Source organism: Sphingobacterium sp. UBA5639, assembly GCF_002421245.1.
Lineage (GTDB): Bacteria > Bacteroidota > Bacteroidia > Sphingobacteriales > Sphingobacteriaceae > Sphingobacterium > Sphingobacterium multivorum.
Map to the genome: position 1 here is coordinate 1 of NZ_DIJR01000033.1, position 45175 is coordinate 45175.

Annotated in this window: 48 protein-coding genes and 3 pseudogenes; 23 read left to right on the plus strand and 28 right to left on the minus strand. The window is 38.6% G+C overall.

All coding sequences use genetic code 11. The features are described from left to right. Positions 1 to 81 precede the first annotated feature (81 nt). On the plus strand, positions 82 to 1035 hold the full coding sequence (locus B4Z90_RS21125; protein WP_070570608.1) for a transporter: 954 nt from the start codon (positions 82 to 84) through the stop codon (positions 1033 to 1035). A 401-nt stretch (positions 1036 to 1436) separates the two neighbouring features. Here B4Z90_RS21125 and B4Z90_RS21130 read toward each other — a convergent pair whose 3' ends face one another. Beyond that, positions 1437 to 4400 (minus strand): response regulator, encoded by a 2964-nt coding sequence (locus B4Z90_RS21130; protein ID WP_286766866.1) that lies wholly within the window; start codon positions 4398 to 4400, stop codon positions 1437 to 1439. A 283-nt stretch (positions 4401 to 4683) separates the two neighbouring features. Then, positions 4684 to 5475 (minus strand): SDR family oxidoreductase, encoded by a 792-nt coding sequence (locus tag B4Z90_RS21135; RefSeq protein WP_204991090.1) that lies wholly within the window; start codon positions 5473 to 5475, stop codon positions 4684 to 4686. Between the two features lie 129 nt (positions 5476 to 5604). Between B4Z90_RS21135 and B4Z90_RS21140 the strand changes: the two genes are divergently transcribed. Then, on the plus strand, positions 5605 to 5964 hold the full coding sequence (locus B4Z90_RS21140) for a winged helix-turn-helix transcriptional regulator (RefSeq protein WP_112376258.1): 360 nt from the start codon (positions 5605 to 5607) through the stop codon (positions 5962 to 5964). 244 nt (positions 5965 to 6208) lie between these two features. On the opposite strand, the gene B4Z90_RS21145 is transcribed toward B4Z90_RS21140, so the two are convergent. The 5 genes and pseudogenes from B4Z90_RS21145 to B4Z90_RS21165 form a co-directional block, all read right to left on the minus strand. Further along, a complete protein-coding gene (locus B4Z90_RS21145) occupies positions 6209 to 6598 on the minus strand; it encodes a DUF5856 family protein (protein ID WP_046672983.1) in 390 nt (129 codons plus the stop codon). 192 nt (positions 6599 to 6790) lie between these two features. Further along, positions 6791 to 7096: a response regulator gene (locus B4Z90_RS21150; protein ID WP_112376259.1), complete on the minus strand. Its 306-nt coding sequence runs from the start codon at positions 7094 to 7096 to the stop codon at positions 6791 to 6793. A gap of 48 nt (positions 7097 to 7144) precedes the next feature. Continuing rightward, positions 7145 to 7819 (minus strand): sensor histidine kinase, encoded by a 675-nt coding sequence (locus B4Z90_RS21155; RefSeq protein ID WP_112376260.1) that lies wholly within the window; start codon positions 7817 to 7819, stop codon positions 7145 to 7147. A gap of 9 nt (positions 7820 to 7828) precedes the next feature. Continuing rightward, on the minus strand, positions 7829 to 8215 hold the full coding sequence (locus B4Z90_RS21160) for a PAS domain S-box protein (protein WP_256604708.1): 387 nt from the start codon (positions 8213 to 8215) through the stop codon (positions 7829 to 7831). A gap of 63 nt (positions 8216 to 8278) precedes the next feature. Further along, positions 8279 to 8674, minus strand: a pseudogene (locus B4Z90_RS21165) (PAS domain-containing protein); the annotation flags it as partial. A 500-nt stretch (positions 8675 to 9174) separates the two neighbouring features. On the opposite strand from B4Z90_RS21165, the gene B4Z90_RS21170 reads away from it, so the two are divergent. The 9 genes from B4Z90_RS21170 to B4Z90_RS21210 all read left to right on the plus strand — a co-directional run bounded on the left by B4Z90_RS21170 (position 9175) and on the right by B4Z90_RS21210 (position 15318). After that, positions 9175 to 9519, plus strand: coding sequence for an alpha/beta hydrolase (locus B4Z90_RS21170; RefSeq protein WP_201303546.1), 345 nt, complete (start codon positions 9175 to 9177; stop codon positions 9517 to 9519). A 131-nt stretch (positions 9520 to 9650) separates the two neighbouring features. After that, the gene (locus tag B4Z90_RS21175; RefSeq protein ID WP_239468892.1) at positions 9651 to 9950 is read left to right on the plus strand and encodes an alpha/beta hydrolase; all 300 of its coding nucleotides are present in this window, start codon (positions 9651 to 9653) and stop codon (positions 9948 to 9950) included. A gap of 248 nt (positions 9951 to 10198) precedes the next feature. Next, positions 10199 to 10642 (plus strand): hypothetical protein, encoded by a 444-nt coding sequence (locus B4Z90_RS21180; protein ID WP_070570577.1) that lies wholly within the window; start codon positions 10199 to 10201, stop codon positions 10640 to 10642. A 728-nt stretch (positions 10643 to 11370) separates the two neighbouring features. Continuing rightward, positions 11371 to 12234 carry an SDR family oxidoreductase gene (locus B4Z90_RS21185; RefSeq protein WP_112376594.1) on the plus strand — a complete coding sequence of 288 codons (864 nt, stop codon included), beginning with the start codon at positions 11371 to 11373 and terminating at the stop codon, positions 12232 to 12234. A 249-nt stretch (positions 12235 to 12483) separates the two neighbouring features. After that, positions 12484 to 12684, plus strand: a complete 201-nt coding sequence (locus tag B4Z90_RS21190) for a hypothetical protein (protein WP_070570580.1) — start codon at positions 12484 to 12486, stop codon at positions 12682 to 12684. Positions 12685 to 12690: 6 nt separating this feature from the next. Next, positions 12691 to 13371 (plus strand): DUF421 domain-containing protein, encoded by a 681-nt coding sequence (locus B4Z90_RS21195; RefSeq protein ID WP_070570582.1) that lies wholly within the window; start codon positions 12691 to 12693, stop codon positions 13369 to 13371. 452 nt (positions 13372 to 13823) lie between these two features. Then, complete coding sequence (locus B4Z90_RS21200) at positions 13824 to 13946, plus strand: hypothetical protein (protein ID WP_256604652.1); 123 nt, start codon at positions 13824 to 13826, stop codon at positions 13944 to 13946. 391 nt (positions 13947 to 14337) lie between these two features. Then, the gene (locus B4Z90_RS21205; RefSeq protein WP_070570584.1) at positions 14338 to 14709 is read left to right on the plus strand and encodes a response regulator; all 372 of its coding nucleotides are present in this window, start codon (positions 14338 to 14340) and stop codon (positions 14707 to 14709) included. A 195-nt stretch (positions 14710 to 14904) separates the two neighbouring features. Next, positions 14905 to 15318 carry a hypothetical protein gene (locus tag B4Z90_RS21210; protein WP_112376263.1) on the plus strand — a complete coding sequence of 138 codons (414 nt, stop codon included), beginning with the start codon at positions 14905 to 14907 and terminating at the stop codon, positions 15316 to 15318. 138 nt (positions 15319 to 15456) lie between these two features. On the opposite strand, the gene B4Z90_RS21215 is transcribed toward B4Z90_RS21210, so the two are convergent. The 6 genes and pseudogenes from B4Z90_RS21215 to B4Z90_RS21235 form a co-directional block, all read right to left on the minus strand. After that, complete coding sequence (locus B4Z90_RS21215; protein WP_201303623.1) at positions 15457 to 15951, minus strand: alpha/beta hydrolase; 495 nt, start codon at positions 15949 to 15951, stop codon at positions 15457 to 15459. A 24-nt stretch (positions 15952 to 15975) separates the two neighbouring features. Then, on the minus strand, positions 15976 to 16275 hold the full coding sequence (locus B4Z90_RS21220) for a hypothetical protein (protein WP_070570588.1): 300 nt from the start codon (positions 16273 to 16275) through the stop codon (positions 15976 to 15978). Positions 16276 to 16357: 82 nt separating this feature from the next. Continuing rightward, positions 16358 to 16549 (minus strand): SHOCT domain-containing protein, encoded by a 192-nt coding sequence (locus B4Z90_RS21225; RefSeq protein ID WP_201639097.1) that lies wholly within the window; start codon positions 16547 to 16549, stop codon positions 16358 to 16360. A gap of 24 nt (positions 16550 to 16573) precedes the next feature. Further along, a pseudogene (locus B4Z90_RS25235) lies at positions 16574 to 16681 on the minus strand (TM2 domain-containing protein); the annotation flags it as partial. A gap of 365 nt (positions 16682 to 17046) precedes the next feature. After that, positions 17047 to 18735, minus strand: a complete 1689-nt coding sequence (gene ilvD / locus B4Z90_RS21230; protein WP_070570590.1) for a dihydroxy-acid dehydratase — start codon at positions 18733 to 18735, stop codon at positions 17047 to 17049. A gap of 10 nt (positions 18736 to 18745) precedes the next feature. After that, on the minus strand, positions 18746 to 19315 hold the full coding sequence (locus B4Z90_RS21235; RefSeq protein WP_070570592.1) for a Crp/Fnr family transcriptional regulator: 570 nt from the start codon (positions 19313 to 19315) through the stop codon (positions 18746 to 18748). Positions 19316 to 19563: 248 nt separating this feature from the next. On the opposite strand from B4Z90_RS21235, the gene B4Z90_RS21240 reads away from it, so the two are divergent. Beyond that, positions 19564 to 19815, plus strand: a complete 252-nt coding sequence (locus B4Z90_RS21240; protein WP_112376264.1) for a hypothetical protein — start codon at positions 19564 to 19566, stop codon at positions 19813 to 19815. 86 nt (positions 19816 to 19901) lie between these two features. Here B4Z90_RS21240 and B4Z90_RS21245 read toward each other — a convergent pair whose 3' ends face one another. Beyond that, positions 19902 to 20411: a dihydrofolate reductase family protein gene (locus B4Z90_RS21245; protein ID WP_112376265.1), complete on the minus strand. Its 510-nt coding sequence runs from the start codon at positions 20409 to 20411 to the stop codon at positions 19902 to 19904. 89 nt (positions 20412 to 20500) lie between these two features. Between B4Z90_RS21245 and B4Z90_RS21250 the strand changes: the two genes are divergently transcribed. From B4Z90_RS21250 to B4Z90_RS21270, 5 genes are all read left to right on the plus strand, one after another. Beyond that, positions 20501 to 20842, plus strand: a complete 342-nt coding sequence (locus tag B4Z90_RS21250) for a winged helix-turn-helix transcriptional regulator (protein ID WP_070570596.1) — start codon at positions 20501 to 20503, stop codon at positions 20840 to 20842. 173 nt (positions 20843 to 21015) lie between these two features. Further along, a complete protein-coding gene (locus B4Z90_RS21255) occupies positions 21016 to 21750 on the plus strand; it encodes a hypothetical protein (RefSeq protein WP_112376266.1) in 735 nt (244 codons plus the stop codon). A 1-nt stretch (position 21751) separates the two neighbouring features. Then, a complete protein-coding gene (locus B4Z90_RS21260) occupies positions 21752 to 22903 on the plus strand; it encodes a cysteine desulfurase family protein (protein ID WP_112376596.1) in 1152 nt (383 codons plus the stop codon). Positions 22904 to 23051: 148 nt separating this feature from the next. After that, positions 23052 to 23519, plus strand: a complete 468-nt coding sequence (locus tag B4Z90_RS21265; protein WP_112376267.1) for a hypothetical protein — start codon at positions 23052 to 23054, stop codon at positions 23517 to 23519. Positions 23520 to 23895: 376 nt separating this feature from the next. After that, on the plus strand, positions 23896 to 24255 hold the full coding sequence (locus B4Z90_RS21270; RefSeq protein ID WP_112376268.1) for a barstar family protein: 360 nt from the start codon (positions 23896 to 23898) through the stop codon (positions 24253 to 24255). On the opposite strand, the gene B4Z90_RS21275 is transcribed toward B4Z90_RS21270, so the two are convergent. Further along, positions 24252 to 25559 carry a mechanosensitive ion channel family protein gene (locus B4Z90_RS21275; RefSeq protein ID WP_286803236.1) on the minus strand — a complete coding sequence of 436 codons (1308 nt, stop codon included), beginning with the start codon at positions 25557 to 25559 and terminating at the stop codon, positions 24252 to 24254. The two genes, B4Z90_RS21270 and B4Z90_RS21275, sit on opposite strands and share 4 nt — an antisense overlap. Before the next feature lie 179 nt (positions 25560 to 25738). On the opposite strand from B4Z90_RS21275, the gene B4Z90_RS21280 reads away from it, so the two are divergent. The 3 genes from B4Z90_RS21280 (at position 25739) to B4Z90_RS21290 (ending at position 30053) form a co-directional block, all read left to right on the plus strand. After that, a complete protein-coding gene (locus tag B4Z90_RS21280) occupies positions 25739 to 26728 on the plus strand; it encodes an NAD(P)H-dependent glycerol-3-phosphate dehydrogenase (protein ID WP_112376270.1) in 990 nt (329 codons plus the stop codon). A 46-nt stretch (positions 26729 to 26774) separates the two neighbouring features. Then, positions 26775 to 28994 (plus strand): glucosylglycerol-phosphate synthase, encoded by a 2220-nt coding sequence (gene ggpS, locus B4Z90_RS21285; protein ID WP_239468894.1) that lies wholly within the window; start codon positions 26775 to 26777, stop codon positions 28992 to 28994. 201 nt (positions 28995 to 29195) lie between these two features. Further along, the gene (locus B4Z90_RS21290) at positions 29196 to 30053 is read left to right on the plus strand and encodes a helix-turn-helix domain-containing protein (protein WP_070565720.1); all 858 of its coding nucleotides are present in this window, start codon (positions 29196 to 29198) and stop codon (positions 30051 to 30053) included. Between the two features lie 45 nt (positions 30054 to 30098). Here the strand turns inward: B4Z90_RS21290 and B4Z90_RS21295 are convergent, their stop codons facing one another. The 6 genes from B4Z90_RS21295 to B4Z90_RS21320 form a co-directional block, all read right to left on the minus strand. Continuing rightward, the gene (locus B4Z90_RS21295; RefSeq protein ID WP_204991091.1) at positions 30099 to 31004 is read right to left on the minus strand and encodes a hypothetical protein; all 906 of its coding nucleotides are present in this window, start codon (positions 31002 to 31004) and stop codon (positions 30099 to 30101) included. A gap of 20 nt (positions 31005 to 31024) precedes the next feature. After that, a complete protein-coding gene (locus B4Z90_RS21300) occupies positions 31025 to 31720 on the minus strand; it encodes a hypothetical protein (protein WP_070565717.1) in 696 nt (231 codons plus the stop codon). Between the two features lie 91 nt (positions 31721 to 31811). Then, complete coding sequence (locus B4Z90_RS21305) at positions 31812 to 33059, minus strand: helix-turn-helix domain-containing protein (RefSeq protein ID WP_070565716.1); 1248 nt, start codon at positions 33057 to 33059, stop codon at positions 31812 to 31814. Between the two features lie 189 nt (positions 33060 to 33248). Then, a complete protein-coding gene (locus B4Z90_RS21310; RefSeq protein ID WP_070565714.1) occupies positions 33249 to 33845 on the minus strand; it encodes a hypothetical protein in 597 nt (198 codons plus the stop codon). A gap of 173 nt (positions 33846 to 34018) precedes the next feature. Beyond that, the gene (locus B4Z90_RS21315; protein WP_070565712.1) at positions 34019 to 34615 is read right to left on the minus strand and encodes a Crp/Fnr family transcriptional regulator; all 597 of its coding nucleotides are present in this window, start codon (positions 34613 to 34615) and stop codon (positions 34019 to 34021) included. A gap of 749 nt (positions 34616 to 35364) precedes the next feature. Further along, positions 35365 to 35658 carry a putative quinol monooxygenase gene (locus tag B4Z90_RS21320; RefSeq protein WP_070566204.1) on the minus strand — a complete coding sequence of 98 codons (294 nt, stop codon included), beginning with the start codon at positions 35656 to 35658 and terminating at the stop codon, positions 35365 to 35367. Between the two features lie 526 nt (positions 35659 to 36184). On the opposite strand from B4Z90_RS21320, the pseudogene B4Z90_RS21325 reads away from it, so the two are divergent. Further along, positions 36185 to 36397: pseudogene (locus B4Z90_RS21325) on the plus strand (transposase); the annotation flags it as partial. A 779-nt stretch (positions 36398 to 37176) separates the two neighbouring features. Here the strand turns inward: B4Z90_RS21325 and B4Z90_RS21330 are convergent. The 3 genes from B4Z90_RS21330 to B4Z90_RS21340 all read right to left on the minus strand — a co-directional run bounded on the left by B4Z90_RS21330 (position 37177) and on the right by B4Z90_RS21340 (position 38212). After that, positions 37177 to 37359, minus strand: a complete 183-nt coding sequence (locus tag B4Z90_RS21330) for a hypothetical protein (protein ID WP_028069684.1) — start codon at positions 37357 to 37359, stop codon at positions 37177 to 37179. Next, complete coding sequence (locus B4Z90_RS21335; RefSeq protein ID WP_070568843.1) at positions 37349 to 37666, minus strand: hypothetical protein; 318 nt, start codon at positions 37664 to 37666, stop codon at positions 37349 to 37351. Before B4Z90_RS21335 ends, B4Z90_RS21330 begins: the two co-directional genes overlap by 11 nt. 75 nt (positions 37667 to 37741) lie before the next feature. Further along, a complete protein-coding gene (locus B4Z90_RS21340) occupies positions 37742 to 38212 on the minus strand; it encodes a DUF1963 domain-containing protein (protein ID WP_070568840.1) in 471 nt (156 codons plus the stop codon). Between the two features lie 341 nt (positions 38213 to 38553). On the opposite strand from B4Z90_RS21340, the gene B4Z90_RS21345 reads away from it, so the two are divergent. After that, entirely contained in the window at positions 38554 to 38946 is a 393-nt protein-coding gene (locus B4Z90_RS21345; RefSeq protein ID WP_286803239.1) for a hypothetical protein, read from the plus strand. 84 nt (positions 38947 to 39030) lie between these two features. Here B4Z90_RS21345 and B4Z90_RS21350 read toward each other — a convergent pair whose 3' ends face one another. The 3 genes from B4Z90_RS21350 to B4Z90_RS21360 form a co-directional block, all read right to left on the minus strand. Next, on the minus strand, positions 39031 to 39558 hold the full coding sequence (locus tag B4Z90_RS21350) for a hypothetical protein (RefSeq protein ID WP_112376275.1): 528 nt from the start codon (positions 39556 to 39558) through the stop codon (positions 39031 to 39033). A 294-nt stretch (positions 39559 to 39852) separates the two neighbouring features. Further along, positions 39853 to 41532, minus strand: a complete 1680-nt coding sequence (locus tag B4Z90_RS21355; RefSeq protein ID WP_286766863.1) for an alpha/beta hydrolase-fold protein — start codon at positions 41530 to 41532, stop codon at positions 39853 to 39855. A gap of 97 nt (positions 41533 to 41629) precedes the next feature. Then, the gene (locus tag B4Z90_RS21360; protein ID WP_070565939.1) at positions 41630 to 42442 is read right to left on the minus strand and encodes a helix-turn-helix domain-containing protein; all 813 of its coding nucleotides are present in this window, start codon (positions 42440 to 42442) and stop codon (positions 41630 to 41632) included. A 415-nt stretch (positions 42443 to 42857) separates the two neighbouring features. On the opposite strand from B4Z90_RS21360, the gene B4Z90_RS21365 reads away from it, so the two are divergent. Beyond that, positions 42858 to 43841, plus strand: a complete 984-nt coding sequence (locus tag B4Z90_RS21365; RefSeq protein WP_070565937.1) for an Rpn family recombination-promoting nuclease/putative transposase — start codon at positions 42858 to 42860, stop codon at positions 43839 to 43841. A 108-nt stretch (positions 43842 to 43949) separates the two neighbouring features. On the opposite strand, the gene B4Z90_RS21370 is transcribed toward B4Z90_RS21365, so the two are convergent. Then, positions 43950 to 44744, minus strand: coding sequence for a hypothetical protein (locus B4Z90_RS21370; protein ID WP_070565936.1), 795 nt, complete (start codon positions 44742 to 44744; stop codon positions 43950 to 43952). Positions 44745 to 45175: the final 431 nt, after the last annotated feature.

Genomic DNA, 45175 nt, shown 5'->3' on the forward strand with positions numbered 1-45175 from the left:
GCATCTCCGAAATAGACAACAAAACACGTGTAGAGTTGTTTGCATTTTGAATGATATTATAAGGGATTAATGATTCGTCATATGAAAAAGATATTTTATGTGTTTCTATTTATCCTTTCCATGATGAAAGTTTATGGTCAGGGGCATTACAACGGTTCATCGTTTAATCCCAACGATTATTTTGCTCCGCATGAAGGGTTGATTATACCAGTATGGTATGGTTATGCCAATATGAATTATTTCAATGGGCAGGGTAAAAAGACAGATCAATTGATTAATCCGGTTCCTGGAAATCCTACTGCTTTACAAATTGAACAAAAGGTGATCACGCATTCTTTTATCCTGATGGCAATTTACGGAGGAAAGGGAAAGATTTTGGGCGCCAATTGGGGACTGATGGTTATCCCGACAGTAAACAGTCCTACCGCCAATATTGCGTTGGACTACTATTCGCAGCAGACAGGTCCTGGAAGATATGTTTTTACCAATAAAAGTTTAGGATTTGGCGACATGTATGTACAGCCAATCTGGTTATCATGGAAGCAGGGAAAGTTTCAATATGCATTAAATTATGGCCTATGGGCGCCGACTGGGAAATACGAGCATGGTAGTTTAGATAATGGGGGGCATGGATATTGGTCACATAATATACGTGGTGCTCTTAAATATAAACCAACTTCCAAGATCAATTTAAGTATTGCTCCTACATTAGAAATCAATCAGTGGCAAAAAAACACTGACTTTAAAGAAGGGAGTCATCTTACGTTTGATTTAGGTGGTTCGTATTTATTGAATTCCCGGGGAGATGAAGTGGGGTTATTTGGCAACTATTCCAAACAAGTATCCGACGACAAGGGAACAGAGGGAAGTTTTCTTTCTGACCAGAACGCGGGAATAGGTGCATTCGGATCGTATTGGGTGGTACCTCATAAAATCGGTATAATGGCCCGGGTAACGCAGAATTTTGCGACCGAAAATAGATTTGGTGGGATTGCTTTTCAAACGGGTGTAAATTTCCTAATACCGGCAAAATAACTCAGAGGATGCTATAAAACGCGACTTTTGTGTTTGCTTGGAGCTCCTGTAGGCGAAATTGGTTAACTATTGGTTCTCCAAAAAGAGTCGTAAAAGATTCCCCTTGTTTATTTGAAATGCAATCAAAAATTTCAGTCCACCATAGTGGAATATCATTGATCAATGTACCGAGTACTTTTTCTGCAGGTGAATGCAGAGTTATTGTAATACTGTAATTTTCCAAATTGGCGGTTTTATAATTTTTGTTGTGATAACCAAAATTAAGCTTTAGTATCCAACTCAAGCTTGACATAGGATAAGTATACCAAATGTATTCTAAGCACTTTGGTGGACGATAAATTATAGATGACGCGATAATATGAACTCATTTATATGCTAAGCACGCCCATTTTCTATAATTATTAAACACTAATATATTTTTTGAGTACTTCGAGAAGGTCTGCCCGCCGTATTGGTTTGGGAAGAAAGTCGTTCATTCCGGATTCAAGACATTTTTCTTTTTCTCCCAGCACATTTCCGGCGGTAACACCTATGATCGGGATGTGTTGATATCCTGACAGCATTCTAATATGTTGTGTCGCCTCAATACCACTCATTATCGGCATCTGTACATCCATAATAATAAGGGAAAACTGCTTTTTCCTGCATTCTTCCAAAGCTTGTAAACCGTTTGCAGCTTCCGTTAAATGTATGTTGGGAGCTAGAGACTTCATTATCCTATTGTTCAGGACCATATTTACTGGGTTATCATCAACCAAAAGCACATCTAATTCCCGTGCAAATGCATGCGAATCTTTTTCTGGCTGATCCTGAATAATTTCTAATACAGTACTTCTGTCTACCTTTTTTAGGGTTTTGTATAGATCATGTGATTTTATAGGCTTCAACAGCAAATGTGTATTTTCTATTTTTCTAACTGAAGTAAGTATATCCAGTTCTTCTGAAGAAGAAGAAAGTACTATAAATGGAGCGATCTCCTTTCGCTGATTTAACAAGCCTTTTATTTTCTCAATTGTTTCCAATCCAGACATGATAGGCATATGATAATCCATCAAAATCACATCAAACCGCTCACCCTTCAACATGATATCCAGTGCTTCCATGCCGTTAGAAGCCAATGTGGATTTGATATTTTTATAGGTAAGCATGTGTTCAAGGATAATCCTGTTGCTTTCATTATCATCTACCACTAATGCCGTTTTAATAGCCGTTTCATCTTCTTCCTTCCATTCAGACTTTTCGTATGGAACCGTGAGATCGAAGAAAAATACAGATCCGCTGTCTATCTCGCTGTTTAGAGATAAATGACTCCCCATATAGCCCAAGATATTGTTTGAGATCGTTAGCCCTAGTCCCGTACCGCCAAATCGCTTGCTGATTGAACTGTTTTCCTGGGTAAAGGCATCAAAAATATATTTCTGTTTCTCAACAGGAATGCCGATTCCTGTATCTCTTACCGAGAAACGCAAAGCAATCGTATGATCATCCATGCGCAATTTCTCTACTTTTAGTTCGATCTCACCCTTTTCTGTGAATTTCACAGCATTCCCTAGCAGATTGATCAAGATCTGTTTTAACCTGGCTTCATCAATAAAAAGTGTTTTCGGGAGGCCCGGCTCAACGTTGAGAAGAAGTTCGATGTTTTTTTTCTGGGATTGATAAAGAATCACGTTGATGACTTGACTTAACATATCATACACGTCACTTTTTTCGATCAAAAGTTCCATTTTTCCGGATTCTATTTTAGAAAAATCCAGTATATCATTGATAATGCTGAGCAGGTTTTCTCCTGATTCGTTGATGTAATTCAGATATTGTGTTTGTGTTTCATTCAGCGGTGTACGGAGGAGGAGGTCTGAAAATCCAATAACTCCGTTCAAAGGCGTACGGATCTCATGACTCATATTGGCCAGAAATTCGGATTTTGCCCTGCTGGCTATATCCGCAGTTTCCTTAGCGCTTTTCAGTTCTTCGTTTATTTTTACGGCATTTGTAATATTCTGTATGGAAATAATTATACCTCCAACCTCATCTTTTGTAAGATACCATGGCCCGACTTTAAGGTCGTAATGCTGAATTTCTTCTTTACCTTCCACCTTTACCGCAAAATCCCCATCGATGTACGTTTCTCCCAAAAGCGCACTCCTGTAAATTTTTTTTCTTTCTTCTGGAATATTAGGCGATATTGTAAATAGATTATTGCCGATAAGATCGACATTATTCATATTAAATTCATCTCGCCATCTACTACTTACAGCAACGTAGTTAAGGGCTTTGTCCAACATTGCCAATGGAATAGGAACATCGGTGGCAAAAGACTGCATCATAGCCTCCTTCTCGGCAACCTCTAGAAACATTTTTTTGAAGGCATCAATGTCCTGAATAATTCCAAAAACCCTGTGGCATATTTCATTTTCAAATTCGGGAATACCCTTTATCCTTACCCAAATCGTAACGCCGTCATTACGCATGAGTTGCAGCTCCTCATCAAAAGAAATTCCTTGTTGTACTGCTCTGTCAAATAGATATTCTATTCGCTCTCTATTTTTTCCTTCGTAAAATCCAAGGGCATTTTCAAAAGTTGGTTGGAAATTAATGTTAGTTTTATGAATTTCTCGCACACTTTGAGACCAAGTGAGTTTTCCGCTTTTCATATTGACTTCCCAGCCTCCCACTTGGGCAACCGCACTTGTTTCCTCGAGCATTTCCTTCGTATAAAACAGATCTTTTTCCAACCTGTCCCGGCGCATTATGTCAGATTTTAGTTGAATATAGACGAAAATGGTGACACCGATTGCCGCAACTGCAGAAAATATAATGAACAAAACGGTCCGTTTGGTGGAGTTATTCAGGTCTTCATTTTTTATAGCAAGCTGACTTTCTCCATGTTTTACAAATTCCTGAACAAGCATTCGACATTTATCCATGATCTGCTTGTTTTGTTCAAGCTCTTCTGGGGTCATTAATATACCCTTTTTACGATTATTAATCAGCGAGGCATATTCTTTCATCAGCAGGTCTGAGGTGTGCCGCAGTTCATGAAAGATATTAATTTGGAGTTTATCTTTAAGATTAAACCTTTCTTTGTCAGCAATAAGCAGGGGATATTCTTTCCCGCTTTTATCCAACGGTTCAAGAAATTCTTCCTTGCCGGTAAGCTGGTAACCCCGATTGCCAGTTTCAGCATTTAACAGCGTGTTTAAAATATCCTTTATTAAACTGATAGATTCCTTCGTTTTTAAGAGGCTTTGCCTACTTTCCATCTGCTTATGTATGCTAATATAAGAGGCTATAGAACCCGTAATCAGCAGTATTAAAGAGAGCATTACACCGATCTGAAGATTTCTAATAATTTTTTTTGGCATAGGATGGTTGTTTACTGTTAAGATACTAAAAAAGTAAATAATTACCCCAGATTTCCTATTGAATACTTTGAATAATAATCCAAAGGTGGACAATGCTACTATCGGCGCCAATAATATATTGCACTGTTAAGTTGTTATTTTCAGATATTTAATTCGATCATTAAACAACTGGAAATGATATCTCAAAACTTCGCATAAGCACCACTGTCAAATTTGTTTTGTGCTTTCAGGAGTTCGGAGATAATGTTTGGTAAATTCATATTTTCAAATCTTAGGAAGATTATTAAATGGTTGGTAATGTTCCGCCGTCAATTACGTATTCTGTCCCCGTTAGATAGCTGGCTCTTGGTGAAACTAGAAAGCCAACAAGTTCAGCTACCTCTGCAGGCTCTGCAGGTCTCCCGAAAGGGATCCCGCCCAGTGCATCCATTACGCCCTGTTGCGCCTCTTCTATAGTACTGTTCGAATTTCTTGCAATTTCGCCTAGCCAGGCTTCAGATGCGGTGGTATTGATCCAGCCAGGCGAAACCGTCAGTATGCGGACACCTTTAGGAGTAACCTCGTTCGATAAGCTTTTGCTGTAGTTCCTCAATCCAGCCTTTGCCGCTGCGTAAGGTAATGTTGAATCATATAAGGGTAATTTGCCCTGAATAGAAGCAATGTGGATGATCACACCGTTTTTGCGTTCTATCATCTGCGGTAAAAAGCTCCTATCTAGACGGATCGGAGCCAAAAGGTTAGCTTGCAGTGTCGATTCCCAATCCTCATCACTTAACACAGCAAATCCTCCTGCGGGGGTAGAAGATCCGCCAAGGTTGTTTACCAAGATGTCTAGTCTACCATAGCTCGAAAGCACTCCGCTCACCACTTTTTGAGCCCCTTCTGCTGTACTCAGATCGGAAGCAATGAAATGCAGCTTGCTGTTTTCCAGGTCGGGGACGTTTCTTGCGGTAATCACAACTGTTGCTCCAGCTTGTAATAGTCTTTCCGCGATTGCTCTTCCAGTGCCTTTTGTACCCCCTGTTACCAAGGCAATCTTGTCTGATAATTCGTTGTTGAAATTAAATTGTTCCATTTTTACAAATTGTTTATAGGACAAAATTGAGGTATAAAACCAGCCTGTGCAAGTACGGCATTACGATTCATATAGGGATAAATTTTTCCCCTATTGTACAAATCGGAACATACCTTTAATTTTGAAAATATGTATGAGAGAAAAATAATTCCGAACCTAAATTGCGGTCTCGACTTGATAGGTGAAGTGCTTTACGGAAAATGGAAAATACGCTTGCTCTGGTTTATTGACCAGGGACATAAAAGACCGAGTGAATTGCAGCGTAAGATACCAGACGCCTCCAGACGGGTGCTGAATATACAGCTGAAAGAACTGGAAGATCATGAGGTAGTCATGAAGAAAATATATCCTGTCGTTCCTCCAAAAGTTGAATATTCGCTTACAGATTTAGGGATGAGTTTAATACCCATAATTTCCGCATTAGGACAGTGGGGTGATCAAAACGAAGATAGACTGCGGACAATAATTTTAAAAAGAATTTTAGGATAATACCCCTAATTGCTCTAGTCGGTAAAGTATTTTAGTTTATACAAAATTTCTCTTTTATTTTCTTGCAAAGAGCAAGAAAATAAAATCATTAAAAAATGCAGTAATCAAGACGTTGGCTAGTAAAAATAGCGTGCTATTATTTTTGTTACTGGAGGGGAGAGCAATTGGTTACTCAATTTAATCTATAAAAAACGGCCGAATATAGGTTCGACCGTTACTCAGGAAAAGCTCCCGAACATGGGCATTACTCCAATCTTTTTAATCTGAACAATAACTGTTGGACAGCTTCTTGCGCATCATCAATAATGGATTGTGAGAAGTTTTCCTTAAAAAGTCCTTCTCGTTTGTTTTCAACTTGCTTGTAAAAATCCTCAATGTATTTGATGTAATTAGCCGGTTTTGACGTTTGGGGAATCACGATATCAAGTGTACCTTCCAATGAAAAAGTGGTTTCCACCAGTCTGTCTGTAATATCAATAAGAGACTCAATCGCTTGGTCTAAAGAAATATGAGCCTCATAGCTCCCTTTTCCTGTTATCGACCAATGGGTCAGCTTCAATGCGTTTCTGAATGAAATCATTTCACCTAAAAAGTTCGCAATTTCCTGTTTTGAGTTCTGTTGTTTTTTTGCCATGATATTTTACTTTATTTAAGTCACATTTTTGATTATTATAACAACAACCTAGTGGTCAAAGTTTCTAATTTATTAGAAAAACCGCTAGTGATCAAGAAATCAAGGATATCCGGATTTTCGACTGTATAGTTTTGTGTGCCAGTAGGGCCTACCCAACGAAGTCGGACGAAATTACGAGATTGTACTATACTTTTAACTAGCCAATACGTCGTGAATACTGGATGTAATTTCATTTAAATCAAAAGGTTTCGCAATAAATCCGTTTGCGCCAAGTCCTTCGGCAACATCGCGACCATCTACACTGGCGGATAGAACAAGGATAGGTATATTTTTGATTTCGGGTGTATTGCGTATGATTTTAATCAGCTGGTCGCCCGAAAGCACGGGCATCCAGAGATCCAATAACAAAAGATCTGGCTGATATGCTATGAGCTGTTTGGTCAGATTTGTACTGTTTTTTCGCTTAAGACCTGGTAACCCTCCAGATCCAAGAATAATTCCAGCATCTCAACAATGCCTTGGTCATCGTCACAGATCATTATTTTCTTACTTTTCATCGTTTTCTGTCCTCATTATTGGTAATGTGAAATTAAAAGTAGAACCTTCTCCGGGTTCGCTTTCTACCCAAAGGGTTCCGTTGTGATGCGTTATGATCTCGTGCGAAACATACAGTCCAATACCTAATCCCGGAAATTTCTTTTGGGTATGGCCGGCGCGAAAGAAGCGCTCAAATATTTTTTGCTTGTCGACATTTGCTATTCCCATGCCATAGTCTCGTACAGAGATCTTGACAAAATTGGCAACCCTGTGAATGGCAACGTCGATTCTATTTGAACCCGGTGAATATTTGATCGCATTGGACAACAGATTATTGATTACCTGAATAATTTGTAATTCATCGCCGCTAACTGTAGCATCTGTGGAGCCTAATAGGTTTATTTTGTAACCAGGTACACCTACCATTATATTGTCAATGGCTTCCCGAATTGTATGATCTATGGCAAATGGCTCCATGTGGAGCTCAATATGGCCAGACTGTATTTTTGAGGTGTCTAGTAATTTAGTAATCAATATATTCAGTCGATCTATATAGGCCGAAATTTTATCCAGTGTACTGACAAATTTATTGTCGGAATGGTCTATACTAAGTCGTTGCAGAATCTGTACAAGCCCCTTAATGGTCGTTAGGGGCGTCTTTAGTTCATGACTAGCGACGGACAAAAAATCGTATTAACGTAGATCCTGTTCTTTTTTCTCGGTGATGTCTTCAATGGCGATCAGGATACGGTCTTTATATTGCCCTTCAAACTCTATGCGATAGGCATTTAATAGCATCACTTTGCGGCCGATATGCGGAAATACATGTTCTACTTCGTAATCAATTACGGGATTGCTGGTTGGTAAAATATGCGTAAGAAGTTCCTTCAAGGAGGGGATATCCCATTGCTTATTGCCCAGATCAAACAATAATTTTCCTACAGTCTCTTCTGAGGAGACGTGAAATGATGTTAAAAAATGTTTATTTGCACTCAGCACAATATAATTGCCATCGAGTACTAGAAGACTTTCGCGAACCGTTTCAATCATGCTCGAGAGGAAGCTTTCCTTCTCCTGCAATTCTTTGGTTCGTTGCTGTATTTTGATCTCAACATTGTTTTTTTCCTCCCGGAGTTCGTGTTCGGCCTTTTTACGCGAGGTAATATCATTTTGAACACCAATAAAGTGCGTCACCTGGCCGGCCTCATTCTTCACAGGTGAAATGAAAAGCTCATTCCAAAAAAGTGTTCCGTCTTTGCGTTAATTGCGAATTTCGATCTTACATTCTTCACCATTTTTGATACAATCTTTGAGGATGTAGCGTTCAGGTTGAGAACGATCCTGCGCTTGCAAAAAGCGACAATTGTGACCGATAATTTCATCGTGTGAATAACCACTGATGTTTTCAAAGGCCTTATTGCAATAGATAATCGGATTATCATGCTGCAAATTATCGGTGATAATAATGCCTGAATAAGCAGAATTTAAAGCCTTAAGATATATATTTAATTCATTAATGCCTGACGCACGTTTTCCCATATAGTGTTGTATTCCAAATATCGTTGTCCAATTTAATCTATAAAACTAAAACCAATGAAAAACAGCCTGTTTTTTTTGAAAAACACGTATAAATCCGCGTCAGGAGTTTAGCTAGCACGTGGTACTGTACACCAAACAACATAAACTGAGTGTTGGTAACATATGCTAATATTGCCTAAAATATTACATACAAATTTGTTAGTAACGTACATTCAGCGGTATATTGTAGTAAATGTATGACTTCTAGTTAATTTTACTTGAAATTTTGATAGCCTACCAAAAAGATTCTCGGAATACGCGTGATACCGGCAATGATTTTCTATAAAAACATAAATCATAGTAAAGAAATGAATACAACTAAATTGACTCCTGAAATAATTAAAATAATTGAAAACCTGAACAAGCTTCATGTGTTTGACGGCATAAATTCATTAGAAATAAAGCTGCAAAGGATATGAGGCAATGGCATTCGGCTCAGCGGCAAAAAAGAAGCAGTGAAAATGTTAGAAGAATTTAATATTCGTAGCAAGAATCACGAAATTCCTGTGAGAATACACCGACCCAATGAAATTATAAATGAAAAATCACCGGCCATCATTTATCTTCATGGCGGTTGGTTTATTTCTGGAAGTTTTGAGACGCACGATGCTATTGTCTGTCAATTGGCCAACGCTACGGGTTGTGCCATTGTTTTTGTGGACTTTCGACTGGCGCCAGAGTATCCTTTTCCGGCTGGTTTCGATGATGCTCAATCAGCGACTGAGTGGATCGTTAATAATTCGGACTCTTTAAACATCGATAAAACTATGATTGGAATTATTGGCGACAGTGCGGGGCAGCTTTAACCGTAGGAGTTTCGACAAGGCCTGGTGAGCATTTGAGGTTTCATGTGTGATTTATCCGGCAGCTGATAATCAATTAAGTACAGTCAAAGAAAGACTATCAAAATGGTCCGATTATTAATAAGGAGGAAGGAATAAAAGCCTGGAATTGGTATCTAACCGACCAAATGGATCAACAGAACCCCATAGCAATTCCTCTTTTGATTGAATATTTTAAGAATACGCCTCCAACGTTGATTTTATTGACTGAGCACGATCGGTTGCGGGATGAAGGAAAACAATTGGCAGAGAATATGAAAACCTCCGAAATTCCAGTCAAAATTACTCATTACAAAGAGATTGCCAATGGTTTTTTGCATATGGGAGCTGTTTTAAGAGAAACCAGAGAAGCTTTTCGGGACATCGCAGCATTCACAAAAGAAAACTTAAAATAATCTTCCGAAAAAGTTACTTCAATATCGTGTAAGGTATTTCTGAAACCGTCCTCAACAAGGGCTAGCATATGACCATACGATCGATTTGCCAGTTCTGAACAAACTTCTCCGGACTGTCCTGAAAGCTTAATACATTGTAGCAAAAATTTCTTCTGTGGATTTGATTAAACGATTTTAGGTTGTCCATTGTTCTCAGAATAACTGTACAAAAACAGTACAAAAAAGGTTGAAAACGTAAAAAGCAAAATATGAATGGATTTAATAAAAATATGTTGGGCGGATTGATCGGTGCGCTCGTACTCAATGTGGTCCATAGTGCTGCCAAGAGATTCGATCCCAAAGCTCCAGAAGTGGATAAAGTGGGCGAAGAAGCGATGCAGAAAACGGTGCGCTTTGCTGGATTTAAACCGCCAAAGGGCAATGCATTGGTGGCGGCAACTTTTGGGGCAGATGTAGCTTCCAATGCCATGTTATATACCCTCATCGGATATGGAGGTCAGAAAAATATGCTGCTCAAAGGAGCGTTGCTCGGAACGGTAGTTGGTCTGGCAACACTGACTATTCCAGAACAGGCCGGACTGGATGCCAAGCCAATAAAAAAGACTGATCGTACCAAGTTTATGACCTTGGCCTGGTATGTGATCGGAGGAGTGGCCGCTGGTCTAGCCATGAAAGCGATGAGCAAGAGTTAGGAAAGACTAGAGTTGGTAAATTTATCAGATTACATTGTTCAATGCATGCCCCTTTAAGCGCCAATCTAAAATGAAAAAACATCTTTTTTGATCTAGATCATCGTTTTAAGCCGTCGGGAAAATTGAAATTTGAATAGCTTTCAATAAGGGAAGTCTATCAGATTAAAAGTAATTAACGAAATAGGAATAGATAGTTTTATCGCTACCGGAGCATATGATGGTGGGTTGAGTTCAGCGGAAAATATAACAGCAATGAAAGCCCTATTGTCAAAGATAGCGTTTGCAGATCAGGCAGGATTGCATGTCTTCGGGCTCGGGGAGCATCATAGAAAAGAATTTTTAGATGAATCAAAGCCAGTAGGAGTAGCTCGTCATCTTTAGTATTTCCTGCAAATTCAGCTATTTGGATTGCATTGCTATAGTTCACGTAAAAGGACTTACAGGTGACCAGGGATTATTGACCACCGGGTTTTGTATTTAAGTATGAGAAGGCTTTAATTGAAAATAAGGCAAAAGCAATAGCGCAAATGTAGATAGCTCAAACCTTTTAGACTTTGGCTTTGTTCACTTTATGGATGAATCGGTTAAACTCTTTCGCAAAATGCCGATTACATCAATTTATCAATAAAGGTTATAAAAGATTACCGAAACTTTAGGACTTTGCCATTTGCACTGACCCTTACACGTTTTGGAAATCAGCTATGTCTGTCATTATTTTAAAAAATGGTATGAAAAAAGCAGCAAGTAAAAAGATTCGACCGTTGCAAAAGCAAAAGCGACCCGGATTAGAAATAAATATGACACCAGTTCCTGACACTTCGCCGTTAAAGTATCCTGCAGAAGGAAAATTGAAAAATAAGGTAGCATTAATTACTGGAGGAGATAGCGGCATTGGGAAAGCTGTAGCTTTGTTATTTGCCAAGGAGGGAGCTGATATTGTTATTGCCTATCTTAGTGAAACAAAAGATGCAAAACAAACCCAGAAAGAGGTTGAATCCTTCTCAAGAAAATGTACGCTGATTAAAGGTGATTTGGGAAAAGAAAATCACTGTAAAAAAGTAATTGAATTTACGATAAAAACGCATAAGAAAATTGATATTATCGTTAATAACGCGGGGCTACATTGGCAAACAGAATCAATTGAAGAAATTACCACTGAACAGTTACACAAGACTTTTCAGAATAATTTCTATTCCTATTTCTGGATTACGAAGTATGCCATGCCTTATCTTAAGAAGGGGGCAAGTATCATTAATACATCCTCAGTGACTGCATATCGAGGCAGTCCAAAGTTGATCGATTATTCTGCAACAAAAGGTGCAATAATTTCTTTTACACGAAGCTTGTCAGCAAATCTTATGGATAAAGGAATTAGGGTCAATGCTGTTGCGCCCGGTCCGGTATGGACTCCATTGATAGCATCTTCATTTGATCCTAAAAAAAACTCCGAATTTGGAAGCGACTCCCCAATGGGAAGGGCAGGAATGCCAAATGAAATTGCACCAAGCTTTCTATTTCTAGCTAGCAAAGATTCACATTTTATGAGCGGTCAAGTTTTACATCCCAATGGCGGAGAAGTCGTCAATGGTTAACCAATGAATAAGTCACAATCAGATCTGCAAGTCGTCAATCGACATAAGGCTTTCAGTTTTTCAAAATGTTCTCTACTATGGGGTGACTGCCCCGCCAATGAATGAATGACTCGAGCTAGCTAAATTTGTTGACAAAGTATTATTCTTTAATAAGTACAGATTTGTTGTACGAATTGTTGCTGGAATTAATATTAGTTTGAGAAACAGGCGGTTTTCTTATTCTCTTTCCGCTCGTCGGCGACCTTAACCATGATTCATATACCTGTTGTCGTATGGATACAGTCGCAAATTGAAGATATAGATCGGAATGAAATAATTTTAGCGGGATTGTTTCCATCATTGAAGATTGATACCTTATGTATGTTGTTTTTGCCAAGTGATGAACTATTGCGACCGGAGGAATGTTTAGGATTGAATGGCGGCGGCTATAGTAAGATTTTTGAATTTTAAAAGGTTATGATTGATATACAAAAAATATTTGCAGAGGGGGTGGAAAGCTCCTTTCTTATTGAAATAGGTGCGAGAACAATTATAATGTTTCTTCTAATATTGATCATTCTAAGGCTTTCGGGTAGAAGGGGAGTTCGGCAGTTAACTCTTTTTGAGGTTGCGATTATAATCAGTTTGGGCTCAGCTGCGGGAGATCCCATGTTTCAAGAAGAAATACCCATCTTTTATGCGATTGTTGTCTTTATATGTGTAATCTTTGTCTATAAGTTGGTAACCTGGATTACCTCCCGATCAGAGAATATTGCCCATTTATTGGAAGGTAAAGTTTTACCTGTAGTTAAGGATGGCGTATTTGATATAAAACATGAAAATGATAATACCTTTTCGCGTATGGAATTTTTTTCTGAACTGAGAAATTTAAATGTCGAACATTTGGGGCAGGTTAAGGAAGGCATTCTAGAAGTCGATGGAACATTAAGCGTTTTATTTTATGCTGATAGTGATGTGAGGTATGGGCTACCATTATTCCCGTCTTCTTTCAAAAAGGTTGATGTAATGAGTGCTGAAGGGCCATTCGCATGCATGTATTGCGGCCATGTCGTATTTAGTTTTAAGAACGAATCAAAGGCATGTCCAAGATGCAATAAAACACAATGGAGCAAAGCCTTGAATTCAAGAAGAGTATAGAAGAATAATACCATGTATTATTTAAACAAATTATAGGGTGAAAAAATTTGACCGTTTTTATTTGAAGCTTTTCTGTGAACACACGATCAACATCAATCAAGGCGCAGAATCCACAATAAGCTATTTAATGGCCCGGGTTAAGATGGCGGATTATATGAATGAACCTGTTCGTTAGTGTATTTAAAAAACTTGATGCCTGATTGTCAATTATTATGCGTACATTTATTACTGCGATCTGCTATTCATCTTAACCCATTCAGTAGATCCGATATGATAAATACACTTGTTTTATCTCTAAATTCTCCACGATATACCTTTCGGAAATTTTCAGTTCAACAACTAGCAGCTTGCGTACTTCAAAGAGTAAATACGATTCAGCTTAATATTATTCCTTCCGATCAATCATAGCTATTGAAAGTAAAAGGACCATCACTTTATAAAATCCATACATCATGAGTAAAGACATTAAAAAGGAAAAAAGCACCAAAGAGAAAGCACAATCTTCTTATCAAAAGGAAAAAGATGGCTCCTCTAAAGAGTTAACGGATAATGTTTTCCGTAAAAAAAAGAAATAGGCAATCGAAAAGGTAGCTTATTTTTTGCACTTGCACAAGGCAGATTATTTTGAAGCGGGTATACAGTCTGGATTATCACCAGGCTTTTGCTCGCTTTTTTAATTTGCAAAGCTGAATGATATACCCATTGTTTTGACAACAAAATGAGTTTCATCACAAAGCGATGTTTTTATACGTCTTCGTCTGAATATACACGTGAAGTATGGGTAATGACGTTTGAAGTAGAACCAAATATATTCGATGGGGGTTCAATTTTAAAAAGCTCTAGGGCGATAGACTTACTCAATGGAAAAGCTCATTAAGAGCTAATCAACAATCAAGGAAGGTGGATCTTATGCCTAAGATCCATTTTTTAATAAGTGATGAAAAAAATATTTCTTAAAAAAATAAGATGAAAAAGACAATAGTAGTGTGCGATGATGATAAAGAAATACTAAATGCATTTTCCTTGGTGTTAGAGAATCATTATACGATTGTTATATCTGTAGCAAACAGTTTAGTCCTGACGGAAGTGTTGGATACTATGAATGCTGATATACTCTTTTTGGACATTCATATGCATGCACGGAATGGTGACATGATACTGCGTGATCTCAAGAGTTCAGCTAAATATGATAAGCTGCCTGTGATTATGATGTCAGGTCATATCGACGGAAGAAGAATCTCTTTGGAATGTGGGGCCGAGGGTTTTCTAGCAAAGCCTTTTGAACTTACTGATCTGGAAAACTACATACGAAGATTTGTTTATGAAAGTGAATCGTAATGCCCAATCGTCACAATATAGCTTGCCGGCACTATAGTATTCTGAAGGCAAGAACAATGACGTCGGAGGCGTATATATTTGCTCTCCTGATCAGATGGTACTCTTATTAGACTTTGCGAAATACCACTATATATTTAGCTACAAAATTACCGAAGTATGTCGCGCCACTTCTTACTCATATTAAGCAGCCTATATATGAGGCTTCGCTTTGATACGGATGTGCCTGAGTTGTTTTATCATCATGGAAAACGCCAGGTAGTGGAAGTTCGGGCCAAGAAATACAGCCTTTGGCATATTTATCTCAATAATGCTTATGTAGGAAGTATTCAGTATGACAGTAAGCAGTTCAATTACCACCTCGTAGATAATTGCTTACTGACCGATGATCACGTGCAAAAGTATAGCCATGATACAACGTGGGGAATTAAAGTGGATAAAGGACGATATTCGATGAAAAAGGATATAAAGTTCGAATGTGACGTGTGTGGTCAAAAGCAAGTGGTTGAGGTTTCTGTTTTGCATGGCGGTGGAACCTTGCAAATTATGATTGATCGGTTTTTTTATAATGGATGTAGATTTTCGCAATGGCGAATGGGTAATGCTATGTAACAATACGAGCTGGTTGACAATCGATGAACTTGCTATTATCCTGTTAATCTAATTACACTCAATGCTATTGATGGAATACAAAGAAATAATTGTCAATAAAATTCCACAACATGACCACGAAAACACTCCCAATTTTTGCTACGTAAAATGACAAATTAGCCTTCTCATTAAGCAGATATAATACGATTTGTTTGCTCCGGTAAATCCAGCGGATTCAAAGGTCGAGACAAATACAGACAGTTCGCTTTCTTCCATCAGAGGCTTGCCAATTGGTTCTACTGCTCTCGCGGGATTGATCATGAGCATGCCGGGATCAGGTCGAGCGGGAGGGATATCCTTGCGGAATATGTTCCGCAGGAACCGGTGTACGTTTTCATTCATTATGGCATCTGCAATTCCGATCTGCTTATTGAAATGAACAAAGTAGAAGTCTTCTCCAAATAGGATTTCCATCAGTTCAGTCCATGGTTGTTCTCCGCGCTCCTGATAAGGCAGCGCTAAGTTTATTATTTTATTTACCCGTTCAGGATACAATAGTGCGAGATTCCACACCACATTAGCACCCCAGTCATGACCGACGAAGGTAGCATCTTTGTATCCGAAATGATCAAGTAGAGCGGATAAGGTCAGCAGTCCAGTGCTTTATGTTATAATCCGTTACTTCAGTTGGGCAGGATGAGTTACCATAGCCACGTTGATTTGGGACAATGCCGTAGGTTGATTATTTTCGCTAAAGCCTATGCTGAAATTCTCATTAATTGGAACGAGATCGATTATGGGACAAATTTGATTTGTTTGGCTGACATAATTTTTGTCTTGAAATGATCCTTTAAAGTGAAACCACCGACTATAGCGATGGTCACCAAGCTCATCATTGTAATAATGCCATACTTCACATTCTTTTTTATAACCAATTCCCAAATCTTCGAATAAAAGTTTGATTTCATATTGCCTCATTTAACCGTTATAAAGGTGCCATTTGATGCCCTATTTTTCCAGGTCATAGCTAATAATGTCTCTCTTGACATTCATCAATCCTTTACAGCAGTTTACGTTTTGCATCCTCAAATTCTGCTTGTGTAATCATTCCTTTTTCCATCAATCCATGTAATCGTTCTATTTCAGTCGCAGCATCTTTTTGGGTAATGGGGGAGATAGGCACATAATTATGAACGACGGGTTGTGAAAAATATACGCGGTTGTATTTTAAATCAAAATTCTCTTTGCGCATTGTTAGAAAAGCAATAAAGTCGATCAATGCGATAAAAGCAGGTATAAGCGTCCAACAGAAAAGGAGATAAAGGAAACCTAATCCGGTCTGCCCTAGGTAAAATCTATGTGCACCAAATACTCCAAGAAAAATGCCATTAAAGCTGCGGTTGTTTTATCTTTCATATGTTATTGATTAATGCGGTTTGTATTGTCTTTTCAAACCTAAGGATTGCCTGTTAGACATTCTTACGGTTTTCCGTAACCGATCCCACTTTCAAACCAATATCTTAGCCTTACAGCTTGTAATAATCTAGATAGTTAAAATTGACCAACATATTCATTCAGAATAAATAATGTATAGTAGGCTTTGGTATTAACCTTGCCCGATTGAAAAATAGCATGCCATGATGGTAACCACCACCAGTTCTGTTCTTTTTCTGTTACCTTCCTTATTTGCCTAAATACATTAGAATTAGCCTAAGATGTCAATTTTGCTAAACTGAAACGGTTTTATTTTCAAAAATCACAATTTAATATGGCACCACTACTAGCATTGCCAACAAGCTGCCGATATTGACTCAACCATTTAGAATTTAGTTTTTTTCTGATCGGAATAAAGCCTTTTCTTCGCAATTGAATCTCATCTTCGCTAATGTCAGCTGAAAGCATATGTTGGTCGATATCAATAACGATATAGTCTCCGTTTTTTAGTAATCCAATCAATCCACCTTCAGCAGCCTCAGGTGAGACATGTCCAATAGCTATTCCGCGGGTAGCTCCGCTGAATCGGCCATCTGTTACCAACGCTACAGAACTGCCCAATCCCATCCCCATGATCAGGCTAGTAGGTGTCAACATTTCCTGCATCCCCGGGCCACCTTTGGGACCTTCGTAACGGATCACCACAACATCTCCAGCTTTGATCTCACCGGCAAGGATGCCTACTATGGCCTCTTCTTGACTATCATAGCAAACCGCAGTCCCGCTAAAATTCTTTTCGCCAGTGATTCCTGCAGATTTTACAACGGCTCCCTGCTCTGCAAGATTTCCGAATAGAATCGCCAATCCTCCAACAGGACTGTATGGATTATTTATTGTATGTATGATTGTTGCATCTTTGATCGCTGCATTGGCAATCTTTTTGAATAACATTTCGCCACTGATCGTTATATTATCCTGAAGGACATGGTTGTTGCGCTTGGTCATTTCGTTCATTACAGCGTTTACTCCTCCGGCGCGATGGACGTCTTCCATGTGGACGGTGCTTAAACTGGGCGATATTTTTGCAATGTGCGCTACTTGATCTGATATTGAGTTAATGTCCCTAAGCTGAAAATCTATTTCCGCTTCGTGAGCTATAGCAAGCATATGAAGGACAGTATTGGTACTACCGCCCATGGCCATATCCACTGCAAAAGCATTCTGGATGGCTTTTTCATTGATGATGTTTTTAAGTTTGAATTGTTTGGAAAGCTGATTGTCTTTGGCGATTTCACAGATCCTTCTGGCTGATTCCCGATATAGATTTTCACGCTCGGGTGTTAATGCCAATATGGTTCCATTACCAGGTAGTGCTATACCCATAGCTTCCATCAGGGTGTTCATGGAATTTGCTGTAAACATACCCGAGCAACTACCACCACTGGGGCATGCATTACACTCGATGTCTTTGAGCTCTTCGTCACTGATTAAGCCTGCTTCGTGTTTGCCTACAGCCTCAAAAGCTGTAGACAGGTCAATGGCAGTGCCATCTTTGATATACCCTTTTCTCATGGGGCCTCCACTGACAAAGATTGTAGGCACATCTACACGTAGCGCACCCATAATCATGCCGGGTACAATCTTATCGCAGTTAGGGATAGCTATCATAGCATCCAATTTGTGTGCATTCATGACGCTTTCAATTGAGTTGGCAATCAATTCTCGGCTGGGGAGCGAGTACAGCATTCCATCGTGTCCCATAGCAATACCATCGTCAATACCGATCGTGTTGAATTCAAAAGGAATACATCCGTTTGCCTTGATTTCGTCTTTAATGATCTCAGCAACCTTATTCAGAAAAAAATGTCCGGGTATAATTTCGATAAAGGAATTTGCCACTCCAATAAAAGGCTTATCAAAATCGTTATCATTTACGCCTGTGGCCCGAAATAGGGCTCTATGGGGAGTACGTTGGTATCCCTGCTTTACTTCGTCGCTTCTCATTTTTTATTAGTTAAATAGTAGATTTTAACCTACTTAGTGTTTCGGGTGATATCGCCAGATAAGCCGCAAGGTTAGCATTAGACAAACGCTGTATGAGTTCGGGATTATTTTTCAATAGATCGCGATAACGTTCTTTAGCAGTTTGGGTTAATAAGCTGCTGAGCTTATTATTAACAACAGTTAATCCATATTCGAGGATGTAGATATAAAAATTGTCCCAGCCGGGCATATTTGCTCTCAAAAAGATAAAATCAGTGTTGCTGATGCTTAGGACCTCCGTATCTTCTACGGCTTGGATAAATTCTGTAGCTGGCTGTCTGGAAATGAAGCTGACGATAGAGGTTAGAAAAGTATGCTCAAAAGCCATGAATCGGGTTGCCGTTGATAGTTCGTCATTGCGAAAATATAGGCGCAGACAGCCCTTTCCGACAAAGAAAAGATAGTCTGCAATGGAACCTTCGTTGAGCAGATGGTCATTTTTCTTTATCGATTGGGGTTTAAAATAAGTTAGGGCCTCCGTTAATTGCTGTTCGTTTAACAACGCTTTTTCACGTAACAATTGTAATAGTTGCTCTCTCATCGCTTATTATTTATAGGTCAAAGATGCACTTTATATTAGGATATAGTCGTTGACATTGGTCAAAAACGTCAACGATTTATTAAAGTTTTATTCTCCTTTGAGATAATGGAAATTTGGTAAGTTTAGAGCTAATACAACATTGAAATATGCACAAATTATTTATTTGTTAGGTGCAAAAGCTGTTCGTTTGACCACAGCTCACCCAAAAAAAAATCCATTTCAAACTAATTTATACCTTAGGAAATGTCGTGCGTGAAAGAACGAGGAAAATTAAGCCCGAACCGCAAAACTTTGTTTCTTTCAGAAATACCGACCTTGACATCTATGTATTAGTTAATAGATTCTTTACCGAGACTATTTGCTTTGCACTAGATAACCATGGTGATTTAGTCGTGCCGAGTGAGTCGACAGCTGGCGGTTTTCTTATTCTCTTTCCGCTCGCCGGCGCCCTTAACCATGATGTATATACTTATCGTCGTGTGGATTCAGTCGCCAATTGAAAGATATAGATCCGAAAGAAATAATTTTAGCGGGTTTGTTTCCGTCATTCAACTATTTTTGAAAGACATTTTTGGTCTGTTGTTATTCAGTCTTCTTTCGTTAGATGCAATTGAAGAAAACCGTTTTTAAGCTTCTGACCTTGGTACTTGAACGTTGAACTTAAATCCTCATTGCTTGCTAAAATTGCTCCAGCTCCAGTAATTATAGGGCTGATGTTAAAATAAATATCGGTAACCAAATTCTTATCCAAAAAAGCGTTGAAAGTACCTGCTCCGCCACCAACGGCTATTTCCCGCACTCCTTTTGCAGACATATATGCAATTGCTTCTTCAGGACTTGCAACAGTCTTGTAGCCGTCAGCCGTATAAGGTTTATCGGCCAATATGATGATTTCTATTCCATTAAAATGATCTTTTATCGGATCTGGAAAATTTAGAAAATTTTCAAATGTTTTCAATCCTATCACTACATTTCCAATCCGTTTTACAAATTGTATGTAAAATTCCATTGCTTCCGGTGGCAGTTTATGATGCGGATTATCGGATATCAAAATTCTTCCATTAGCCGAAATATTTGCGATTACTGTTACTTTCATAATGATTTTCTTTAAATTTTTGTACAACAAAACTATTGGATATTCAATATATATTTACTATTCATTACCTTTAGGAAAGTAACTATCTTATGAGCAATAAAAATATTGGTAAAGAAACTATATTGGCATTAAAAGATGGCATTGAATTGCTCAGTGGTAAATGGAAATTTTGTATCCTACACAATTTGCAGAAACACGGCCCAATGCGGTTTAAAGATCTGCAAGAGATGGCTCAGGGAATATCCCCAAAAGTTCTATCCAAGGAACTTCAGGAATTAGAAGATAATTTACTGATTAGTAGAACGGTTAATGACACCAAACCTGTAACTGTTTCTTATGCGCTTACCGCCTATGCTAAAGAAACGGAGGAAGTTGCCAATGCTTTAATTAAATTTGGTCTAAAGCATAGAGATAAAATTAAAGCAAAATGAGGTTTCTATTTTAACAGCTCATTTGGGGAAGTTTGGAGCCTTCTCTATGTAACAATCCGAATAATTATTCCTAACCTTATTAAGTATTGATAAATAATATTTATCTTTAAGCTAATGTTATTTATCCTATGCGGCTAATCTTAGGCGTGTAAGGTTAACCAAAAGCCTAATTTATGCGTATTATACAAAAGCTTAGCACTTATTTAAACGAGAAATTCGATGGATTAGTTTTAATCGGTTTGTTATTAGTTATGATTTTTTACAGTGCAGGTTTTATGCTTTTTAATCAATACATAGCTTTGTTTTACGGACTGTTTTCTGGATTAATATTAGTTCTTTTTTTTAAAAATTGGCGGACTGAATATTTCATCAACAGATCTGGGTTGGGATTATTAACTTTTGTTATAGTGCTAGAATTTGCATTTTTGCTATATGATCAAGTTCATTTGAAAGATGATTGGTACTTTTTACCGTGGGCGGTTCTGTTGGGTGGAGCTGTGATGGTAACCATTAGTATGTTAATCGGGTTAAAAAAAATCATTATTCCAAAAGCACTTTCGAAATTCTTTTATATAAGCGCTATTTTTCTCTTTTCAACTGTCTATTCCTACGGGCTGCTATCTCTTATAAACATTTTTAATGCGCGGCAAGTCGTTAAATGGGAGCGTGCTGAAGTGGGGCTACCATCCTGGGTAATTACTTTTGGAGGAAATTACAACGATGCCATATTTGAGAACAGAGAATGGGGAACTCGGTGGATGAATTTATTTTTTTTGAAATGGGAAGGTGATTTTCCGCATCCGCCAACGACTGCCGAAATAAAAGTCTTTGAGGGAAACCTAGGACAACACTATATGCTCAAAACGTATGATGAGGATGAAAAGAATGACGCAAGACAAATCGACTAACATGGACAAAATTATATATCTTGACAACAATGCATCCACTCCAATGGATCCTAGGGTCTTAGACGAAATGATGCCCTATTTGACAGACAAGTATGGTAACGCAGCAAGTCGTCATAAACTAGGCAAATATTTAGATACTGCGGTCGAGAAGAGTAGGAGACAGATTGCTGATCTTATAGATACCAATGCAGAAGATATTTTCTTTACAGCTGGTGCTACTGAAGCTATCAATATGGGATTACGTGGATTATTGAGGCCCGGGAAACAACATATTATAACTGTACAGACAGAGCATCCCACAGTTTTGGATACCTGCAGGTATCTTGAGACCAATGGTATTGCGGTTACTTACCTTTCTGTCGATAGCGACGGATTGATAGACCTTGAAGAACTAGAGCGGGCCTTTACACCTCTTACAGCTTTAGTATGTGTGATGCATGTCAACCATGATACTGGTGTGATTCAGGACATAGAGCGAATTGCGGAAATAACACATGCTCATGACGCCTTTTTTATGACCGATGGAAGCCAATCTGTCGGAAAACTCCCTGTTCGCGCACGATCATTAATAGATATCCTCACATTCTCTGCCCATAAATTTTATGGGCCAACGGGTATAGGCGGTATTTATTTTAGACCCGAAGTACCTATGAAACCGCTTATTTTTTCTGGTGGACATGAAGGCGAGGCAAGAAATGGTACACTTAATGTGCCGGGTATCGTTGGTATGGGCAAAGCCGCTGAACTCGCAGCTTTACAGATGAATGAAGACGAAGAACGCATTGGCAAACTACGTGATATCTTAGAACAACAATTATTGGCAATCGGAGGGACGAAATTAATAGGTTCTAAAACACACAGGATCTATACAACATGTACAATACGTTTTGATGGTATTAACAGCGAAAATATTGTTCAAAAACTCGATAATATATGTGTTTCCAACTGCTCAGTACTCAGTTATTTTGAAGCAGCACCTTCTCCTGTACTTCAAGCTATGGGATTGAGTAGGGATGAGGCATTTAATGCACTAAGATTTAGTTTAGGGCGTTTCACTACAGCAGAAGAAATCGGACAAACTGTGGAAGCTGTTAGCGAGATCATAAACCAATTGCACAATAATAAATCGCTACATCGACACCACTGCCTTTAGCGATATAAGAGCGAGCTATGTCGATTTCTTTGGCGGTCGCTCTACCAGCTATGAGAGGCCTCATCCATCCAAGGGCATATAAAAAATGTGAAATCCTAAATATCTTTACTGTATACAATATTACTAATATTATTAGTAATATTGTGAAATGAAACCTCTGGAAATCTTTAGCCGAAATCGGGTAATGTACGCTCAAATTACCGTGCATGATAAAAGCATGGGCATGAAAGATTATCATCTTTACAACAAAAATGGTCTTGCTTTTTATGTTTTCAGGAAATCTCAGGGAGTGTGGGAATTGGCATTCGGTGTACTGGCCGATGACATTAAGGAAGCGTGCATTGACGCCCTTATACTTCGCTTTGATACGGATGTGCCTGAGTTATTTTATCATCATGGAAAACGCCAGGTAGTGGAAGTACGGGCCAAGAAATACAGCCTTTGGCATATATACCTCAATAATGCTTATGTAGGAAGTATTCAATATGACACCTTCACTAAGCAGTTCAATTACCACCTTGACGACAATTGCTTATTGACCGATGATCACGTGCAAAAGTATATAGCCATGATACAACGTGGGGAATTAAAGTGGATAAAGGACGATGTTCGATGAAAAAAGGATATAAAAGGAATAAAAAACCTTGAGTCTGGGAGGATCTCAAGACTTCATAATTACTACCTATTTCTGAAAAGTACTATTAATACAATATTGAATCCTGTTTGGTTTTAAAAAAAATTATTTCTAGCTGTTGAGTAGGGAGATACCGGAATGCAGAAGGGGATGACGGCTTTTCTTATACTTACGAAAATACGTAGCTTAACATCAACAAAGTGAAGGGGGCAGAACGCCATTTCAAAGACAATTTAAAGGTGGAACATTTGTAGCAATTTTAAATGTGCCAAAAGGAGCCGGCGGTAATGGTCATAATACTCTGTTAGTAAGAAATCCTATTTTTTGTAATGTAGGATTAACTTGATTAATTGATAAAATGAAGAAAATTAAATTTTTAGAATATCCGATTGCCTACTTCAACGAAGTTGAGTACGTTGCATATCTGCCCAAAGTAGAAGGTGAAAATGAATTATTTAGAAAGTTGAGCAATATTCTTACTTTTCCAGATTATTTTGGGGAAAATTGGAGTGCTGTATTTGATTGTCTAAGAGATTTTAGCTGGATTAGTAAAAAAGGAATCACATTGGTATATGAAGAAATTCCTGTACTTTCGGAAGAGCAATTGAGGATATATTTTGATGTTTTGTTTTGCGCAGTTAATGATTGTAGTTACCCAGCGGCAATAAGATTGAAACCACTGGGCAAACCTAGATCGCAACAGAGAGGTCGCGATTAGGAGCGGGGCTCCATTGCACCGAGCACCCTCAGGTCATCAGATGCTGGCAGTTCAAATACCTGCAGGTGAAAGTGCTTAATGGCAGCAAGTAAATGGTCAAAAATATCGGCCATCGTATCTTCGAAATAGGCCCATTGTGTCCCCTTGGTAAACATGTAGAGTTCCAGTGGAATACCGTATTCGCTAGGGGCTAGCTGACGGACCAATAAAGTAAGTTCCTGACGGATATTGGGGTTATGTTTGGCATAGGCGAGTACATAGGCCCTGAACAGGCCGATATTGGTCATCCTGCGACCATTGACGGGCGAGGAGCTGTCTGTATGCCAGGTTTTATTGTACTCGGCAATCTCGCGCTCTCTTTTTTCGATATAGGGAGCTAGCAGCCGGATCGTTTTCAATGCCGTGACTTCCTCCTCACTGAGGTAGCGTACCGAAGACATTTTAATGTTCAATGCCCGTTTTATCCGACGGCCACCGGTCTCCTGCATCCCACGATAGTTTTTAAATGAATCGCTCAGTAGGGTATAGGTCGGAATGGTGACAATGGTCTTATCCCAATTTTGTATCTTCACATTGTTGAGGTTAATCTGCAGCACGTCGCCGTCTACACCGTATTTAGGCATTTCTATCCAGTCTCCTACGCGGACCGAGTCATTTGCCGACACCTGAATACTGGCCACAAAGCCCAGGATTGTATCCTTAAATACGAGCATGAGGATGGCGGATGCCGCCCCTAGCGAAACCAGAAAAGACCAGGGCGAATTGCCGGTCAGCAGGGAAACGACCAGTGTACCGATCACAAATATTAAAAAGATCTGTACCACTTGCAGGTAGCTGTCGATGGGTTTGTCCCTAAACACATTTGTACCACGAAAAATATCGCGGCAGGTTTTTAACAAGCTATTGGCCAGATAGTAGATGGTGAACAATACCACGATATCCAGAAACTTGACAATAGCGGCTGTAAGCACCGGAAAACCAACGAAGATCACCGGTAGCAGCTGCCGTGTAAGCAGCACGAGCAGGGTGCGGCTCACGCGTACATGCACCTTGTTTTCCAAAAGATAATCATCCCATTTGGTCGAGGTTCGCTGGGCAATCCGGTTCAATGCGGAATAAAATACTTTGCGCATGATATAATCGAGCGCATAGAGCATCACCGCAAAAGCAAAAAGTAATCCGGCGGCCGTAACAATATGTGCCTGCTGCTCGGATAAATCCAATTTGGCAAAGAAATTAAAAATGTACTGATAAATTGAACTTGGTGATTGTTCATTGAAGTTAAGCATGTTTAAATTTTTCATATGAACGAACAAATTTACGAAGAAATATAAACACGGATTTTGGCGTGGAAAATACCCCTTTAACGCTGTTTTTATGTGTAAAGTTTGCTTATTAATTAATTTTTACGTATATTAGTAAATTAATAGATAACCCGACGGCGAAATTTCTTCTGTTTCTCGTCTTTAAAACCCCCAACGATTTGAATGAGATTAGTGTGATAGGTGGTGGGAGTTGGGCCACGGCCCTGGTTAAAATTTTGACAGAAAATAGCATTCATACCAACTGGTACTTGCGGCGTTCAGAGCAGGTGCGCTCGATAAACCGGGATGCTGTTAACCCTGACTACCTATCGTTTTTAAAACTTGACAATACAAAAATTTATGCGTCCGATCAGCTGGACGAGATCGTGGCCCGATCGAAAGTAATCCTTTTCGTCGTGCCCAGTGCGCATTTGGACAAAGTTTGCGCCGCAATCCCCAAAGAGGACCTTGCCGAAAAGTTTGTGATCACCGCTATTAAAGGAACCGTCGGCCCGGACAACCTGCTTCCCAGTGCTTATCTCGCTAGGTATTTTGAATTGGAAGATTTTCAGCAGGCAATCATTGCAGGACCATGCCATGCCGAAGAAATCGCACGGAACAAGAAAACCTATATGACCCTTTGCGGTCCCAACGAATCCTTTATCCGTAAGATTTCCAAGGGCTTCGCTTCAAGCTATACGCAGGTAAATTATAGCTGCGATATGCTGGGCGTGGAGTACGCCGCTATTTACAAAAATGTCGTCGCCATCGTCTGTGGCATGGCTGAAGGACTCCACTACGGTGACAACTTTATGGCGGTGCTTGTGGCCAATGCGATTGACGAACTGGGGCTGTTGCTGCATTCCCTTGGTGCGCCCGATGTCCGGCTGGGGAGCTCCACCTATTTGGGCGACCTATTGGTGACGGGTTACTCCGCGCATAGCCGTAACCGGACTTTCGGTAAATACCTTGGCCAGGGATATTCGGTGTTCGAAGCCCGTCAACTCATGGGCATGGTCGCTGAAGGATATTTTGCAACCCGGGGGCTGATGGCGACGGTCTCGAGCCTCGGGCTCAATTTGCCCCTCTTACAGACAACATATCGTGTGCTATACAACCATATGGCCGCAATTGATGAATTTAAACTTTTAGAAAGGAATATAAAATAATATGCTATTAGCAACAGATTTAGATGGAACTTTTTTGGGCGGAAAGATGGAAGACCGCCTCAGATTATATAGATTGATAAAAACTAGCCCGAATATGCAGCTGGTCTTTGTTACCGGAAGAGGGCTGGAGTCGGTATTGCCGCTGCTGAGCGACCCGCTTATTCCGGTGCCAGATTTCATTATTGCGGATGTGGGCGCCACGGTCGTTAACGGCCATAGCCTGGAAGCGATTGAGCCGCTGCAGAGTGAGATTGAGGAAAAATGGCCGCAGACTTATGCCATCCGGGCAGCGCTGGAGGAAATACCGCAGTTGAATTATCAACATGTGCCGCAGCAGCGCCGCAGTTCATTTTATTATGAAGCAGGGGTTGACCATAGTCTGGTGCAGCAGGTGGCTGACAGGTATGACTGTGATATTATTACTTCGGCCGATAAATACCTGGACTTGCTCCCCAGAGGTGTCAATAAGGGGACAACATTAAAGAAGCTGGTTGAATTTCTGGCCGTTGACCCAGATGATGTGATGGTAGCTGGCGATACACTGAATGATCTGGCCTTGTTTGAGATCGGCTTTCGTGGTGTTGCTGTCGGAAAATCTGAGCCGGGGCTGCTGCAGGCCATTGATCAGTTGGATACAGCGTACAGTGCAGAGGCCGCTGGGGCGGGCGGTATACTGGAATATATGGGCAAATACCGCCCGTTTCAGCAGTTGATCCGCGGGGAACAAAAATCGTTGCCTCAAAAAAGAAAATCCAAAAAATCAGACCAGCTGGTGATGGTGTACCATCGGCTGCCTTTTGAAAAGGAGTCGGTCAATGGTAAGACGGTAAGGGTACCGCCCAGAAGTCCAAATGGCATTATTCCCTCGCTGCTGGGCTTATTTGAAAAGGGACGCTCCGGTCTTTGGATCGGGGAGGAAGTCATCCAGCAGGACGGAAAGCTGGTTCCAAATCAGTTGGTGGACGAAAGCCGATATCCTAATCTGGTCGCTTCCACCCTATCGCTGTCTAAAGAGGATATCGATAAGTTCTATCGTGTATTCTCCAAAGAGGCGTTCTGGCCGACGATCTTTTCCTTTGTTGACCGGGCAAAATTCAACCACGAGGACTGGGAACATTACCTGATGATCAACAAGCGCTTTGCCGAGCGGATTGCCCGCGAGGCCGACGAGGAGGCGCTGGTCTGGATCCATGAGTATAATCTGTGGATGGTGCCTTCTTTTTTAAAGACCATGCGCCCGGACCTGAAAATTGGCTTTTTTCATCATACGGCTTTTCCGGCAGCAGATATTTTCAATATTATTCCCTGGCGCAAAGAGATTATCGGCAGCCTACTGCTCTGTGATTTTATCAGTTTTCATATCCCGCGTTATGTCGAGAATTTTGTGGATGTGATCCGTAGCCATACACCATTTAAAGTGGTCAAAAAAGTTGATGTCGCCAATCAGTTCCTGACCTATAGCTGTGCGCTCGGCGTCGATCAGATGACCAAGATCATAGAGGTGGATGGCCGGCAGATTAGGCTTGGCGCGCAACCGGTGGGGGTCAACAGGGATCATATCGAACAGATTTTGACAGATGATAAGGTTAAGACCGAGATCAATGCCCTCAAAGAAAACAAAGCCGGATCGGGAATAACGCGTATCATATCCATCGAGCGCCTGGATTACGTCAAAGGCCCCTTGGAAAAAATCCAGGCTTTTGGTGAATTTCTGGCCGAATACCCAGAATTTAGGGGCAAGATCGAACTGGTCAATGTCTGTACGCCGCCATCGCAGGGGATGACGATCTATGACGAAATTCGGGATCAGGTGAATCAGGCCGTGGGTGAGATCAACGGTAAATTTGCAACGATGAACTGGACCCCGATCCAATATTTTTACAGGGCCTTACCTTTTGAGGAAGTGGTCAAACACTATGCGCTGAGTGATATTGCCTGGATCACGCCTCTACGGGACGGACTGAATCTAGTCGCAAAGGAATACATTGCGACCCATGGGTTATTGGAGACTCCTGGGATTCTTGTGCTCTCAGAATTTGCAGGTGCCTCGGTCGAATTGCCTTATGCCATATTGACCAATCCCTACGACCGTAAGAGCATGAAAGATGCACTGTTGAAAGCCTTGGTCATGGAACCCGGAGAGGCTCAGGTCAGGGCGCGCAGGCTGTACGAGCATATTGAGCACTACGATATCCATTACTGGGGGCGGGATTTTGTGAAAGAGCTCGAAAAATCGGGTAAAGCAATTGTTCCTGAAAAGAAGTAACTGCTAGTCTTAGGTGTCAAACGTGCTTTTTTAGCCATCTTAGAAAAAAAGAGTTAGAAATAACGTTGAAAACGAAGCTGCTAGATGTATCCTTTAGGAAATCCCTCTATTTTACAAACAATATTGTTTTAAAGAGGGTTTTTCTTGAGGGAATAATTCAATAAAAAAATAACGCGCAAAGTCTCGAAGAAAAAATAAAATATGATAAATACAGGTAATAATAATGAATTTCAAAATGCTTTCAGTGCAAGCTTCAGTTATTATTTTGACAATTTTAGAAATGAGGAGCAATTTTTTGATTCTGCCAAAAGATGGATTGATGATAAATATTTCTTGATTGTGTTTGGATGTTCAACTAAGGATCATCGTGGACAACATATCTTATTATTTTTCAGCAGCCAGTATTTTCCGGTTCAAGAACTAAGAGGATATTTTAAAGAAGGGGCTTATTTTGCATTCCGTTCAGATCTATTTACAGGATATAGTCTGCGAAATAAATTGAAAGAATTTGGGTTTCTAGAATACTCCATTCAGGAATCGATGATCTTATCGAATAACGATTATAGACTTATAAAAAATATCTTTGAACTGATAGACCTCGAGACTAAGATGCCCATGAGTGAAACGCAGTCTAAAATACTTATTTCTTATCTTGATTTGCTTTTACAACATATGCAAAGGTTTTATCAACAGTTAATGGAAGATAAGCTGAATGAGTTTAGCGCGTTACAAAAAGATTTCATGAGCGAGCTGCACACTCTTTTTGATAACAAAAGAAAATGCTTGTTTTTACTTCCTAGTTTAACATTATTGTCCAAGAAACTAAATTGTACAACACGATTTCTCAATGATGTTTCTTTAAAAACTTCTAAAAATACAGCACAGTATCATATTGACAATTTTATTGTTAAAATAGCAAAGGAATTACTTGCTGAAACTGATTTATCAGTAGCTGAAATCGCTAAAAAAATGCAATTTGATCAACCTCAGTCATTAACCAGACTGTTTAAAAAGAAAACAAGAATTAGTCCACTCGACTATCGTATATCAATTATATGACAAATTTATTTCTAGAGGAATCAGCATTAGACTAGCCAAATCAGGTCATTGGTCAAGCCAATGAACTATATTGAGCAAAAATTGGGCATTCTGTTTTGCGGCCGGGTGGTTCATTCCTCTTTTTTCACTTTTGATGCCATGGAGTTGTGCCGAAAAAGGAGCACCATCTCCGAATACCACAATTCTCCCTTTCCCAAATTGCAGGTAAGCGCCGTTTGCAAACCTTTTGCCCGACAATCGGGGAATATTGTCTGGAATAGGTCTTTTTATCTGATTCGCATCATTGGGTAGGTAGATGTCATATTCTTCATTTAATAAAGAAATAATATGTGCCTTCGTTGGTATGATAAAGCCTGTTCCACCCCAGCACATGATACTGTCTATTTCCTTACCTGATCCAGTGGTTATTTCATTGGATAACAGTGTGCCTCTATCCTTTGAAAAGATCTCGGGACGTCCATTCTTAGGTAAGGCAAAACCGTTCACGATATGAATCCCAAATGCCGCACCAAGCGTTTGTACAGATCCGGCACAAGGCATGTGGTCGGTCACTAGAAATAGGCTTCCGCCATCAAATACCCATTGACTGAGTGTTTCTATCTCCTGATCGGTAAAGGCTGAATAGGTGGGTAATTTCCAGTTTTCTGGATTATATAAGGCATTTATGCTGATATAAATTTTCACTTCCTTTAATTGATCGTAAGAGATTTTTTCTTTGGCACTTCGGAGGCGATATCCATCAGCTTGCAGAAGATCTGAAAAAGGAGCGTAGGCTCCTCTCAAAGTAACCGGATTGTTGTGTGCCTCGTCAAATAGGAGTAGCGGTCCATCACCGATCCGCACCAGCGGATCGGTGATGGGATAATGAAACTTTTCATCCGCCACCTGTTGGGCACTTAACCCAAAGGTACCTATTAGCAGAAGGAATAAGCAGACAATAGATCTGTTCATATTATTTTTCTTGAATAGGATTATTGGTCCGTCTTTAGCCAGACATCATTTTCGAAACACTGCATTTGCTCCACCTTTCCATTGGCAACAGAAAATGTCAATGGGAAGGTACCATCATCATTTAGAAAGAAAAATTCCGATCGTGGGGTAAATGAAATTGTTTTGTTATCCCACGATTGCGTAAGCGTTAGGCCTGTTGAGGAGGGATCTATTTGAATCTTAAAGTTGTTATCATTTACCTTGAGGTAAGTTCCGGCAAGTTGTTTCAGTTGAGATGCGGTTAAACTCGCGATTTTAGTGGGGTCAAATGGCACGCGCTCACATAAAATCCTACCCAGTATCTTGGTTTGGCTAAAATCGCCGGAATCATCCTTTAAAAATTCTATGGCGTAGCCTTCATTTTTGGATTCAAAATGCGTATCATCTTTACGGACCAGCTGATATCTTTTTTTCTGATCCCACAGCTGTGTCGCATACAGGTTGTTATCTTGCTCCTCGAAAGCAATGAAAGCTACTTTATTGGGTAGCTGGTAGTAACCTTGAAATGATTTTAGCGGAACCAACTGTTGTTGCTGGGGGCTATCTTTAGAGGCGGACTGGGCAAATGTATCAATCGAAGCAAAAAGACAACATGCTCCCACCAGAAGACCATATGTTGCTTTGGAAAATTGGCGGATCGCTCTCGAGTACCCGCTTGGTTTGGTGTATTGTATCATAATTTCTTTTGTTGATTTGATACAAGAGTAGGTCTTTTTGATAGGCTAACCGTCCGAATGGATGCAATCGAACAAACTTCATTGCGTCGGGTTAGTTTGATTGTTTACTATTGACTTTCATATATTCTGTCGGCGTAATGCCTGTTGCTTTTTTGAAGCTGGCATAAAAGGTTGTTCTTGAATTGAAACCTGCCCTTATTGCGATTCCAAACATATCAAGTAGCTTGGCCTCTTCGGATAATAAAAGTATTTTCGCTTCCTCCGTTCGAAGCCCGTTGATAAACTGGTAAAAATTTTTTTCCAGCCCATTGTTTATGATGTACGACAGATCATGCGGATTGATTCCGATATGCTCCGCGAGGGATGATAGTATCAAAGCCGGGTCGAGATATAGCTTTTCAGCTGCTGTTTTCTGTACTAGTTTTTCTTTTAATGCGTCTACTTGTTTTGCTGTCAGCCGCTCTTCGGCTTTAACCTTTTTATGCTCCGCTTCGTTGATGAGGTTTTCTGTAGACTCAATTGTGTAAATTGACCGTTGTGTTAACGTTGCGTAGGCAAGTGCCACAGTGCCCATAAAATATAAAATTGGGGCGACAGCACTAAAAACTATATATACCATAGCCAGCAGGCGGGCAACAATCATCAATAAGAGCGCGATCAATAGATACTTCAACCAGGCCATGTTTATCTTTTCCGTATAGGAAGATAGTTGGCGAATGTTTTTCTGGTGTATTTTGAAGAGCCTATAACAGGCAATCCAATAAAAGATACATTGTGCAAAAAAGAAATATTTGATAGCAAAGATGATCCATTGCGGTAATTGAGGAGGATGGATGTGTTTATTAAAAAGTCCGGGTATTAAATAGATGATCGAGAAGAAAACGAAAGCGAGGAATGGAACAAAATGTAGTCCCCAATACCGAATTGTTGCTGTTGGTTTGACCATGTAGTGAACGGCCAGATAGAAGCAGGGGAGTGTTGCCCATCGCGGGAGTTCCAGCGTATGGATCAATCCATTGCTCTCGATATGAAAACCTTCCAGAAAAAGCTGGGTAAATAAGCATGCCATCAAATAATACCAAGTCCCAAGCCACCGGTCTGCGTGGGAACAACTGTGGTTGACACCCATAACGATTAAGGTGCCGAGCAACAGAAATGCACCCGCTGAAAAAGCATGAAAGGTATAGAGTATATTGATCATGGGCCGTAGCAAGTTATCATTGTAACGTGAATTTAAACATAATTGATCAAATGGTGCTACATCATCCATATAAGTACCCCGATCCAACCATTTACGGACAGCGGGGCGACGAGTAAGCTTTTTTTTACAAATTAGCAATGATCTTTACTGGTCTTGTCCGTGTCCATCCAAACGGATAAATCTGTTAGGGTTCCATGCGATACAATATCAAACTGCTGTCGAATGAGATTACTGATATAGGTTGCTTTTTCGTTTTTCGGTTTATGCTTCGATCGCTTAAGCGGAGATAGTGATTTTATCAATGACAGCACAGTTCTCGATTATAGCTTATTGTTTCCATTTCACTTTTCCCTTATCGTCCAACATTTCGATAGAAGGGTTACCCAGACTGTCCACCTTTAAAATAATTCTCGGTATCTCATTGTTATCTTTCATCACCAAAGAAGCGTTCCCATTCTCTGTTAGTAGGTTTATCCGGTTAATATTATGCCCCGGCTTACCGGATAGATCTTTATCATTAATCAATAGACCAGCCCTGAAATAATTGTCGTGTTTATTATCCTGTGCCAGGATACCAATGGCATCGGCATTCTGATAATCAAATGCAAGTGCATTCAGGTTAGTCTCTTCATTATCGGTAATTGCCAAACCACCTCTTTCGTCTCCATTTTTATCATAGAAAATCAGGCCCGCGGGAGCGTAAGCCCTTTTATATGTTTTCCCTTTGATAATAGGTTGCGGAATGTTATCTGTGTTTGCAATAACGACACGATTATTTCCAGATCTGTCCTTGATATCTATTCTTTCAGCACTTAAACTGTGCTTGTTGTTCAGAAAAAAGTAGACCACACAAGCCATCAGTACGATATTGGAAAGAATAAGTGCGGTTAGAAATATTTTTAGTGTTTTGGAAATTGTTTGCATAATTTAATTTCAATTGTTAATTATTACGGTCTCCTATTCCAAACTTCAATTAATAGTACGATGCGTTCTATTTCAAAGAGTTTAATAGTATCCTTTATTATTGTTTGATAATAAGCAAAAATAAAGTGTGATTTCGAAAACGCACTCTATATAGGTTGAGCGTAATGATTTTTTTATTTGGTTAGCCCTTTACGTATTCGGCTCAACTGTGTTGGGGTAATGCTCAGGTGCGAAGCAATATATTGTAGTGGAATTCTGCTGTCAATTCCCGGATGTGCCGCCAGCAATTTGAGATATCTTGTGGTTGCACTTTCGGTCAGTAAAGAAATTTCTCTTTCTTCATTAATGACGATCCATTTTTTCTCCAAATAGGCAATGTAAAGGTTTTTTAGTTCATCATTTTGATTGATAGCTGCTCTTGTTTGATAATAAGGCATACATACCACAGTAGTGTTTTCAATAGCTTGCAGTTTAAAATCGTTGGGCGTTTTTATGATTGCCGAAAATCTTGTGCTCGCAAAATCCCTCTCCAAATAAATCCATTTATTCCAGATAGCTCCTTTTTCATCAATAAAATAAGAGTTTAAGGCTCCTTTACAGACAAAGAAAATGTCATTGGCGACACGCCCTTCCCTAAGTAAAACTTCATTTTTCTTAAACTGCTGAATGTAGGCCGTTTCAGCCAATAAATCAAATGCCTTATCCGAAATGGGATATACGCTTGTAACAGCTGTTTTAAAGTCAGCAAGATATTTTTCTGTTTCTGTCATTTGCTTTAGCGGGGCTATATTCGAATAAATATAACGTATATTTTAAATAGCTAAAATTGATTTTTCTTCTTCTTTGGATATTTCGATATCAATGACCACTAGATATATATGATAGATTTTATCTTGGTATTATTGTGCCTGAATTTGTAGCGGCAATAATAGTCGTCTGTATTTATTGTCCTGTTTCGTTTTTGAAACCGAAGCGTTATCCCAGTAGCTGCGGTGAGAATAATCTCTACCGATTCCGTATCGAGATCCCTGGCCGACCTCAACGAATAAAATTTCCAGATAAGTCCAAATCTGAGAATAAGTTATAAGTGTCGAAATAAAGGAACTATTTTGGCCACTTCATAAGTGGCTCCTTTGTAGGGGCTTATTGTTTTTTTGTCAATTTTTACCATCAACTCTCATCCTTTGCAGCATTTTCTTCGGCAAGCTTTCCTTTAAGTTATAGGACACCAGCTATCCCGATCACCCTTTGACTTTCTGATCCTGGCATAAAATTTTTTACGATCTTTAAAGAACCAATACGTCGCTATTATGATAAATATATTATTAAAAACGGTTACAGATGCAATAGACATTAATCAAGCAGATAGGGACCTGTTTTCAAAACTTTTTAGGGAAAAGAAATATTGAGACTAAGCACAGCAGATAGAACATTAACCTGTTTTGTAAACAAAGGAAGCCTGTCCAAATTCATTTACAGAACTTTGACAGACTTCCATTTTAGAATAATTATGGTATGTTTATTTAGCGGCTAAAACGTCCAATTTCTCAATAGATGGCGGATTAGCTAACAATTCTGGTGCATTTTCCATAAGCGCCTTTGCTATCTTACCACCAAGATGTGCTTGTCTGCCTTCTTCATCTGAAAATGTGTCATAAATGCCAAATGTAGAAGAGTCAATACGAAACGCATACCAAGTAATAGTGCCGACTTCTTCATTAGCAAGTGGCAACGCACTTGTAATAAACTCTTCAACGTTTTTTTCTTTTCCAGCTTTTGCTTCTAGTCGAACTAATAATCCTAATTTTTTCATATATGTTTATCTTTTTTAAATTACACATTTTTATAACAAATGTAGCTCATTTAAGTTTTTTAGGATTTTTTATTTGGTTCAAAAACTTATGAAAAAAGATCAACTACCGTTATAACGTAGCCTTTGGGGATATCAATAAAACCATCTTAACTTACTGTAATAGAATGTTAGAATCCCTGCATCAAAATGCCTAAAATAACGCTATTGTATGGACCCTTTTTAATTCACCCCAAGATTCTTTATCAAATTCTTCGCTATCTTACCATTGTTGTTGATTAAACGTTCTAACATAGGCTTGGTTTAGTATGTTAAAAATGTGGAAAAGATCTAACCTAAACTATCGTCAAGCAATACATATTTGTAACCTCTCAGACATTAAAACGGAGGTTTATTGAGATTATTCGATATCCTTAATTAGCATGATTAATTTTAAAAGATGTTGTATCAAAAACTTGTATCAATAAACAAAGTTTCATGAATTTATATCACATGAGTTTAATGTAACTAAATATGAAAATTGGGTATGCAACTGGAAAACCACTTGAACGAAAAGAAAGCTTCGGGCAATAGCAATCGTCGAAATGGCAAGACAAAAAAGACAGTCCGAGGTCTCAATACCGGAACTTTTGAGCTGGAGACAGGCCGGGATAGATCGGTAAGGTTCGAGCCTAAAGTAGTACCTAACAGACAATTAATTATCACTGAACAGCTTGAGGGACACGTGTTGAGCATGTATGCCCATCTCCTGCTAGTTGAACTGAATTATTAAAAAACTCTTCAAATCCGAATTGACCTACTCCGTCAAATGTGATTTCTTCAATTCCAAAAAATTCAAAGGCGCTAGCAAATTTTAGTAATTCTCTTATCTCTGGCGGAATTTGTCCTGTTGGCAATCTTTGGCTAATTCGTCAATTTGTTGATTTGTCAAACCTTCTTTTAATTCTACTTTATATTCGTCGCCATCTTCTTAAATATATTGTTCGGTCGAAATGGAAGTTAGTTTTTCCGTAGGTGTCATAAATGCAATTGTGTTTTCTTGATGTGTCGTGTTATGCTTGTAGGTAACTGGCGCGGCGACTTGTCGTAGCTGTATCGAAGATACGAAAGTGGAGCTGTTTTGCCAAGTCACTTGTTATAATTTAGTGGATGCGCCATTAAATGAGGAATCTGGCTATCGGAATTTTTATGGAGATACCGCTAGCCCCAAATTACGAAGCATGGTGGTGCATTGAAAACTTTATCGATTTACCACAGGGACGGAATAGCGCTTTAGATTTCGGGGTACATGCAGGCGAAGTCAAAGTCCGACTGGAATTTTTGCCAAGGAATAGATGGTCTATCTAAAAGCAGTGAAGCATGAAGCCACTCGGTATGATATATCAGATATTTATATGCAGTGGTAAGGCTATTTTAATCAAGAGACAGAAGAGAAACTCCAGATAATAAATATACGCGTTAAGGAATTAAAGATTTTTTGGCGTATAGCCGGGGGCCTAGTTAAATAGTTTACAGAAGAAACTATTTTGGTAAATTCATAAGTAGTTCCTTTGCAGGTACTTCTTGTATTTTTCCGTCAACTTTTACCACCAAACTCTCACCCTTTGCTGCACTTTCTTCGGCTAGTTTTCGTAAAGCCTTTTGCACTCCTAAACGAATTCGTTCAGCAAGATTAATATTTTCAATATTTACCTTATCGTTCATTATAGTATTTCGATTTTAGTGTTGACCAAATTTCGCTATTTGAAACGAATTCTCCAAATTTATCACCCTGAGCAATAATTCCGGGGATTAAATCCATGTTATCAAAAACCAACCAGCGATCACATATTGGAATATAAATGTTAAACAAATTTTCTAAACCACGATGATAACGTCTTTCTATCACATCAGATGGAATATTGTGTCCTCCGTTTTCTACTCTTTTCTTTACACGTTGTATGGCTAGTGCAGGGGAGTCGAGCCAAAAATAGAGTACAGTTACCAAAGAATTCGATATCTCGAATGTCAATGCTGCAAAAATAAAATATTGCGGGCTTTTATAAAGTTACTAGATTTTGCCAAATGGATGTTATCTGCTGTTTTTTTAATAAAAGGCACAGTAGAAATTCCATTCTTCTGTTTTCGCATTTTTAGCAAAATACATCGTTCCGCTATCAACTATATTCAAATTTGCTTTGTCGTCGGATGCAATTTGAAATACAAATTCAAAGTCGTTACCAAAATAAACACCCGGTTGACAAAAGCTTGGGTAACCTCCAAGTTTGTGTCCATATTGATTGTCAGCTGTATCATAATAACCTTCAATTACTCCCGAATTTTCAAGTTTTAATATTTCATCTTCCATTTCACTTGTTAAACCACCTCCATCCCACACAGGATAATCTTCTTCTATTTTTGAAGGTTTTAGGGGAAATGGTTTTAGTCCTGAATCAGGATTGTTTAATTCTTTAATTATTAATTTGTCTGATTTTTTATATTCTCGCAAAAGCCATTCATTTCCGTTGGCAGTTATATCCATTGGAAGTTCTTCTGCTATAAAAACAGTAATCACCATTGTATCAGCTAAAATATCAGGTCTAATTTCAATATCTTCTAAGCAAAGTTGGAACAGAGGAAACGTCCAAAACGATGAGATAATTCGTATAAAAAAGTGGCGGATAGTGTTTTCAGTCAGTTTCTATCCTTGATAGACCGGTATAGGAATCTGTCCAATCTTGTGAGCTTTATACGTATGAACATATTTGGCTAAGATTGCCTCCTTTGGTGGTTAACGAGAGGAGCTTTTATTGCTTAATTTGTTTGTCTCATTAAAGCTACCGAATAAATAAATTGGCTACGGATTCCCGAAATCGGGTAATGTACGCTCAAATTACCGTGCATGATAAAAGCATGGGCATGAAAGATTATCATCTTTACAACAAAAATGGTCTTGCTTTTTATGTTTTCAGGAAATCTCAGGGCGTGTGGCAATTGGCATTCGGTGTACTTGCCGATGACATCAAGGAAGCGTGCATTGACGCTCTTATACTTCGCTTTGACACGGATGTGCCTGAGTTGTTTTATCATCATGGAAAACGCCATGTAGTGGAAGTTCCGGCCAAGAAATACAGCCTTTGGCCTATTTATCTCAATAATGCTTATGTAGGAAGTATTCAGTATGACACCTTCACTAAGCAGTTCAATTACGACCTAGATGACAATTGCTTATTGACCGATGACCACGTGCAAAAGTATATAGTCCTGATCCAACGCGGGGAATTAAAGTGGATAAAGGACGATATGCGATGAAAAACGATATAAAAGGAATAAAAAAACCTCGAGTCTGGGAGGATCTTAAGGCTTCCTAAATACTGCGGAATAGTGCTGCTGTAACTATGTTTCTATCGTCGAGAATAAAAGGTGCTGTATTGATGGAGGATTTTCCCCATCTGCCTCGAAGATATCAACCTTTGTTTGTAGCAACCTATCGTCTTTAATTATCAGATGCTCGGGGAAAACATGTTGTACTTTCTTTGTCAGCTTTTCAAATACCTGAAAATCAGTATCGCATACTGGGGTAAATGATTTTTTCCGATCGGGGAGGCGCATTATCCTGATCGCAAAATAGGGTAAAATAACACTAACAAATAAAGAGTATAAGATGTCTTCATTCTGCTCAAGGGGGAAGGAAAAGTGATATGAAGGGCTTCCCCCTAAGAAGGAATAGTCCCAGATTTCAGCAGACAGGTCGGTAAGGGACTCTTTTAATTGTTCCCATTGCCCGCGGTCTGACCAGGCTGATTCAATACATTGTTTCCGGTTATTGTAAGCTTCTGAAGCGGAATAAGCCATGATATCGTCGAGGGTAACACCCTCCGGATAATACTCTTTTAACTGCTCTGTTATTTGTTCCTTTCGCATCTGAATTTATTTACAATTAGTATCCCAGTTCTTCACTCCAGTCCCAGGATTAGTTCCTACCATATTGGCTCCTCTCGCAAGATTCGCTCCAAGCTGTGCATTGATTTAGACCTGCATTTCAGGAGGCCTTTTTTTTAATTTGTTAAAACTGCCGAACGAATCGACTGTTCTTCCGCGTAACCAACTCTTCTTTCGAACCCATACCGTAGCCTTAACAATGCGTCATCATCTTGAAATTAAGAGCTGTATATATTCTTTTTAACAACCTTTTGATGAAAAGGACGCGTACATATTTTAGGATATATTAAGGTTAATACGATTTATCCAAATTTGTTCTCGGTCTTGGTTGTTTTCAAAGTTCTGCAACATATATTCACGATTGTACTTTACTTTTCCATTGAAATACAATTTACCATTTACGTAAACCTTTACTTTCTTCTTCAGATTGACCATTTCAGGCGAAATATTGATTGAAAATGATTTAATAGATGAAGTTTTAATTCTGAAAATGTTGTTTTGATATTCAGCTTTTATTTTTCCTGATTTTCTTGGAAAATCAAAAGCTTTTTTATTAACCTCCTGCACAACTAAGCTATCGTTTTTGTCGTATTTCAACCATTGGTTGATTTTGAAATTTAACTCTTTGTGCCAATTTGATTTTCGGCTTAGGGTATCTAGTTTTATATCAGAAAACCAATCAATATTTCCGTATTTTTCATCATCAAATTCCCAAGATATTTCTTTCGAAAAAGGATTTCTCTTCCGGCTTATTAGGTCGTTAAAAAGAATCTGATAAGCTGGTTCAGATTCGTCAAATTGTGGAAACCAATGCGGAAATCCATTGTAGCGATAATCTTTGTAATCGGCATTTATTCCGTTCATTAATTTTGTTAAATCATCATTTGCGTTTGGTGGATAATAATAATCCTCATCTGTTGAAAAATTGATAAATGAACGGTTTTTAATATTTTCAACGAAAGTACCACCCGTAAATATTTTTGGATAAGTGTTAAATCCGTAAAAACCTGCAAATTGTGTAGGTTGTTTCATCAGATATGAAAACGACCCCGTTCCTCCGTTAGAATGTCCCGAAATGAAAACTTTATTGTCATCAACGTTGACTGCTTTCTTGATACTTTCAAGCATTTCGGGAATCATAAAAAAGCCCTCATTTGATGTCATCCAATTGTATTGCCTGCTCCCTTTTGGAAAAACTAAAATGACATCATTTTGCTCTGCATATTTTGTGTAATATCTATTCCAACCACCTAAATTCCAATCTGCAAACTGATAATCAATCAACGCATTACTTCTTACTGCACCATGAAGAAAGAAAAGCAGGGGATACTTCTTATGAGGATTGTAATTTTTTGGTAAATGAATAAAAAACGAAGTTTTGGTTGAATCGTTTATTTTGAATGAAATAGAATAATCCTGATTCTTTTTCGCTTTGTAGGGATTAAAGTTTTTTATTTTCTCATAAAGAGATTTTTCATCCTGAAATTTATCTAGGTTAGTTGGCTCTATGCTGAAAAATTCATCTTCCTTTACTTTTAATTGGATGTAAAAACGATCTTTATTTTTAATAGCATCACTTTTCAAAATTTGCCATCTTGGGTCACCTATTAGATCTTTATATTCTTCCGAAGCATAATCTCTAATGATATAATTCCAAGCGGGATAAGTTTTCCAGTCGGTTTCCTTCTTTGCCAGCGCAGATAAATAGGTAAATGCTTTATCTTTATTATTCAATTTATAGGCTAAGATTGAAGCGTTATAGCGGCTAAATTGATCTATACTATCCGGAAAGCGCGCAAATGCATCCTCGTATAATCCTAATGCATGCAGATACGCAATTGAATCTTTTGCTTTTTTTTTGTTTTCGACCGCTTTTCGAATCAAAGTTGAATAATTTTCCTGTGCTTGGGCAAATAAACTTAACAGAACTAAAAATAAAACAATACAATATCTCATAAATCAAAATTTAATCAGGCAAATCTACAGACAAACTATTTCGGAAACTTGTAAAAATGGAACTTTACTCGAACTTGTAAAAATGGAACTTTACTCGTTAAGGATCCAGATGCCAAAAAGTATCTTCTTTTCCTAAAATAGTTCCTTTGCTAAAAAAGTTTCTAGGTGAATTATCAACCAGATTTTTATAGATTTTATTAAGATGAGATTGGTCGCTGAAATTAAACTCATAAGCAATTTCAGTGAAGCTACTTTCAGGGTTCTCAAAAAGTTTCTTGTTGACGGACTGCCTAAAAAGAACTATTTCGTAAAATTTTTTTATGGAAACTCCCAAATGAAATTGAAATAATCTGTTTAAATGTTGTCTGCTGATTCCAATGTAAGTTGAAAGTTCTGTGACAGATATTTTCTCGTCATTACTGAAAATATATTGAATTGCTTGTTCTAAAATTGGGCTCTCAAATTTTTTAAAACGATGTAATAAAGCGTTGTCTAAAAAATCTGAAATATGTTTTGTTTGAGTTGTAGAAAAGATTTCTTTTAGTTCTTCTGGACTGAAAAACTCGTAATCTGTTATATAATCTGCAAAATTTAAATTTTCGTAAAATTGCTGGATACCTAAAGGATGAAATACAATGACGATTCTGTAAACTGTTCCAGATTGTTTTACATTAAGTACTTTTTGCCGAATAGGGGTGAAAATCTGAAATGGGTTTGCGTTATCATCAAATTTTATTTCTCCATTTTCCAATCTCACATGATATCTATAAATTGAAATTGTATTATTAAAATGGGGGAAACATAGGAATTTATTGATCACATTATTTGGTTTAATGTCCAAATAGTAATAATCAACATACTTTTTGACTATAGGATTTTTTGGTTTGAACGTTTGAAATAATTCCTTCATTTTTAACTTTCCACCTCGCAAATCTGCAATAATTTCAAAAATAAGAAAAAAAGTTAATGCTAAATCAACATATATCTGATCGTCTAAATAATAATGGAGATTGGAAAAAAACCTAAACAGCTTTGCTGGAGATTAGCGCTTAGCAAAGGGCTACTTTAGTCTAATATAATTCACTATCAAACGCTAAGAAAAGTGATTAAAAGTAATTTATACATAATCGATATTATTTACTAGGTTATTGTGCTAATTTATTACATACTAAATAACTCATAAAATTTGATAAAGAATAGTCTGTCTGTAATTTTTCAGCTCATGTGATTGACTATCCATATAATTTACTTGTTTTTTTACTAAATATGTTAGCAATAATCAATTTATTGTTATATATTTGTCTGATAATCAATTAATAAATATTATGGCTAGATCAAAAAAACATTTGGGTAGGTATGTAGATCCACGTACCGATTTCGGTTGGAAATTTTACTTTGGTAGGGAGGACAACAAAATCTTACTGATTGAGTTTCTCAATAGTCTGTTTCAGGGAGAGAAGATAATTTCGGATCTAAGATATAAGCCTGTAGAACATGATGGTGATTATGAGGGAATGCGTCGTGTTGTATTTGATTTACATTGTATCGGCAGCGATGGTGAGGTTTTCATCATTGAGATGCAGCAGCTCTTTCAAGAATTTTTTAAGGACCGTGCAGTGTACTATACCTCACGTCTCATCAATAAACAATTAGCGCGAGGTAAGAAGGGTAGTGATTATTACCTACCGGAGGTTTACTTTATTGGTATTTTGGAGTTTCACATGGATAGAAATGGTAGTACCGGTATATCTCGTGTCACAGAGCGGCCTTATTTCTATGATGTTGCGCTGTGTGACAAATTGACCAAAGAAATATTCTATGATAAATTGGGATATAAAATGATTTCGCTTCCATTATTTAATAAACAGCCAGAAGAACTAAAGACAGTTATGGATCAGTGGTTGTACTTACTTAAACACTTGAGTACCATGGATAGATTGCCAACATTTTTGGATAAAAGAATATTTGGTCTTATCTTTGAGATAGGAGAGATAGGTAAACTAACGGAGGAGGAGCTAATGTCATACGAAGCAAGTTTAAAACATAAGCGTGATGCTGAGAGCGTATTTAATTCGGCCAAGAAATCCGGAGAATCTTTAGGTCACGCTAAAGGCCTAGCAGAAGGTAAAGCTAAAGGTCTAGCAGAAGGTAAAGCCAAAGGTCTAGCAGAAGGTAAAGCCAAAGGACTAGCAGAAGGAGAGCGTAAAAAAGCTCTTGAGACTGCTAAAGCATTTAAGGAAATGGGGCTACCTATAGCTGATATTGCTAAGGGCACAGGGCTTTCTGTCGAAGAGGTCGAAAAACTCTAAGTTTCTTTATTTTGGATGACTGCTCCACCAATAGATGAATGGCACGAGCCGATTAAATTGGTTGACACAGTTTATGTTACAGTCTCCCGTTATATGCTGTGCTTCCTGTTATTCTGTTGTCGGTAATAGTTTGTCCGCTAAATATTGTTTCCATTTTGTCCCGGTAAACTCGCAATTTCCGCTTTTGATTTGAGCATTAGGAAATTCTGCAAGAATTGCTGTTAAGTCGTTCCAAACATTTTTCAATTTATCGTCCTTGTTTTCAAAATTCAAACTAAATTTTCCGTTTTCTACTTTAATATGCTTGAGAAAAATACCTTCTTGTGTCGAGCTAATTCTGTCCGCAAGTTGTATATAGTAACCTTGATAGTCTGGATAAGGAACTTGCTCTGGTTGTCTTTCTTCACCTGAATAATAACGAAACAGAATGTCGTGTCCGTATTTGCTTAATTTTTCTTTCCAAAATAAAGGTCTCGGAACTTCAGAAAGGTCAGCGGTCAAATATATTTCCTTCTCACTTGTCCAAGGCTTAAATGTTGTTTTTATTAGTTCTTGTTCTTCAATTTCAAGGCTGTTTGTAACAAGTCGAAAAATCGCAGGTGTAGCGAACTCTAAGCAAATTCCATTTTCAACTTCCCATGCTTCAATATATTCAATGTAATTGTCGTCACCAACATTTGTTACATCTATGTCAAAAGTCCATTCATAAATTTTTGATGGAATAATTTTGAAAGGCAAGATGTGTCTTTCTGAATTTGCCTTATAATTTGCTTTCACATTATAACCAACAATAATTTCAAGCGGATTTTCTTTTATTGCCAAAACGTGTCCGTCTTCAAAATAGAAGTTGTCGGACAACCATTTGTCAAGGTCGTTGAATGTATGTACGGTAGTTTTTAGCATTGTATATGTAGAGCGGCGACTTTGCGAAGTAACGTAGCCGTATCGAAGATACGAAAGTGGAGCTGTTTAACCAAGTCGCTTATGGTAAGCTGTCCGCGTAGCGACGGCTTACGTCAATTCCAATCTTAATATAGACTAAGGTTTCCCATAATGCTATTATCGGGCTAGGATAGGCTTAATACATCCGATTACATATAAAAAATGGGAAACCCTAAATATCTGTACGGTATACAATGTTGCTAATAATATTAGTAATATTGTGTAATGAAACCGCTAGAAATCTTTTGCCGAAATCGGGTAATGTACGCTCAAATTACCGTGCATGATAAAAGCATGGGCATGAAAGATTATCATCTTTACAACAAAAATGGTCTTGCTCATTATGTTTTCAGGAAATCTCAGGGAGAGTTGGATATACTGGAGCATATTGA

Excerpts from the sequence above, each read along its gene's own strand:
- B4Z90_RS21125 (WP_070570608.1), top strand. The coding sequence starts at position 82 with ATGAAAAAGATATTTTATGTGTTTCTATTTATCCTTTCCATGATGAAA.
- B4Z90_RS21130 (WP_286766866.1), bottom strand. The coding sequence starts at position 4,400 with ATGCCAAAAAAAATTATTAGAAATCTTCAGATCGGTGTAATGCTCTCT.
- B4Z90_RS21135 (WP_204991090.1), bottom strand. The coding sequence starts at position 5,475 with ATGGAACAATTTAATTTCAACAACGAATTATCAGACAAGATTGCCTTG.
- B4Z90_RS21140 (WP_112376258.1), top strand. The coding sequence starts at position 5,605 with ATGTATGAGAGAAAAATAATTCCGAACCTAAATTGCGGTCTCGACTTG.
- B4Z90_RS21145 (WP_046672983.1), bottom strand. The coding sequence starts at position 6,598 with ATGGCAAAAAAACAACAGAACTCAAAACAGGAAATTGCGAACTTTTTA.
- B4Z90_RS21170 (WP_201303546.1), top strand. The coding sequence starts at position 9,175 with ATGTTAGAAGAATTTAATATTCGTAGCAAGAATCACGAAATTCCTGTG.
- B4Z90_RS21180 (WP_070570577.1), top strand. The coding sequence starts at position 10,199 with ATGAATGGATTTAATAAAAATATGTTGGGCGGATTGATCGGTGCGCTC.
- B4Z90_RS21185 (WP_112376594.1), top strand. The coding sequence starts at position 11,371 with ATGAAAAAAGCAGCAAGTAAAAAGATTCGACCGTTGCAAAAGCAAAAG.
- B4Z90_RS21190 (WP_070570580.1), top strand. The coding sequence starts at position 12,484 with ATGATTCATATACCTGTTGTCGTATGGATACAGTCGCAAATTGAAGAT.
- B4Z90_RS21195 (WP_070570582.1), top strand. The coding sequence starts at position 12,691 with ATGATTGATATACAAAAAATATTTGCAGAGGGGGTGGAAAGCTCCTTT.
- B4Z90_RS21200 (WP_256604652.1), top strand. The coding sequence starts at position 13,824 with ATGAGTAAAGACATTAAAAAGGAAAAAAGCACCAAAGAGAAAGCACAA.
- B4Z90_RS21205 (WP_070570584.1), top strand. The coding sequence starts at position 14,338 with ATGAAAAAGACAATAGTAGTGTGCGATGATGATAAAGAAATACTAAAT.
- B4Z90_RS21210 (WP_112376263.1), top strand. The coding sequence starts at position 14,905 with ATGAGGCTTCGCTTTGATACGGATGTGCCTGAGTTGTTTTATCATCAT.
- B4Z90_RS21220 (WP_070570588.1), bottom strand. The coding sequence starts at position 16,275 with ATGAGGCAATATGAAATCAAACTTTTATTCGAAGATTTGGGAATTGGT.
- B4Z90_RS21225 (WP_201639097.1), bottom strand. The coding sequence starts at position 16,549 with ATGCGCAAAGAGAATTTTGATTTAAAATACAACCGCGTATATTTTTCA.
- ilvD (WP_070570590.1), bottom strand. The coding sequence starts at position 18,735 with ATGAGAAGCGACGAAGTAAAGCAGGGATACCAACGTACTCCCCATAGA.
- B4Z90_RS21235 (WP_070570592.1), bottom strand. The coding sequence starts at position 19,315 with ATGAGAGAGCAACTATTACAATTGTTACGTGAAAAAGCGTTGTTAAAC.
- B4Z90_RS21245 (WP_112376265.1), bottom strand. The coding sequence starts at position 20,411 with ATGAAAGTAACAGTAATCGCAAATATTTCGGCTAATGGAAGAATTTTG.
- B4Z90_RS21250 (WP_070570596.1), top strand. The coding sequence starts at position 20,501 with ATGAGCAATAAAAATATTGGTAAAGAAACTATATTGGCATTAAAAGAT.
- B4Z90_RS21255 (WP_112376266.1), top strand. The coding sequence starts at position 21,016 with ATGCGTATTATACAAAAGCTTAGCACTTATTTAAACGAGAAATTCGAT.
- B4Z90_RS21260 (WP_112376596.1), top strand. The coding sequence starts at position 21,752 with ATGGACAAAATTATATATCTTGACAACAATGCATCCACTCCAATGGAT.
- B4Z90_RS21265 (WP_112376267.1), top strand. The coding sequence starts at position 23,052 with ATGAAACCTCTGGAAATCTTTAGCCGAAATCGGGTAATGTACGCTCAA.
- B4Z90_RS21270 (WP_112376268.1), top strand. The coding sequence starts at position 23,896 with ATGAAGAAAATTAAATTTTTAGAATATCCGATTGCCTACTTCAACGAA.
- B4Z90_RS21275 (WP_286803236.1), bottom strand. The coding sequence starts at position 25,559 with ATGAAAAATTTAAACATGCTTAACTTCAATGAACAATCACCAAGTTCA.
- ggpS (WP_239468894.1), top strand. The coding sequence starts at position 26,775 with ATGGAAGACCGCCTCAGATTATATAGATTGATAAAAACTAGCCCGAAT.
- B4Z90_RS21290 (WP_070565720.1), top strand. The coding sequence starts at position 29,196 with ATGATAAATACAGGTAATAATAATGAATTTCAAAATGCTTTCAGTGCA.
- B4Z90_RS21295 (WP_204991091.1), bottom strand. The coding sequence starts at position 31,004 with ATGAACAGATCTATTGTCTGCTTATTCCTTCTGCTAATAGGTACCTTT.
- B4Z90_RS21300 (WP_070565717.1), bottom strand. The coding sequence starts at position 31,720 with ATGATACAATACACCAAACCAAGCGGGTACTCGAGAGCGATCCGCCAA.
- B4Z90_RS21310 (WP_070565714.1), bottom strand. The coding sequence starts at position 33,845 with ATGCAAACAATTTCCAAAACACTAAAAATATTTCTAACCGCACTTATT.
- B4Z90_RS21315 (WP_070565712.1), bottom strand. The coding sequence starts at position 34,615 with ATGACAGAAACAGAAAAATATCTTGCTGACTTTAAAACAGCTGTTACA.
- B4Z90_RS21320 (WP_070566204.1), bottom strand. The coding sequence starts at position 35,658 with ATGAAAAAATTAGGATTATTAGTTCGACTAGAAGCAAAAGCTGGAAAA.
- B4Z90_RS21330 (WP_028069684.1), bottom strand. The coding sequence starts at position 37,359 with ATGAACGATAAGGTAAATATTGAAAATATTAATCTTGCTGAACGAATT.
- B4Z90_RS21340 (WP_070568840.1), bottom strand. The coding sequence starts at position 38,212 with ATGGTGATTACTGTTTTTATAGCAGAAGAACTTCCAATGGATATAACT.
- B4Z90_RS21345 (WP_286803239.1), top strand. The coding sequence starts at position 38,554 with ATGAAAGATTATCATCTTTACAACAAAAATGGTCTTGCTTTTTATGTT.
- B4Z90_RS21350 (WP_112376275.1), bottom strand. The coding sequence starts at position 39,558 with ATGCGAAAGGAACAAATAACAGAGCAGTTAAAAGAGTATTATCCGGAG.
- B4Z90_RS21355 (WP_286766863.1), bottom strand. The coding sequence starts at position 41,532 with ATGAGATATTGTATTGTTTTATTTTTAGTTCTGTTAAGTTTATTTGCC.
- B4Z90_RS21360 (WP_070565939.1), bottom strand. The coding sequence starts at position 42,442 with ATGAAGGAATTATTTCAAACGTTCAAACCAAAAAATCCTATAGTCAAA.
- B4Z90_RS21365 (WP_070565937.1), top strand. The coding sequence starts at position 42,858 with ATGGCTAGATCAAAAAAACATTTGGGTAGGTATGTAGATCCACGTACC.
- B4Z90_RS21370 (WP_070565936.1), bottom strand. The coding sequence starts at position 44,744 with ATGCTAAAAACTACCGTACATACATTCAACGACCTTGACAAATGGTTG.